Raw genomic sequence first — 57,671 nt, 5'->3', positions numbered from 1 at the left:
CCGAGAAGAACATCACGTAGAACGCCGGGACGTAGCTGTTGCCCGTGATATCCACGAGAAGCTGACTGATCAGCGGCACGGTCCCGCCGATGATCGATACGGCGAAATTCTGGGTCAAGCCCACGCCCGCATAGCGGGACGCCGTGGGGAACAGTTCCGATTGCACGGCGGCGTTGATGGACAGGTACATCGTCCCCGGGATCATGATCAGGATCAGGCCCGCGTACAGCCCCCACAGAGATCCGGTATGGAAGAGCACGAATGCCGGAATCAGGAGTATGAGGTTGGAAATCGCGGCGCAGAAGTACATGGGGCGGCGCCCGATCCTGTCCGAGATCTTGGCGGAGATCGGCAACAAGACCGCCTGCATCAAGAGAATCACCACGGTGGCCGTGGCCGTATGGACCGTGGCCATTCCGATCTGCGTCTCGAGATACGTCGGCATGTAGCTTGTCAGTGTGTACGAGCACGCGCCGTCGGCCCCGATGATCGCGATCCCGATGACGATCTGCGGCCAGTAGTAGCGAATCACGTTGCGCAGGTTGTGGCGGACGAAGATCCGGCTGGTGCCCGGCTTTTCCTTAACCTCACGGGCTTTTTCGAAGCTCGGCGATTCGGTGATGCCGTTGCGTACCAGCAGCGATGCGATGCCCAGGACAAGGGCGAACAGGAAGGGAATGCGCCATGCCCCGTCGACCATCGCGTTCTCGCCCCACAGGTTGGTGGAGATCGCGGTCGTGGCGGCCACGACGCCGGCACCCGCGGCAAAGCCCAGTTGCGAACCGCTGTTCAGTAATGAGGTCCACACGCCACGACTGCGGTCCGGCGCGTATTCCGACACATAGGTGGCGGCGCCAGCGTACTCGCCGCCCGTCGAGAACCCCTGGACCATGCGTAGAACGTACAGCAGCACAACTGCCCAGATACCGATGGAATTGGCTCCGGGCAGGCAACCGATCAAGACGGTGGCCGTGGCCATCATCATGATGGTGAACAGCATGACGGATCGGCGGCCGATCCTGTCTCCCAGAGGGCCGAGGATCATCCCGCCCAGCGGCCGCACCAAGAAGGAGACCGCGAAGCCGAACAGCGTCACCAGCAAACCCACGGTCTCGCCCATGCCGGCGGTGAAGACCTGTGCCATGGTGGTGGCCAGGTAGCCGTAGACCCCGACGTCGTACCACTCCATGAAGTTACCGACACCGGCCCCGATTTGGGACCGAACCAACCGAGGCTTGTCGACGACGACGCAGTCATCGGCCCGGAGGCGACGCGGGGAGTCGGGTAACTCATCCTTGAGGTTGGTATTGACGTTGGACTTCACGATCTTCCTCCTGCGGCCACCAGTCTGCGCGGAGCTCACTCCTGTAGCAGCCGAATATTCGATTGTGGATGAGGCATCGCGGGGCGTGAGCTGGCGCACCCGCTCTGGTCACCTCATCTACGTTAGCCAGAAGATCGAGGATGTCCAGGTCAGCCGCGTTTCACGACTGCCCGTCGATGAGCCCGGAAGCCCGGGATTCAGGGAAGTCCCGGGGGCTGTCATTGCCTGGCGATGCACGGCCTCGCATGAATAGGACGGGACATTCCCGTACTCTAGGTCAGCTCTGGCCCGAGACCCGCCAACGGTGTCCGGCCGTTCCCCGACCAGCTCTCCGACGCACCCGCAGGCCTACTGAACACCGACGGTGCGAGACCCGGAGGCGATCACGGCGTCGTCCTCGCTGGTGGGCACGTCAACTACACCCAAAACTCCAGCCAGCTCTCCCCGTCGGTGCAACTGCACTGGCTTAAACGATGCGACCAGATCCGGTTCTATACGGCCGACGGGGCCACACGCACGTACATGGTCACCGATATCTACACCGTGCCCTTCCAAGACCTCCCCAACGAAGACATCTGGCGGACCGAAAGTCCCGCCGACCTCGTGCTTGTCGCCTGCGCCGGATGATCCATAGGAGAATCCGGGGAAAGGATCTTTGGGTTCGCCTACACCCATAACCTCGTCATTAAAGCCGCACCTATGAGCGAAGTACCATCCAATCGTCATTGATTCAGGAGGTAATCACCCCTGAGCTAGTTTGTTGACGGTTACGACAGAGAGGGCGGCTCGGAAACACAGGTCTGACCAATTAAAAAATGAATTACCGTAGGGGCTATAACTCATAGCTCCCAACACATGCAATGCGGACCCCTGTCTCTGATGCGACAGTGCCTGCCTGATGGCGTCGAAGTGGTAACTCATAGCATATGAGAAGGCTCATTTGGTTAAGTTATTATAACGATTTTTGTTGTCGACATGACCGATTCGATTCGATATGGTGTCTCGTGTCACTGAAGTGAACCAGTTAGGGAGAGGGAAATGTTCAACAAATTCATTAAAATTGTTTCTACTGTAGGAGCTGTCGGCATTGCAGCCTCAATGCCGTTGCTGGCAGGACCTGCCGCTAACGCCGCTCAAGATGGTCCAGAGGCCAATGGAATTTCCCAGGAAACCATTTCAAAGCACTTTGAGAATGCGCGTGTAGTAACACCGTCTGAGGCCAAGGCCAACACTTACGTATTCGACCCAAGCTCTGTCGAAGACGTCAACACTCAAGAAGGGGTTTCATCACCAGATGTGATTGGTACCTGTCGTAGTAATACAGGCGACGGTGGGTGCGACATCTCGGTGTCGCAAGAAATTTCAGCAACCATCAGCGGTGAAGCCGGCGCAGATTTTGGCGAAATCAATGCAGCCATTGGCGGTAGCTATAGCGAGTCCGTTAACCAGACCTGGACTTGTCATGGGAACCCCACTGGAGGCACCCAGCTCGTGATGCACCCCTCGGGTGTATTCGTCCAGTACACGTACGTAACTCGTGTTGCTGGGGTGGAGACGGGCAGGCAGCCAGGGTCAGCCTTTATTCCTACGGGAGTAGCTTGTCAGGTGGAGAACGTCTAAGGTTTGGCTCCAATGAGCTGTATCTTCCAGGCACCGTCTTGCTTGTCTGAAGAGATCTTAAGCTTGACTCCTCCGGCCAAGGCTACCTTCTGAATCCCATCGATTTTATTCTTTGATCCGTCACAGTCTATTTTGTGATTGGTGGAGTTATCGATTTTTAAATTCAGGGAGCCGCCGCCGTCGCAAGCGATGCCCACAGAAAACGGTCCCTTGCCGGAGGCATCAGATGCAATCGCTGTTGCATCTGGTGCCTCCGTGGGGAAGTTCCCTGTAAAACTCATGGAATAATTTTCAGTTTTCTGATCGGAGAACAATTGATTCGAAGGGGATGGCGGAGTGCTGGGTGAGTTTTCGGAGCACCCAGATGCACACATCGCAAAAGTCGCCGCGACGAGTAAGACCTTACAGCTTTTCCAGTTCATGTTATTTCACCAATCCTGGCCGTAGTTAGACCTTCTCAACATATCATCGTCCAGACGATTTGTAGTAATGAAGGACACCAAATTTGTTGTTCAAGAGGCCAATACATGTGCCAAGGTGACGGAGCTGACCGGGAAGGGCCCGCGATTTCTTGGTTAGTTCCATGTCATCGTTATTCCCTAACCATAGAAGCCGTATGCCATGGGAGGACGGCTACAGTGCGGATCAGCTAGTCCTCATCAACCCCCACATACGTCTGCGTCGTCGATACGTCTGCATGCCCCAAGAGCTCCTGCACTGCCCGTAGATCCCGGGTCGCCGCGTAAGTCGCCGTCACGTACCGAAGCCGCAGCTGATGCCCCGCATCATCAGGCCCCAGCCGTAGCGAGATCCGTTTCCCCACGAAGTCGGCGCTCCGGTGCCTTTCAAGCCGGCCCGGGAGATACCATCCGGTGACCTTCAAATCTAGATACGGCACCAGAATAGGGTGAACCGGCACCAATCGAGTGGCCCCGCCATTACCAGTGATCGTCAGCCAATCCCCGTCCCGGCGATCAGTGTGTAGCGCGGCGATCTCGCGACGACGCAACTGATCATGGCCAACGACGCAGAAAACCCCGCCCCAGCCGAAGCCGGAACGGGGTCTTCCCATACGGTGCGCCCTGTGGGGCTCGAACCCACGACCCACGGATTAAAAGTCCGATGCTCTACCAACTGAGCTAAAGGCGCCTTCTTGAACCGTGCGCTGTCAACTCGCGCGTGGCCCAAGCTCGTCCAGCTTACAACATCCCGCGGGATCGGCAGAAACTCATCGACGGCTCCGTGACGGGACTCATGGTGCCCGAGGCCGCCGAGCGGGATCGCCGGAGTTTCCGTGTGGCGAACCCGTGATGGTGCCCACGGATCGACGCATCGGCGGGGTCCTAGACTAGGCGCATGTCCGGATCGAATCAGCCAGCACGGCACCACAGCCCCGTGAAGTTCTCACCGGGGATGTTTGAGCAGTTCGACGGGGGTGTCGACCCCGAGGTCGTCTCCCAGGCCGCGCATTCCTCCGCGTGGGCGCTGCTTTCACAGGGGCGCGCCAATAGCGACCCCGGCGTGACCGCGCGTCTCGTCGACTTCACTGACCACTACGGTCTGGACGCGATCGCCGAGATGTGGGCCGAAGCCCCGGGCGTCTCCTTGCCCGGCGCGCTCTGGCGCATCTACGCGCTGCGGGACACGGTCCGGCGCAACCCCGAGACCATCAGCCGGTATTACCACCTCGGTCAGGACAACGCGCAGGTCTCCCGAGTGGTGGCCGGCGTCGCCGACCCGCCCGGCGCGGACGAACTCTGCCGAACCATCGACCTGATCTTGACCGGCGCTTACACGGGCGAGTTCGATGTCGCCCTGGAGCGTTTCGGGGCATTCTGCCGGGTCGTCGCGCTCGGCCAGGCCGTGGCCGCCGACCACGCCGACGTCGTCGTGCAGGCGGTCGGAGAGGAAGGCCGACGCCGCGCCGGCGAGTTCGAGTCGACGCCCGGATCCACGACGGTGGGCAACCGCCTCACCCGGGCCGCCCGAAAACTCATCACCACCGCCGAGGAACTCGAATCCGCGGCATCGGCCTGGCGCCACGGCCAACTGGATTAGGACCGCGGCGGGACCACTCGATTACAACAGCCCCGAGGTCAGCCGACAGACGTTCTCCACGGCCTTCGTGTGGAGCGGACGCTGGCACCACTCGTCGTACTCAACCTCGAAGCATTCGTCGAGGTACGCGTCGGCCACCTCTTCGAGCTCCGCGGCGACCGACTTGTCCAGGAAGAGCAGTGACACCTCAAGATTGAGGGCGAAGGACCGCTGATCCATGTTGGACGAGCCGATGAAGGCGACGTCGTCGTCGATCAGCATGAATTTGGAATGCAGCACGGTCGGCGCGGGGTACAGGTGAATCGAGATCCCGGAGAGCAACAGGTTCTCGTAATAGGAACGTTGGCCGTAATGCGCGATGAACTGGTCGCCCTTTTCGCAGACGATCAGGTGGATCTCGATTCCCGATTGGGCCGCGGTCGTCAGCGCCATCTTCAGCGAGTCGTCCGGGATGAAGTAGGGGCTACAGATCACGATGCGCCGCTCGGCGTTGTAGATCAGGTGGTTGATCAATCGCAGATTGTTCTCGGTCTCGAACCCCGGACCGGAGGGAACCACCTGGGCCATCACTCCGGAGTCCACCGCGGGTAGCTCCTGGTCGATCTCGTCCAGGAGCAGGTCGCCGGTCTCGGAGTACCAATCGGAGATGAACAGCGCGTTCAGCTCGTCGACCAGGGGACCTTCCACGCGAAGCATGAGGTCCTTCCACGCCAGCTTCTTCCGCAGGTTTGCGCGCTTGTTATACGAGCGGTCGATGACGTTCTGGGACCCGGAGAAGCCGAGCTCGCCGTCGATCACCAGAATCTTGCGGTGATTTCGCAGGTCGGGCCGCTGGTATTCGCCCCGCCAGGGCCGGATCGGCAGGGACCTGCGCCAGGAGACCCCCGAGGAATTCAGGAGCTTCACGAGCTCGCGGTACCCGGGGTATCCGGCCGAGCCGAGCTGGTCGACCATGATGTGCACCTTGACGCCGCGGCGGTGCGCCCGGAAGAGCGCGTCCAGAAGGGGAGCGCTCGATGCGTCGTAGGCCACGATGTAGAACTCGAAATGCACGTATTCCTTGGCCTGGTCCACGGCCTCGGCCATGACGCGCATGGCCTCGTGATTGTCGTGCAGGAATTTCAGCTGGTTACCGCCCGCCATGGGCAGGGCACCGAGCTTGTAGTTGAGCTTGGCGGCCGCGAGGTCCATCTCGCGGAGGTGCTTACATTCACCCAGAATCGGCTGATCGCCGAGCTGCTCTCGGATCAGGTCGTTCATGTGCGTCTGGCGTTCACGACGACCGCGCGGCAGGTACGTCGAACCAATGACCAAAAAGGCCACGAGCCCCACGTAAGGGATCAGGAAGATCGCCATGAGCCACCCCAACGCCACGGAAGGTTTCCGGTTATACGGAATCCAACACAGGGCGACGATGCGTATGAGCATGTCGATCACCACGAGCGTGGTGTCGACCCACGGAGGGACGCCGGGGATGTTCAGGAGCGAATAATTCACGGCCCAAGTCTACGGGAGCCCCGGGGATCGTCGAGCCTGTCCCAGGGAATGAGCGATTCGTCGGAATCGGGACCGGACGTGTGGAAACGCCCATCTGGTCGGGCCCGCGGCGGCTCTTCTCCCCGTCGCACGCGGGCTCGTGTGCGGGAGGCAGATACGACGACCACGGCGATCAGCACGACGGTGCACAAGAGGAGGATCCAGAGATTGATCCACACGTTGCTGACCTCGATATTGGCAAACGGTGGCACCTGGCCCGGCCGCTGCGGCACGACTGCCGCGACGTTGCCCGGGAAGGCGTTGATATACACGTTGGACGCCGAGGCACGACCAAAGTCCAGGCCGGAATGGAATTCCGCGCCATCGGTTCCCGGCAAAGGCACAAACGTGGCGTAACGCTGGATGCGGTCGACGACGGCGTAGGCGACCCAGGAGTAAAGGCCGTACAGCCACCAGCTTCCGACCCGTGAAAAAGCGACCGCGATGAGCGAAAACAGCGCGCAGAACGCGGCGACGCCCGCAGCCGCCTCGGCAGCGTAGAACAGCGCGACCTTCCACAACGGCGACATGCCGGGATTCGTGCCTCGATCGACCGCCGCGATCACCACCAGGCCCGCCTGAATGAGCGCGCAGAACACCACGGCGAGGCCGGCCGGAGCGATGGCCCGCAGGACCCTCTGGGCGATTCCGGGACCGGGGGTTTCGGACAGGCTGGGGCGGACGGCGGCGAGGATCAGGAAGCCGGTATAGATCAGCAGAACCAGCCACGTGACAAACGTGATGGTCGGTGCCACCTCGTGCAACCCTGCCGAGGACACCGATTGCGCGCCCGAGAACCGGCCGAGGATTCCGATGGTCCAGATCACCAACAGGCCGGCCCAATACAACGGGGAGTGGCCCAAGATCGAACGCCACGGGCCCGGTGCCTCGGCGCTGAGGGCCCGGAGGTACGGCTGACCGGTACTGTCCATGGAGCTCCTTAGCGCGAAGATGGGTGGGCGGCGCGTGACAGCTCAGGCGGTGCACGCTTGACCGATTTTACCGACATATCTCCTGGTCAGGAGGAGAAGGGAAGCGGTTGCTCCGGGGTGTCGCGGCCGAGCGTGATCTCGGCGGGAGCCGTCGGGGTGTATTTCGAGGCCCGCGATGCCAGACCGTAGGCGGTCGTCTGGTCCGGGGTCCACCGAAGAGAGCACGAGGTCGCCTCGGCCAAGGACCGCTGGACGGCCGTCGGGGGCAGGATGTACGGCGCGTCGTAGCGCTGCACCGCGTCGTCCTCCGCCTGAACCGCCGTGGCGGAGGCCACGAGGTCGTCGGGCTGGGCGAAGAGCACACCGCGGGTCGCGTGGAGCAAACCCGCGTAGGCGACGCCGCCGCGAAGCCGGTCGGCGTCGGAGTAGATTACCCACCCCAATCGCGACTCACCGAGGCTCCGGCAGATCCCGGGAAGCAGCTCCGCCTCGATCATGACCTGCGGGAACACCATTCCGAGGATCTGCCAGGCTCCCCGGACGGCCTGCGGGTCCTTGCCGGGATGCCCGCACAGCAGGTCTCGGGCCGCGAGCAGCCCCTCACGAAACTCGCGGGGAAGGCCATTGATTGCCACGGAATGCATGGTCAGCGCATGACGGTAGGCGAGGTACCGGGCATCCTGGAGCTCGTCGTCCAGCCACGGTGCCAGGGCGCGGTCGTGCCAGTCGCCGGCCAGCCAGTCCTGATCCATCGCGTGGTCAGGGTGGGGATAGGCCGCGAGTTCTTCGCGCAACGACGCAACCGTCGCCTTATTCTCCTCGAGGTCGTCGCGCAGGGACTCGTGGGCCTCGCGCATCTGCCGAAGGTCGCGGTGCACGCGATCGACGGCGGCCTGCGCGCCCTGCTCCTCCGCCTGCGCCTCGGACTGTTCCCGGCGCAGGTGAGTGAGCCGCTGCCGCCACGGCATCCGGGCCCGGCCAAACGTCGCGAACCTCCAGAGCATCGGGGGCTCCTCGCGCAGGTGGGCGGCGATCCGGTCGTTCCACACCTTGGAACGACGCCGCGCCCGGTCGTTGGCCCGGGATAGCTCCTCGAGCTCGGCCTCCATGTCCGAGATCTCGGTCATCGATTCAGCCAAGGCCTCCGCGAGGTCCGAGATGACGCCTTCGGTCCGCAACAGCATGGGTACGGCCTCGTGATAGCGCTGCCGTTCGGCGACGAGAGTCCGGACGGCAGCGATGCTGTCCTGCATCGATTCCGCCGCCGCATCCCAGCGCTCATAGTCCTGCGGCGTCATGGTGGACCGGGCGTGCCCCAACCGGTTGAGCACGGCGTCGATCGCCGCGACGGCGTCCAACGGCTGGCCGGCCGGCATTCCCCGAAAGGGCTCGAATTCCTCCATGCCGGGAAGCAACTGGACGAATGCGGGGGTTCCGCTGGGCCCCACGCCACCCGAGCGCAACGGCGCGGACCGAATGACCTCGTGGTCCTCGAGGTCGGGGTGGGGCAGGTGAATCTCTCGGGTCGGAGACCATTCTGTGGCTTCGGGATCGAAGATTTCCGCGGGATCCGGGATCGAGGCCAACGCTTCGGCGCGGCGGGTGACCAGGCCCGCCAGCATGTCGTCGACCCACCGAGGCTCGGGAACGCCCGCGGAGGTCTCCTCCGGGCAACACCAGAGCCCCTCGGTTCCCGCCAGGTCGTTGATCGCGGCGTTGACCGCAAACTGGGTGGCCACGGTCGAGCGCTCGCGTCGAGAAATCCCCTCGGGAAGCATCTGCGGGGCCAGCGCGTAGTACAGCGCTTCCCTCGATTCGCCGACGTCTTCGAAGGTCTCGGCCGCATCGATGCCGAGGAGACCGGCCGCCGCTTGGCGGTAGCGGGTGGTTTCGGTGGCCAGATCGAGGTCTTCCGCGGCCGGATGGTTCAGAAGGGAACCGTCGCCGGCCTGAACCGAACGCGGCGCCAGGCGGCTCACGATGCGCGTCGGCACGCCCTGCGCTCCGGAGGCCAGCAGGTCGGCCAGGCCAAAGACCTCCCGGGTGTGTGCCACGGCCGCCGCGAGGTCGTCGTGGTCCAGGGGGTGGTCTTGCTCGACGTCTCCCGGCAACCGCGGATACTTCACCCCGCGGATGTCGACGCGGCGGGCCCGCCACAGATCCAACAGCCCCTGCCGCCACAGTTCGGTCGCTGCCCTGTACGAGCCGGGGACAGAGTCCGGGCGAGCGATAGAGGAGACCGCCCAGGCGGCGCGAGACAGCTCCAGGCTGTCGGGGATGACGCGGCCGTCCTCGGCGACGCGCACGGCAAAGAGGGCGGTGAGCAATCCCGGGGCGGCGTCCCGCGGGGCCAGGTCCGCGTGCGCGATCAGGCGACCGTAGGGGACCACCCCGGCATAGACGACGTGGCGCCACGAGCGCGTGCGGTCGTAGCTGACGTGGCCCGAGGAGGGCTCCCACGGCAGGGCATGCCCGGGCAGGTAGTCCTTGACCGTAAGGCGACGCTCCGCCGGCCGCGGGCGCGGCAGGACCCGGGGGCTCAGCTGTGCCAGGGATCGCCACAGCTCGAGCGGGTCGTCATGCAGGCGGGTGCGGTCGGTCATACGTTCCAAGTTACAAGGATCCTCCGCCCGTCCCGGGGAGTAGGCTTACTATTAAGCAAGGTGTGGCCTGTCCGCCACCTGCCGGGAACCGCAATGTCGCGGCGTCCTCAGGGCCGGGCGCTGGTACGCAACGGCGACCGCCCCGAGGCCGGCAGAAATCACGATGGTCCGCGGATGCGTTCCTTCCCCCAGGGGGACGATCCCAGCGGTCGGCGCACACCGTGAACCCCGCCCGCGACCCCAAGGAGCCACCGTCACAGTGTCCAACGGCCATTTCCGCAATATCGTTTCTTTCGCCCCATCGAAGTCCGATCACATCCCGGCGATACGAATTGCGGCGAGCGTGGCCGTTCCCTTGGCAACCGTTTTGCTCCTCGGCCGGGCCGACCTGGCGATTTTTGTGTCCTTCGGCGCCTTCACCTCGATCTACGCCCGGCAGGAACCCTTCGCCGATCGTTTCCGGCACCAGTGCACCGCGGGCCTGATGTTGCTCATGGCGCTCCTGGTGGGCTTGGCACTCTCCCACCTGCAGGCCGGTCCCTGGCTCATGATCCCGGTGGTCGCGCTCGTCGGTGGAATCGGCGCGTCCCTGGCGATCGTCCTGACGCTGAGGCCGCCCGGGGGACTCTTCTTCATCTTCGCCTCCGGGGCGGTCGGCTCGATGCATTCTCCTCCACCGATCGCCCTGGCGATGATCGCCGGTTTGGGAGCGGTCATCTGGTCCGTGCTGGCCGGAATGCTCGGGTACTTCATGGGGGAGGGGCGACGCGGTCACGTCGTTCCGGTGCCCGCGCACCACGGCCAGTCCCGGGCCCAGATCCTCCGCCACGGCCTGCTGTTCTTCGGCGCCGCGACCATCGCCGGTGTCCTCGGGCAGCTGTCCGGGCTGAGCCATTCCTACTGGGCGATGGTCGCCGCGGTCGCCCCGATCGCCCAACCGAGCGTCACGGCCCGGTTGTATAAGTGCATTCAGCGCATCGTCGGCACCTTCGGGGGCGTCTTCGTGACGGCCTTCCTGCTCTCGTCGGACCTGCACCAGTGGCAGATGGCGGTCTGGGTCGTTATCCTCCAGTTCCTCGCCGAGGCGTTCGTGATGCGCAACTATGCCTTCGCGATGCTTTTCGTGACCCCGCTGGCGCTCATGATGGTGCAACTCGCGCAACCATCCGCCCCGGAACAGATCCTCACGGCCCGCCTCGCCGAAACGGCCATCGGCGCCGCCGTGGGCTTTGTGCTGGTGCTGATCTTCCGTAACCGTGCCGAACGCGACGCCGATACCCAAGCCATACCCCTCCTCCGCCGCAATCATCAGAGAAAGCAGGTCTCCTGATGCCTCGTGCCCCTCGATTCAACGCGTCGGGAATTAAGAGCGGGGCCAGCAAGGTCCTCAAGTTCTCGATCGTCCTCCCGATGTTCCTGACCATCATGTTCCCGCTGATCTACGGCTTCAGCATGCATTCCCCCGAACCGCACGGCATGAAGATCGGGATCGTCGGCTCGGACACCCAGACGCAGCAACTCGCGACCAAGCTCGACGCGAAGGCCGGCGAGGCGTACGACGTCCAGGCCGTCGGTTCCGTGGACGACGCCAAGCACGAGATCGAATCCCTCAACATCCGCGCGGCCTGGGACCCGAAGACCAATACGGAATACGTGGCCACGATGGGGTCCACGAGCGCCTCCCAGTTCGCCGAAGGCTACCTGGACAAGGTGGCCCCTCAGGTCCTCACGCAGACCGGGAAGTATCAAAACCCGGATCAGGTTCCCAAGCCCACGGTCGAGGACCTCGTGCCGCCCCCGGCCAACGACGGCATGGGGACCTCCCTGATGTTTATGGGGCTGCCGGTGCTCTTGGCCGGGTTCATGACGGCCGTCGGGCTGAGAAGCAACCTGGCCAAGCTCAGCGGCAAGGTGGCGATCTCCATCATGGGCGTCATGGCGCTGTTCTACGCGACGATCCCGACGTTCATCGCCTACGGAATCCACGGCGCCTTCACCGAGCACGCCTTGCCCGTATACCTCCTACTGGCCTTCATGTCCTTCACCGTGATGCTGTTCCACACCGGCGGCATGAGACTCATCGGGTTGTACATGGCGTTACCGACGATGTTCCTGCTGGTCCTTCTCGGAATTCCCGCCTCCGGTGCGGGGATGGCGATCGAGCTGGTGCCCTCGGTCTTCCAGGGCCTGCACCGGATCCTGCCCACCCCCGCCCTCATGGAGGCGCTGCGTCGGATCCTGTATTTCCCCGAGGCCCCGCTCAGCGCGTCACTCATCACGCTGCTGCTCTGGTTCTTCCTGGCCTTGATCCTTCTGGCGGCGTCGTTCCTCAAGCGCCCGGCGCCCCAGGACGCGGACGCGATGTCCTTCGAGACCGATCTCGACCCCTCTGCCCCGGCGGATGCGATGGGCCGTCACGTACGCCGTGGCTACTCCTCGCCGGGCTTCCGGCATTTCTTCGGTAGCCGAAGGTCGGTCAACGACGAGCAGATGCAGAATCGTCGCGGGCTCATTCACGCCTTCAAGCTGCCGATCATCGTCACGATCGCGTTGCCGTTGATGTATATCGGGGTCGTGCACGCGCCGTCCCCGAACCACATGAAGATCGACGTGGTAGCGGCCGATTCCTCCTCGACCCAGCTGGCGGAGGCCCTTGAGGGCCTCCCGGAGGACGCCTACGAGGTCAAGACCGTCAAGACCGCGGACGACGCCCGCCAAGACGTTCTGGAGAACAAGGCCCGCGCGGCGTACGTCCCGGCGTCGGCCGCGGAGGGGATTTCCGAGCGTGAGTCGCCCTCGTCCTCGGTGCTCTTCGTCGCGACCGGCAATGGCATGCAGGCCGAAACCGCGGCCCAGAAGCTCGTGAGCACCCTGACCCAGGGCGCCCCCATGGAAAAGGTCGACCTGGCGCCGACCACGCAGAACGACAAATTCGGCATGTCCCTGATGTACCTCGGCATGGGCGGGATCGTCGGTTCGAATCTGGCCGGCATGATGATCGGCCTGGTCGGACGCGCGTGGCACTGGGGACGACGCGTCATCTGGGTCATCGGTGTCGCCGCGGCCAATACGTTCTTGCAGTACCTGATCTCGGTGCACGTGGTGCATTTCTTGGATCCCGGGGCTCCCTGGACGGTCTGGGGAATCTTGTTCCTGACGTCGCTGACCATTCAGTTCTTCACACTGGGCGGGGCGCTGTTCCTGAGGGGATCGGTCATGACGATATCCCTGCCGCTGTTCGTGATGTGTGGGGTCCCCAGCTCGGGCCTGCTGTTACCGCTGGACATGGCGCCACAGGTGTTCACCGTGCTGAACCACCTGGTCCCGAGCTCGGCCGCCCTCGGCGCGATGCGGTTGCAGGTGTACCTGCCGGACGCGTCCGTCACGGGCGACCTGATCTTGGAGTTCGTCTGGCTGGTCATCGGCCTACTGCTGTACACGGCCGGACACCTGTGGGTTCGGAGCCGCCAGAAGAAGTACGCGGAGCAGGAGCAGGCCGAGGCCGAGCAGTACGAGGACGGCAAGGCCGGAGAGTTTGAGGGCAACGTCCTGACCGGCAACGACAGCCCGGAAACGCGTCAGATCCGCGTGATCGAGGCGAAGCGTCGCCGTCAAGGACACGACGGCCCACGGCATGAGGCCCAGGATCCCCGACGGGGTCAGGGCCTCAGCGAGAGGCCCTGACCCTCTGCTCGGACACGGTCGCCCGGGCCAGCTCCGACAGGGCGGATCGCCATCCGTCGACGACCGTCGCGTGGATTTCCCGTGGCAGCGGGCCCTGGCTGACGACCACCCGGGTGCCGTCGGCGCCGTCTACCTCGCGGGGGAGGAACTCGATGCGGTGCAGCACGGTCGCATCGCTGGCCTCGCCGTTCGGCCCCGGAAGCGATTCGCGATGCTCCAGGAGCTCGCCCTCGACGACGCTCACGAACGTCGAATACAAGGGCACGGCCTCGTTCGGTTGCGCGTGATTGACCATGGCCAGGCGAAAAATCCCGCCCGGCGTCGGGTCGATGGAAACCGTGTGAACAGGCACGATCCACCCCTCGGGGCCGTACCATCCGGCCAGGCGGAGGGGATCGGTGAACGCGGTGAAGACGTCTTGCGGCGGCGCGGGCACGTCGCCCGAGACGGACACGACCTGGTCCGCGGGGACCGTGGTCAGGATGCTCAATTCTTGGCCTTTCCGGCGTAGTAGCGTCCGAGGAATTCGTCCCGATACTGGAAGTACTCGCCCGAGGCGATCGTCTCGCGGGCGGTGTCGACCATCCGGACGATGAAACGCTCATTGTGGATCGAGGCGAGGGTTGCGGCGAGCCGTTCCTTCGCCTTGAACAAGTGGTGCAGATAAGCCTTGGTGTAGTGCGTGCACGTATAGCAGTCGCACCCATCGTAGATCGGGGTGAAGTCCGTTTTGAAGCGAGCGTTCGAGACGTTGAAGCGGCCGTCCGGGGAGTAGACCGCGGCGGTCCGGGCCACGCGGGTCGGGGACACGCAGTCGAAGGTGTCCGCGCCGTTTTCCAGGGCCACGAAGATGTCGTCGGGCTCGGAGATCCCCAGCAGGTGGCGAGGCTTATTCTCCGGGAGCTCTTCGTTGCACCAGCGCACGATGGTCCCGAGATTCTCCTTTTCCAGGGCCCCGCCCAGGCCGAAGCCGTCGAAATCCATGTCGCCGAGGTCCCGGCACGCCTTACGCCGCAGATCCTCGTACTGGGCGCCCTGGATTACCCCGAAGAGGGCCTGATACGGCTTGTCTGAGCGTTCCTCGGTCAACCGCTGATGCTCCGCGATGCATCGAAGGGCCCACAACCGCGTGCGCTCGAGCGCCTCTTCCTGATACCCGCGGGAGTTGTAGAGGGTCGTCAGCTCGTCGAAGGCGAACATGACGTCCGCGCCGATCCGGTGCTGCACGCCCATGGAGATTTCCGGGGAGAACCTGTGCAGGTCCCCGTTGAGGTGGGATTTGAAGGTCACGCCGTCGTCGTCGACGTGGGCCATGCGCTCCTTGCCGGCGGCGACGTCGTCGTCCCCCACGGGGCGACCGTCGGCACCGGTCGTGCCGGCCACCGTGCCCATATCGATGACCTTCTTGAACCCGGACCCCAGGGACATGACCTGGAAGCCTCCCGAGTCCGTGAAGGTGGGGCCGTTCCAGTTCATGAAGCGGCCGAGCCCGCCCGCGGCGTCGAGAACGTCCGGGCCGGGCTGAAGGTACAGGTGATAGGCGTTGGCCAGAAGCGCCTGGCTGCCCAGCTGCTTCATGGCCTCCGGGAGGACGGCCTTGACGGTCGCCTTGGTCCCGACGGGGATGAACGCGGGCGTCTGGATCTCGCCGTGCGGCGTGGACATCACGCCGGTGCGGCCGAGGAACTCCCCGCCGTTATTGCGGTCGCGCGCGGCACGCGAGGAGTCGCCTCCTGCCGTTTCGGTCAGGCGGGAACCGACCTTAAAGCCGAACTGGGGATTGGGAAAAGTAGTGTTGGGCACCCGACCCATACTAGTTGCTCCGACTCGGCGGGTCAGTGACCCGGGTCCGCCTCAGCAGCGTCCCCATCCCGCGAAGGCCAGCGCCCGACGCACGAGGTCGCCGCTTCCACCCTCGAACTCTTCCTGGACCTCGTCGCGCAGCGCCTCCTCCGGGGTCAGCCACGACAGCTGGAGCGCGTCCTCGCGGGGCTCGCAGTCGCCATTGACCGGAATCACGTAGCACAGGGCGACGGCGTGCTGGCGGTCGTCGGTCAAGCCCGATTGGGAGGGATGCGGGAAGTACTCGGCGATCGTGAAGGGTGTCAACGACGCCGGCATTTGAGGCATCGCCAGATGACCGAGGTCTTTCTCCAGGTGGCGGAGGAGGGCCGCGCGGACGGTTTCTCGGTAGTGCACGCGTCCCGAGACGAAAGACCTGACCATGCTTCCCTCGTCATTCGGGCGCAACAGAAGCCCGACTTCGCTGACGCACCCCAGGGGGTCGAGCGTCACGGGGATCGCCTGGACATAGACCATCGGTAGCTGCTGGCGGGCCTGGGCAAGCTCTTCGTCCGAGAGCCATCCCGGCGTGGGATCCGGTGTGCGTACTCTGCTCATGCCTCGGTTCTATCGCACCCGGGGTCAGAAATCCCAGCCTTTTCGTCCTTGCGGGGGCGTGTTCGGCTACCCGCTGAACCCTCGGCGGGTGGAGGCCGACGAACCACCACCCACCGAGCATCGGCTAGGCGAGGCGGTATGCCGCCTCGAGGATCGTCCACGCCTGGATCTGGGTGCTCAGCTCGACGCGGGCGCCCGAGCCGAGCGTCTCCGAGCTGTGGCGGGTCGCGTCGGGGGAGAACAGAACCACCGATTCCCCGCGAATCTCGGTGACGTCCACACCCGGCTCGTTGAGGGGCAGATCCGGGTCGAATTCACGACGCCCGGCCCACAACAGCTCGGCGGTCGCCACGACGAGGTCCCTCGCGAGGTGCCGTGCCTTCGGCTCGACCCGGGCGTCGGAGGCGGCCCGGGCCAGGTAGCGGGCCAGGATCCCGGCGAAGAGCCCGCCGTCGCCCGAGCCCCGGGTATCGAGGACACGGAATTCCGTGCCCTCCTCGGTGTGGGTTCGCGTGAACCTCTCGTTGACCAGTCGGATGACGTCCTCGAGGTGCTTGACGTCGCCGCCGACGGTCTCCAGGTGAGCGCCGATGGCCACGCCCTGGTTGTAGGAGAACGCCCTCTCCTCGAGGGTCTCTTGCCGGGTGCCATTGCGTTGCAATTCGAGCTTGATGCCGTCGACGTAGCCCTTCTCGGGGGACCACAGCCGGTCACGGAACCAGCGGGTCAACGCGGCCGCCTGGTCCTGCTCTCCGGCGCGGGCCAGCGCGATCGCGATCGGCCCGGATGCCGGCAAATTCTTGAAGTCTTCGGCCTTGGACCAGAAGGCGCCGCCGCCGGCCTCGTCGGTCACGGCCGCGCGCAACTGGGGGTAGAGGGCCCGTCCGGCTTCCTGGGCCGGGTCGGACCCGCGGCCGCGCACGGCGTGGGAGAGATCGTTGAGCCGGCCGGCCGCGAGGGTTAGCCAGGCCATGTCGTCGTAAAAGGAATTGACGTAGGTCCCGAAATTGTGGATGCGGATGCCCCTGAGCAATCGGTGGCTCTGGTCCATGACCCGTTCCGCCTCGGAGATCCTGCCGTCGGCGACGTAGCGCTCGCCCGCGTCCACCAGGGCATCCAGCAGCTGCGCCTGCCACCAGTAGTTCCACTGGGTCAGGCGCTTGGTGAAACCTTTGCGCGGGGGAAGAGTGCTCTCGCCGATGAGGGTTCCGGGGATACCGCCGACGCGGTGGAGGAACAACCGGTGCACGGAAAAGGAAGCACGCTCTGCCCTGAGCGCCTTCTCCGCGCGGTCTTGGCGGGCCGATGAATAGGCCTCGGTGCGGCCGCCCGCGGCCTGTTGGCGGCGGGCGCTGCGGGTTGTCTGGGGTGCGATCGGGTCGTTGCTCATGAATTCTCCCTGTCGGTGGTTCGTCAGGCTGGTTCGCCGTCGTTCCTCGTGCTCTCCTCCAGGGTACGGTCTGAGCGGACGCACAGGGGCTCACCCGTGAACGGGTGGCGCAGGAGTATCTCCCGCGCCAGGAGCCGCAACCGGGTGCTCGCACTGGCCAGCGCCTCAGAGTCGATCTCCGGATACAGCGGATCGCCCAGGATCGGGCGGCCCAGGGCGGCCATGTGAACCCGGATCTGGTGGGTCTTGCCGGAGAGGGGATAGGCGCCGTAGAGGCCCTGACCGGTCCCGGGGATCTCGTCGATCAGGACGACGCCGGTGACGGCGTTGGGCGCCCCCGGCACCTCTCGGGCTTGGAGCGAGGTCCGGTCCTTGACGATCCGGGACCGGACCGTCAACGGTTCCTCGGGAGCCCGAGGAATTCCGTCGGGTACGGCGGGACCCGCTGCCCGGGCGGCGGTGAGCGGTGCGATCAACTCGTAGGACTTCTTGACCTGCTGGAGCTCGAAGAGCCCCTGCAACGGTCCCCGGGCCTCGGGTGTCTTGGCGAAGAGCAGGACCCCGGCGGTGAGCCGGTCGAGCCGGTGGGCCGGAGAGAGCTGCCGAATTCCGGTGCTAAGCCTCAGCTTGGTCACGGCCGTCTGCCGGACGAAGCCACCGCGCGGCGTGACCGGCAGGCCGTGAGGCTTGTCCACGATGAGCAGGTACTCGTCTTCGTACAGAATCGGGAGGTCGTCGGGCAGATCGGGTTCCTCGGGAAGGGGCCTGAAGACCCACACGTGAGATCCGGGCTCGTAGGGGGCGCCGGCATCGAGCGGGTGGCCGTCGGGACCGTACACGTCGCCGCGGGCCAAGAGCTCGGAGGTGGCCGCGGCATCGTGCGGCGCAAAGCGGTCGGTGAGGAATCGGGCGAGGTCTTCGTGGCGTTCGTCCCGGGGCAGGCGAATCCTCGTGGGCGCCACGCCCTCCCGGGGCGGAACGGGGCAGGTTGGTCGTCGGCGGCGCATCAGGGCGACTCCACCACCGACGCGCGGGGCGAGGGCCCGCGGCGGCTTCTCGATCGTGGCTTAGTCATAGAGCTCGGGGCGTCGGTCCGACAGATACGGGTTGTCCCGGCGGGAAGCGGCGACCCGCCGGGAGTCCACGTCGGCAAAGAGAAGTTCGGATGCGTCCCCGCCCATCGCCAGGATCTCCCCGTCCGGGGCGGTCACGCTGCTCCGGCCCACATAGGTCAGGTCCGATTCGCTGCCGACGTGGTTCGCGTAGGCCACGTAGACCTGGGACTCCCAGGCACGCGACGGAATCGTGCGTTCGGCGATGAAGGCATAGGGGGCCATCTGCGCGGTGGGCACCAGGATCAGGTCCGCTCCCCGCAGCGCGAGGTCGCGCACGGTCTCGGGGAACTCGACGTCGTAGCAAATGAGGGCGCCGATGGTGAGCCCGAGGAAGTCGATCACTTCTGAGGGACGGTCGCCGGGGACGAACATCGCCCGGTCCAGGTCGCCGAAGAGGTGCGTCTTGTCGTAACGGCTCACCGTGCGGCCGTCGCGATCCAGGATCACCACGCTGTTGGTGATGCCGGCCTCGGAACGCAGGGGGAGCCCGGCCGCGATGGCGATGTGGTGCCGCCGCGCGACGTCGCCGACCCGCTCCGTCAAGGGAAGATCCGTGAGCTCGGGGAGGAGCGAGCCGATGTTGTAACCGGTGACGAACATTTCGGGAGTCAGCAGCAGCTCCGCTCCACCCTCCGAGGCGCGCTGCGCGGCCCGGGACAGCTCGGCGAGGTTCTCCTCGACATCGCCCGGCGCTCCGGGGGTCTGCCAGACGGCGATACGGGTAGGGGCGGTCCGGGACGGTTGATCGACGGTCATGGCTCCACGCTAATCCCTCGCGAGCCGGAAACGGCAACGGCGTGCACCACGATCCGTCGATGTGGTGCACGCCGTGTGATCGCGGCCGAGGGGCTACGGCGTGGGGGCCGTCTCCGCTGGCCGGGACTCGACCTCGTGGGCGTTCTTGCCGAGGCGGCTGTGCCGGCGGGAATACGCGAAGTACACCACGACGCCGACCACCAACCAGATCACAAAGCGGATCCAGGTTTCCAGGCTGAGGTTCAGCATGAGGTACAGGCACATGATGGCCGTGATGATCGGCAGGACCGGCATGAACGGCACCTTGAAGGAGCGCTTGAGATCCGGGCGGCGTTTACGCAGGATGATCACGCCCACCGAGACCAGAACGAACGCGGCCAGCGTGCCGATGTTGACCAGGTCCGCGAGCTTGGACAAGGGGACAAAGGCCGCGAGCAGGGCGATCGCGAGACCCGCGAGCATCGTGAACCGGTACGGGGTCTTGAACTTGGGGTGCGTTTTGCCGAGCCCCGGGGGAAGCAGGTTATCGCGCGACATCGAGAAGCCCACACGGGTCTGGCCGAGGAACAAGATCATGGTCACGACGATCAGGCCGATGCAGGCACCGATCGCGATGATGTGTCCCATGACCGGCAGGCCGTTATTCGAGAAGGCGGTGGCCAGGGGCGCGCCGTCGTCGGGATCGATGTCCTGATAGCTCTGCATGCCGGTGATCACCAGGGAAACGCCGGCGTACAGGACGGTCACGATCGCGAGGGAACCAAAGATGCCGATCGGCAGGTTGCGTTGCGGGTTCTTCGTCTCCTCGGCGGTGGTCGCGACGATGTCGAAGCCGATGAAGGCGAAGAACACCATGGCCGCGGCCGCGAGCACTCCGCCGACGCCGAAGACGCTCGGGGCGATTCCGAATAAGGACTGCACGAGGGGCAGGTGCAGGGCACCGCCGGTTTCGGCGCTCGCGCCCTGGGCCGGCGGAACGAACGGGACCCAGTTGGAGACCTTCACGAAGAACAGGCCGACCACGATCACCGCGAGGACCACGAGGAGCTTGATGCCCGTGACGATCTGGTTAATGCGGCTGGAGAGCTTGACTCCGGTAATCAGGATGACGGTCAGTCCCGCGACCAACAACAGCGCCGGGAGGTTGATCCACCCGGTCTCCACGGAGGCAATGGCCGGCGGGATCGCAAAAGGCGTGTTCTCCAGGAGAACGGCCAGATATTGGCTGAACGACGTCGCCAAGGCGGCTGCTCCCACCGTGAACTCGAGGATCAGGTCCCAGCCGATGATCCAAGCGGCCAGCTCGCCGAGCGTCGCGTAGGTGAAGGTATAGGCCGATCCGGCGACCGGCACCGTCGAGGCGAGTTCCGCATAGCAGACCGCGGCCAGGCCGCAGGCGAGACCGGCGATCAGGAAGGAGATGACGATCGCGGGGCCCGCGTTCGTCGCGGCCGCGTGTCCGGTCAGGACGAAGATGCCGGCACCGACGCTAACGCCAACGCCGAAGACGATCAGGTCCAGCGCGCCGAGGTTTTTCTTGAGCTGATGCTCGGGTTCTTCGGTGTCCCGGATGCTCTGCTCGACGGACTTGGTGCGGAAAAGTCCAGAAGACATGGTGAGTCCTTAGATCAAGGTGCTGCCAATAATGATGATGTCTGAGGCTACTCCGCGGTTTTCACTGGGTGGACGCGCATCTCAATATATGGATACTTCCGTGGTGGGAATTCGTGGTGCCTTTGAAAAGGCCGCTACTTCCTCATCCGAATCCCGCGCGGCGTCGTGTAGAAGCCCGCCGCGACGAGTGCATCCCGGAGCGCGCTCACGGGCGACGGCTGGCCGTCCCGGTCCGGCGTTCCCCGCTCGAGAATCGACACCCCATTGACCTTCTCGACCACGAGCTTGTCCACCGCTCCCAGCCTGACCGCCGAAGCCACGGCGGGGCCCGCGAGCTCCAGGTCCGAGGCTTGGGGGGAGAAGGCCAGCATCGTCTTGCCGCCGCGTTCCACGTAGAGCACCGGGCGTCCGTCCACGAGGACGATCAGCGCGCCAGCCTTGCGACCAGGGCGGGCGAGCCGTGGAGCGGCCTCGTCTCGGGTGGTTCCCCGCCGATCCTCTCCTCCCGCCGAGAGTATCCGCTCCGGGTCGACCGGATCGGGCCACGCGAGCGTGGAACCGTAGGCATTCGCTGGATCGCTCGCCGCGAGTACGAGGACCTCCGGGGACCGTGGCTCCGAACCCGAGCCTTCCAGCTGATCGTCGATGCTCGATGCTCGCAACAGGTCGACGGTCGACGGTGCCGCGAATTGCGCCCCGCCCAAGCCTTCGACAAAGTAGCCGCGTCGGGCCTCGCCTTGGTCTTCCTGAGCGGTGAGGATCTGATAGACCGCCGAGAACCCGCCGGGGGACTCCTCGTGGGCCACCGCGCCCCTGGTCAGCACGCCGTAGCGGTCCAGCATGAGCTGCGCCGTGGCCACGGCCCGAACGGTGGGGTCGAGCGCCTCGTCGTCCAAATAGGAGCTGACCCTCGACCACCGGCCGCTCAATTCGCGCTCTCGTTGAGGGGACAGGCCCGTCATCGCCCCGGTCAGATCCGCCGGCTCGCCGATCCCCGGGCCCAGGCCGGAGGCGATCGACGGCCCGGTCGAGGCGGCGCGCCCGAGCCGCGCGGACGTGATCCGTCCGGCCCCTCGCCGCCCGCGGGATCGCGAGCGACCCGGCGCCTTCGGCCGGGCGTGAGCCGAGGACCCGCCGTCCAGGTATGCCCGGAGGGGGCCCGCGGTGTCGTTGGTGACGAGGCCGGCCCACACGAGTTCCCACAGGGCCTCCCCGGCGGTGCCCAGGCTCAGCCCGGCGCGGGATGCGATGCGGGGCAGGAAATCCGCGCCGTCGCCCATCGCGTCGAAGACCGCGCGCGCGTCTTCGCTGAGGTCTTCGCGTCGCGTCGGCGGTTGCTCGGGGATCGTGAGGTCGGCGGATTCCGCCAGGTGCAGGCATACCCAGCCGTCCTGGCCGGTGATGGTGCCGGCGCCCGTCCACAGCACCTCGCCGCGGGACATCGCCTCGTCCAGCATGGACATGCGATAGCCGCGGATTCGTGCCGGGAGCACCAGGGTTTCCAATGCCGATGCGGGAACCGGAACCCCCGCGAGCTGGTCGACCACGGTCAGAAGGCCGTCGGCGTCGTCGACCCTCGGATCCTCCCGGGCGCCCTCGGCCCGGATGTGTTGCCAGGCAGGCAGGAACCTGCCGTAGGTCGCGGGATCCACCGGCTCGATCTGGGAGCGCAACTTCGCCAGGGATCGCCGCCGGATCGTTCGCAGGACCCCCACGTCGCACCACTCCACGGAGGATTCCGGTTCCGGGGACTCCGCGAGCAGCTCGGGCGGCAGGAATCGCCCCTGCGCGACTCGGCGGTCGGCCACCAGCCGCGCCAACACCGTCTCGACGACGGCCGTTCCGAGCCCCAGCGCCGCCGCGGCCCGCGACGTCGTGAAGGGCCCGTGGGTGCGGGCGTAGCGAGAGACCAGGTCTCCCAGGGGGTCCGCGACCGGCTCGATGAACGCGTGAGGAATGCCCATGGGGAGGGGGATGCCCAGCCCGTCCCTGAGCCGGGAAGCATCTTCCACCGCGGCGATCCGTTCCCGGCCGTCGACGCGCACCGTGAACGCCCTGGATGCCCGGGACAAATCGGCCACGAACTCGTGCACGTCCTCGCCGTCTTCCAGGCGCTCGGCCGCCTCTTCCGAGGTGAGCGGTCCCAGGATGCGCAACAGGTCGGCGAGCCCTTCCGCGCCGTGCAACTGCCGGCCTTCCGCCAGGCGCTGGACCTGACGCTCGGTTTCGCGGACGATCTCGGGGTCCAGCAGCTCCCGCAATTCGTCCCTGCCCAGGAGCTCGGAGAGCATCGTGGGGTCCAGGGAGAGCGCGGCCGCCTTGCGCTCGGCCAACGGGGCATCGGTGTTGTAGAGGAACTGCCCGACATACCCGAAGAGCAGCGTCCTGGCGAAGGGCGACGGCTCGCCGGTCTCGATCTCCCGCACGGAAATGCGTCGGGACGAGATGTCCTCGTGGATCTTCCGGAGCGCCGGCAGGTCGTAGACGTCCTGAAGGCACTCGCGGACGGTCTCGAGGATGATCGGGAAGTGAGGGTGGCGGCGTGCGACGTCGAGCAGCTGCGCGGATCGCTGCCGTTGCTGCCACAGCGGTGTGCGTTTCCCGGGGTCGCGACGCGGCAGCAGCAGCGCACGCGCTGAACACTCGCGGAAACGGGCGGCGAACAGCGCCGAGGAACCGATTTGCTCGGTCACGATGGCCTCGATCTCGTCGGGCTCAAAAAGGAAGAGATCGGCGCCCGGAGGCTGATCCTCCATGGCGGGGATGCGCAAGACGATGCCGTCATCGGCGGCCATCGCGGAACCATCCAGACCGTAGAGCTCGTCGATGCGGGCCCCCACGGCCAGCGCCCACGGGGCGTGCACCGGCATGCCGTACGGGGAATGGAGCACCACGCGCCAATCGCCCAGTTCGTCCCGGAAACGCTCGATCACGGCGGTCTTCTCGCTCGGCACCTGGCCGGTGGCCTCGCGTTGCTCGGCGATGTACGCGCACAGGTTATCCGCGGCCCACGCGTCCAGCCCGGCGGCCAGGAGGCGGTCCCGGGCGGCGTCCTGGGCTTCCTCTCCCTCGGATAGGGCCGTGGCCAGCTCGCGGGTGAAGCGACCGGTGGCCGCGCCCAACTCCACGGGTCGACCCGGGCCGTCTCCGTGCCAGAAAGGTAGCTTTCCGACCTGTCCCGGCGCGGGCGTCACGTTGACCCGGTCGTGCGTGATCTCCTCGATGCGCCAGCTCGTCGCGCCGAGGGCGATGACGTCGCCGTTCCTGGATTCGTACACCATCTCCTCGTCGAGCTCCCCGACCCGCTTGGGGCCGCGATTCTCCTCGTCCGAGCCGACGATGAACACGGGGTACAGCCCACGGTCCGGGATTGTGCCGCCCGAGGTAACCGCCACGCGTTGAGCGCCCGGGCGAGGCTCGAGCGTCCCGGCGTCGCGATCCCAAATCACCCGGGGCCGAAGCTCGGCGAATTCATCCGAGGGGTACTTGCCGGCGAGCAAATCCAGCACGGCGTCGAAGGCGGATCGGGGAAGCGCGGCGAAGGGTGCCGTGTGGCGCACGGCGTCGAACCAGGCCTCGACGTCGATCGGCCCGGTCGCGCACGCGGCCACCGTCTGTTGGGCCAGCACGTCGAGGGGGTTCGCGGGGACGTGAAGAGGCTCCAGTGCCCCGGCGCGCATGCGCTCCACGGTGACCGCCGAGGCGAGCAGATCTCCCCGGTGTTTGGGGTACATGACCGCGTGCGAGGTTTCCCCGACCTGGTGCCCCGCGCGACCGACTCGCTGGAGGCCGCTCGCCACGCTCGGCGGCGACTCGACCTGGATGACGAGGTCCACGGAGCCCATGTCGATGCCGAGTTCCAGGGAACTCGTGGCCACGACGCATCGGAGCTGGCCCGTCTTCAACGCTTCCTCGATGAGGGCCCGCTGGTCCTTGGAGACCGACCCGTGATGCGCGCGGGCCAGTTCGGGCGCGGCCGTACCGCTCGTCAGGTGATTCAGGGCCGGCGGCGAGTAAGGCATCTCGGCTTGCTCCGGTGGGAGGCTCCCGCGTTGCTCCTCGCGGAAGGCGTAGACCTCGTTGAGGCGCGAGGTCAGCCGTTCGGCGAGGCCACGCGAATTGGCGAAGACGATCGTGGACCGGTTGGCCTCGACGAGGTCCACGATCCGCTCCTCGACGTGCGGCCAGATTGAGGCCACGACCGTATGCGGGGTCTCTCCGGTGGGCGGATTTCTCGGAGGCGAGGCTGCGGGCGTGGTTCCCGCGAGCGGGGATTCCAGGTCCAGGCCCAGGGCGTCCTCCAGCGTCGCCGTCCCGGAAGAGGCCGACCCCGCGTCGATACCGCTCCGGTGGGCCGGAAGATCCGTGCGAGGCACCGGCGAGGTCAGGTTGGACATATCCGGCACCGGCACCGAGACCGTGAGGTCCCAGTCCTTCTCGATGGCCGGCTTGACGACGCTCACCGGGGCGGTTCCGCCCAGGAACCGGGCCACGGCATCCACGGGCTCGACGGTCGCGGACAATCCGATGCGCTGCGCGGGGGAGGGGAGGATCTGGTCGAGCCGTTCCAGGGACACCGCCAGGTGCGCGCCGCGTTTCGTTCCGGCGACGGCGTGAACCTCGTCGACGATCACGGTATCGACCCCGGAGAGCGTGGACCTGGCCTTGGAGGTCAGCATCAGGTACAGCGACTCGGGGGTCGTGATGAGGATGTCGGGCGGGTCGGTGACCAGGCGTCGTCGCTCCCGGGCCGGGGTGTCACCGGAACGAATGCCCACGGAGATCTCGCGGGGCTCGCGGCCGTGAAAGCGGGCCGTCTGGGAGAGGCCCACGAGCGGGGATCGCAGGTTGCGCTCGATGTCCACGCCGAGGGCCTTGAGCGGGGAGATGTAGAGGACGGTGGTGCGCTTCGGGGCGCGTTTCCGGCGCTCGCCGTCCGCGGGGACCGGTTCGGGATCCGCGCCGGTGGGTTCAGGGCCGAGGACCAGCCTGTCGAGGGCCCACAGAAAGGCCGCGAGCGTCTTACCCGATCCCGTCGGCGCGACGACGAGCGCGTGCCGGCCCTCCGCGATCGCGTTCCAGGCCCCTTCCTGGGCGGCCGTAGCGCGCCGAAAAGCACCCGTGAACCATTCACGGGTGGCCGGATCGAAGCGCTCAAGGGCGGAAGACATGAAACCCATTGTGCCGTTTCTCGGAGATCGGTGTTTCCCGAAGCCACCACGCGGTGGGCCGCGACGAGATGCTGGTCACATCCAGGGGCGCGTCGGGGCCTCCGGAGGAATAACATTCGGGGCCGTTCGGTTTACCCGTAAAGCAATGGCACGCGCGCGCAGGGCGCGAGGTGCCCGAATCCGGACATAAGGACGCGGAATGACCGACATCGCAACGCAGACCCAGCTGACCCAAGAGGACACCGACCTGCTCTTCAACGCCCGCACCGTGAGCGCCTTCGAGGACGTCGACGTGACGGAAGAGCAGAAGCGCGCGATCTACGAACTGACCAAGATGGGCCCGACCGCCTTCAACTCGCAGCCCCTGCACGTGGTGTGGGTCGAGCGCGGCGAGGCCCGCGATCGCCTCGTGAGCCACATGATGCCGGGCAATCAGCCCAAGACCCAGTCGGCGCCGTTGGTCGCGATCCTGGCTGTGGACACCAAGTGGCACCACAAATTCGAGCAGTTCCTCCCCGCTCGTCCCCAGATGGGACAGATGTACCTGGACAACCCCGAGCTCGCCGCCAGCACCGGCCGTGACAATGCCTTTATCCAGGTCGGCTACTTCGTCATGGCGGTCCGCGCGATGGGACTGGCCGCGGGACCGATGACAGGATTCGATCCCGCCGGGGTCGACGAGGACCTCCTGGCCGGCCAGGACCTCAGCTCGGTCGTGGTCGTGAACATCGGCCGGGGCGTCGAACCGGAATACTCTCGTTCGCCGCGGTACTCCTACGAAGAGTCCACCACCACGCTCTAAACGCGCAGGCCGTCAGCCCTGGACGCCGACCTTGCTCACCGATAGCTGGGAGACTCCGGGGTTGGCGCAGGCCGACGACGGGAACGGAACGTCCAAGGAGTCTCCGCCGTCCGTCGCGGCGATGCGTAGCCCGCTGGCATTGGTCTTCTGACACGTGGGGCCGAACAGTTCGGGTTGGGTACTCCGCAAGATGGCCGAGGTCGATTGGCCCGGCTGAAGGGTGGCCCCGGTGCCGCCGAGGTCCGTCGCGGGCATCGCGGCCGAGCCGATGGTCTGCCCCGAATCGTCAATGAAACTGACCGAGGGATACCCGGTGAGTTTGCAGGGCTCTGAGCCAGAGTTCGTGAAGGTCAACGTGTAATACGAAGAACCCGCGGCCCCGTTGGAGGCGTTGACCGACACGTGAAGATTGCCGTGACCGCAGGTCCCCGACTTGGCGTCTCCGGGGGAGGGCTGTTCGGCCTCGGCGCTGGGAGTCGCGTGACTCGGATCGGTCGAGGCCTCGGGGGTCGGAGAAGCCGGGGCCGACTCGACGGTTCCGCTGGGTTGCGGGGTGGGTTCCGCCTCGCTGACGGTGGGGCTCGGGGCCGGCTGGGTCGGCGTCGCGCTCGCCGAAGGGCTGGCCGAAGAATCCGAGGGGGATGGCGTCGCCGAAGCCTCCGCGCTCGACGACGTGCCCGAGCTCTGCGGTGAGGCTTGTTCTCCCTGGTCCGAGGAATTCCCGGAGGCGCACGCACTGACCCCCAAAGACAGCGCCACGAGCGCCGCCCCTGTGAAGGCCGTACGTATGCGTCGAGATGTGCGATCGTACATGTGCATAGAGTAGGCAGATTTCCGCACGGGTGCCAGCACGGGAGGCTCGCGCGGCCAGTGCCGTGCGGCGTCGGCCGGAACCGCGGGGCGTCACATTCCGGGCTTGAGGGTCACCGTGGCGCCGTCGAGCTCATCGTTGTACTGCGTTTGGCATGCCAGGCGCGAGTACTCGTTGGCGACGTCGTCGATCATCTCGAGGAGGTCTTCCTCCTCCTCGGTGCGGTCGTCCCCGCCCGCCTCGAAATGCTGCGGGTCCATGAAGGTGTGGCAGGTGGCGCACGAGGCGTTGCCGCCGCACGTCGCGAGCACCGGGTACTGATTCTTGTGGAGACATTCCAGAAGGGTCTGGTTGTCCTTCCACTCGACCTCATGCGAGTCGCCGGCCTCGTCGACCACGGTGATGTTGATGCTCATTACTCTCCCGGAGTGGGCTGAAAATCAGGTGCCCACACAGTCTAGGCAGGCCACCCGGACGGAGGTTAACTCCTCGTCATGAGAGGTGACGCGAAACATAGTCGCGCGTGATGTTTCGGCATCTTGAGTAATCTGGTCGGGAACCGACGGACCTGGAGGATGCATGAGCCGACGTCGCTCACAGAACGAGCCGGAGGAACAGTTCCTCTTTTCCCTGGATCTCACGGAATTCGCCGACGAGCAGCCCGCGTCGCCGCCGCGTGCCGCACCCAAGAATCCCGGCAAGTCCGCGTCCCGCAACGATGCCGTACCGACGCGGCCTTCGGTGCCGGAACCACCCAACCTTCGTGACGCCGAGGCGGAGATGACCCGGGCCGAAATCGCCGCATCCCGCCGCGTGGATCCCGAATACCTCATGGACCGCGCGCGTCGTGTTTTTCACCGCGCGCTCCTGGATGAACGAGTGCTCGTGGTGGACCCGGGGACGGGGGCTCCCTCCAACGCGGATAAGGACTCGTCCTCGAGCATCCGATACGCCCGCGCCGTGGTCGACGGCGTCGGTGGGGTCCCCGAGGCCCGGCGGGCGCCGGGGCACGGGGTGCGGCGGAACTTCGAGCGCGCCGTCGCCGCGTACCTGAAATCGGTCATGCGTGCCCTCGACGTCGTTCGGCCGGGGGAGTGGACGGTGCGCCGCCTCGGCGATGCCGCGGATGGTCAAGGGGTCCAGGACGCCTCGACGGTCTTCGAGCAGTACGAGCACGTCAGCGGGCTTCGAGAGGCCATCGAGGCACACCGGGACCTGCGGGCGCTGATCGGGCACGACTCGTCCATCATCGCCCCGGACGTGGTGGTGGCCCGTGCCCCGGTCCCGGACTCCGAACTCAACGCGACGGCGCGGATCGTTGATCCGATGGGACCGCTCGCCTCGGCGAGCCCGCTTCGTTCGGCGGTGCAGTCGAAGGCGCTCCTGCACGCCGTCGTCGCCTGCAAGTGGACGTTGCGCAGCGACCGCGCGGAACAGGTCCGTTCCGAGGCGAGGCACCTCATCCGCAACCGGCGAGGACGTGTGCCGCACCTGGTGCTGGTGACCGGGGAACCGATGCCTTCGCGGCTCGCGGCGGTCGCGCTCGGCACGGGGGACATCGACTGCGTCTATCACGTGGCCTTGCATGAGCTCATGGACGCGATCGACCCCGAGGCCGACCCCGCCGGGGCCGATCTGTTGCACACGATGGTCCAGGGGCGGCGCCTCAAGGACATTTCAGATCTGCCGCTGGATCTCGCGCTATAACGTCCCGCCGCCGTGGCCGTGCCGCCCGTGGCCCCCATGATGTCCGCCGTGACCGTGGTTATGGTGACCGCTGTCGGACGAGACGGTGTTGAAGCCGACCAGCAGCGGATCGTGGTCCGATGAACGGTACGCATCCGGCGCGTAGAGATTCGTGACGTTGTTGTTGAACCGCGAATACTCGAGACCGACTGACTCCACCGAGTTGATGTTCCACACGTCGGCGCCGGCCACGGCGTCGAACATCGGGCCTGAGGCGAGGACGTGATCCAGGCTGCCCACGCGACCACCGAAGAGGTAGGTCTGCTTGGTGGTTTTCGCGGAGCCGATGTCTTGGAAGCCCGCCTCGTACAGCACCTGCATCGGGTCTTCCTGGGTGTACGAATTGAAGTCACCGAGCAGAACCGTGTTGTCCGTCGCGGCCGCGCTCTGTTGATCTGCCGCGAAGGTGGCCAGCGCCTTGGCCTGGGCCACGCGCGACGCGTTTGACGCGCCTTGACCGTCGCCGGCGTCCTCGTTGCCGGGGCCCTCACCCGATCCCTTGGACTTGAAGTGGTTCACGATCGCTAAAAACTTATCGCTACCGGATGCGGTCGGCTGGAAAGCCTGGGCCAGGGGGCGTCGGGCGTTGTCGAAGGCGGGGTCGGCGAGAATCGTGGAGTCGCCAGAGGGAGTCACCTTAGCCGGTTGATAGATGAAGGCCGTGCGGATTACGTCCTCCGATCCGGGCACCGTCGCCGGAGAATCCACGGCCTTCCATTTGTCGGTCCCGGCCTTCTGATTCAGGGCGTCCACGAGCTGGTGCAGGGCGGCGTCGCGGTTCTGGCCGAAGCGCGCGGAGTTCTCGATTTCTTCGAGCGAGAGCACGGACGCGTCGAGCGAGGTGATCGCCTCGACGATCTTGCGTTGCTGTCGGTCGAGGTTCTCCTGATTGGCGGCTCCGCGTGCGTCGCACCCTCCGCTGACGGTGATCGGGTTGTTCTCGCGGTCCTTGTAGTACTGGCATCCACTGAGCTGATCGCCGGTCGTCGGGAAATAGTTCAGGACGTTGAAGCTCGCGACGGACACGTCTCCTCCGACCTTCTGTGGGGTCGCCACCCGCGTGTTGCCGAAGGTCGCGGGCGCTGCGGCCTCGGGCCCTCCGGTCAGCCAGGTGGTCGGTTGGAGGCGCCAGGAGTCGTAGCCGTAGCCGAGGATCACGGGCTGAGTGAAGGTAGCCGGTTCCCCGGCCCGTACCGGCTTCCCGTTCGACAGGTAGGGGACCGGTGTCCCGCTGGCGCCGCGGGTGTAGTCCACGGTCGCCCCGTCGTCGAGGAGGTATTCCTTCCGCGCATTGGCGGCCTCCACGGCCTGGGCCTCCGAGCCGGGGCGGGCAACGTCGGTGGATTGCGGGAGGGCCTTGGACCCGTTGACCAGTCCGATTTCGCCGTAGCGGTTCGTGGCGTAGCTGTCGGTCACGGTGATCTCGCCCGAGGGCTGCAGGAGCATGCCTTCCAGGGCCTCGCGGGCGGCGGGGTCCTCCGGCACGAGGCCCGTGAAGGGCTTGACCGCCGGGGCGGCGTCGTGGATTTCCGAGACCGCCCCCGCGGAGACGCTGATCTGAGTCTGGCCGTAATACTCGCTCACCTGCCCGAAGACTTTAACCTGTTCCCCGACGCGGACCTGTCCCACCGTGTCCGGGGAATAGACGAAGAGGCCGTCGGATCGTCCCGGTGTGGGGCCCTGGTCGCCGCCGGTCCCGGGCGTCTGGAGGTAATAGCCCTTCAACCCGCCCTGCGGGTAGGCGGCGGTCACGATCCCGCTGGTCGTGACCTTTCGATGGTCCATCGGGCTGATGTCCGTCGTTCCCTGAATGTCGGCGATGGCGGTGGGCTTGTCCGTTTTCTGAGTGGCGGGCGCGGCCCACACGGGCGCCGCGGTCAGGCCGAGCATGCCGGCGGCCAGGAGGGCCGCGACCCGGTATCGGTGGGGACGCTGGGAATGGGGGTGCGATGTCATGGTGATCCTCGGTGCGGTGATTGATGGTTCATCTTGACCGTAGGTCGCTAGAACCGCAGGTCGATGAGTCACGGGACACCCGGGGGTGAACTCCCGGAGAACATGTTGGCCCGGCCACCTACGACTACCCTGGATCGAAGATGCGTTGCATCACACTGAGTGTGCGTGCCATGCCGAGGCGCCCGGAGGACGTCCCCCTATCCCATCGACAAGAGAGGCCGACCATGGCAACGAGTCCCGAGGACCAGTCTGATTCCGAGCGCACTTTCCTCTGGGGTCCCCAACCCGAGGACGTCGAGGGCTCCCGGATGTACGACTTCGCCCGATGGGTCGAGGAACGCCACGGGCTGAGCCTCCCCGACTATGAGGCCCTGCACCGGTGGTCGGTGGATCGTCTCGAAGACTTCTGGCGGGACATCTGGGACTATTTCGGGGTCGTCTCCTCGGCTAGGGAAACACAGGTGCTCTCCAGCCGCGAGATGCCCGGGGCGCGGTGGTTCACCGGGGCGAGTCTGAACTACGCCGAAAATTCCCTGGCTGCCGTCGCGGACAGGCCCGACGACCTCGCGATCATCGGTGACCACGAGACCGCCCCGACCGCCGAGCTGACCTGGAAGCAACTCGAGGCCAACGTTGCGTCTCTGGCACAGAAGCTGCGTGACCTCGGGGTGCGTCCTGGTGACCGCGTGGCCGCCGTCTTGCCAAATATCCCGGAGACCGTGGTGGCCCTCATGGCCACCGCGGCGGTCGGGGCGGTGTGGTCGGTGGTCAACACCGACTTCGGGCCCCAGGGCGTGGCGGATCGTTTCGCCCAGATCGAACCGAAAATCTTGCTGACGGTGGACGGCTACGACTACGCGGGTCGGCTTCGCGACATGACCGGAACCATCCAACCGCTCCGGGAGGTCCTGCCGACCGTCGAACGGGTGATTTTAGTGGATCAGCGGGATCCGGCCGAGGTTGGCGAGGTGCCGTCCGACGTGCTTCGCTACTCCGAGATCCTTCGGAACCCGGCTGAGCCGCGCTACGAACAGGTGCCTTTCGACCATCCGCTGTGGATCTTGTACTCCTCGGGCACCACGGGGCGGCCCAAGGGCATCGTCCATTCCCACGGAGGTGTCGTCGTGGAATTCCTCAAGGCCCTGGGACTTCACGGGGACGTGAGCGCGGGAGATCGGGTTTACACCGCCGTGGCCACCACGTGGATGATGTGGAACCTGCACATGGGGAATCTTTTGCTCGGGGCGACGATCCTGACCTATGACGGTTCCCCGACCTTCGGGGGTCCTGATAAGTCCCTCGAGCTCGTGGCCAGGCACGGGGTGTCATTCTTTGGAACCGGCGCGGCGGTGCTGGCCATGGCGGAGCACGCCGGCGTGCGACCCAACACCCGATACGACTTCTCCCGGCTACGAACCATCCTCGTGACGGGCTCATCTCTTCCGGGCCCGGTCTGGGACTGGGTCTACGAGGCCGTCACGCCCGACGTCAGGCTCGGCTCGGACTCCGGGGGAACGGATGTCACGAGCGCCTTCGTGGGGAGCAATCCCTTCATGGACGTCTATCGGGGAGAGCTCATGGGCGCTTATCTCGGCGTGGACGCTCAGTCGTGGAACCTTCGGGGCCAGCGGGTCTGGGACGAGGTTGGCGAACTGGTCCTGACGACCCCCATGCCCAGCATGCCCCTGTATTTCTGGAACGACGAGGATGGCTCGCGGCTCCGCGAGGCGTACTTTGAGCTGTTCCCCGGCACCTGGCGCCAGGGGGACTGGGTGACCCAGTCGCGAGACGGTCGAATCGTCATCCACGGTCGGTCGGACTCGACGATCAACCGCGGCGGCATCCGGATGGGTTCGTCGGACATCACGCACGTGGTGGACCAGGTCGACGGCGTCGCCGCGTCCATGGTCATCGGAGCCGAGTTGACCGGCGGAGACTATTACATGCCGCTGTTCGTGGTCCCTCAACCCGGCACGCGGCTGACGGAGGAGCTGAAGGACCAGATCGTCCGAAGCATCCGAACGGAGGTCTCGCCGCGGTATGTTCCGGACGAGATCATCGAGGCGCCCGCGGTTCCCCGAACCCGGACGGGAAAACTCCTGGAGGTGCCCGTCAAGCGCCTGTTCCAGGGAGCAGGACCGGAGAGCCTCAACCGCGCGAGCGCGGAGGACGCCGAGGTGCTGGACTGGTACGTCGACGCAGCCCGGGAATTCCGAGCGCGTTGAGTCGGGTGCGCCACAAATGACGGGAAAGGTTGCATTGACGTAGGTCGGAGTCAACGCGTAGTTGGCTTTCCAAGCGACGCATCCTACGGAGGACTTGGCAGCCGGACGCGACCGTCGGTCTTGGCGTCGTGTCTCAGCAGGCCTAGAGGCTTGCCAAGTCGCGGTGGTCATCGTCGTCGATGGTTGCCGGTGAGCCAGGAGCTAGCCCGGCATCGATAAGGGCCTCACGGCCGGTAGCGGTGAGGCGCACGGCTCGCGTACGGCCGATGCGGGCGACCCACTCTCTGTGCAGCAGAGCCTTGCACAGTCCGGTTCCGAAAGGGCCTCCGAGGTGGAAGCGGCGTTCGGTGGAATCCATGCAAGGTGTTCCTGTGGTGAGCATCGTGATGGGGACACCCCATTGGGTAAAGAGGCGTCGTCCTCGTCGCGTGACTTGCCACTGACTGTCGATATAGTCGCGATCCTGCAACTGTTCGACCAAGCTGACCCCGAGCTTCCCCGCGAGATGTTGGTAGCACGTTCGGCCTTCGCGGAGGTTTGTGTTCGCTCTTGAAGCGATCAAGCTGTGGGGCGTAGGCAAATCTGAGCTCGCCAAGGCGCCGAGGCATTCGATGACGTGGGCGACGTCTTCTCCGGCCAATCGGATGTAGCGATGCCGGCCCTGCCGGATGTCGCGAACGATGCCGTGGGCTACGAGCGCGTCGACGTGCTCGCTTGCGGTCGAACGGGCCAATCCCGCATAGTTGCCGAGTTCCCCGACCGTCCACGCTCGCCCGTCCATGAGAGCAGCACACATTGCCGCTCGCGATGCATCGGCTAGCGCTGTCGCCGTAGCCGAGATGTCAGGAACGGACTCAGGGTATACACGCACAATCATGCCTCCAGCGTGCGTCCAGAACTGTTCGGTCATGACCGAACAGTCAATGACGCAGGGTAAGTTCACAAAATTCAATTTTGCACGAGAGGGACGAACTGATGGCGATGCGTGAAAACCGACAGCGTCTGTGCGGCACATACGACGAGGACTTCTACTGGGAACGAGTACATCGAAATCTTGGATGGCTCGGTGATACCGTCAGCGAGCAACGTGAACGACAGGTACGTCTGCGAGACGCTGTGATCGGCATCGTCGGTACGGGCGGAATTGGTGGTGCCGTAGTAGCACGCCTGGTTCGTATGGGTGCACTCAACCTGAAACTTGCAGACCCGGACCAATTCGATTTAACGAACGTGCAACGACAATACGGTGCCGGCCGAGACACGATTGGTCGTAATAAGGCTGAAGTCGTCGCCGAGCAGGTCTTCGCACTAACCGGCGACACCAACATTGATGTATTTCCCGAGGGCATCACTCCAGACACCGCCGAAGAGTTCATGGATGGCTGTGACTACGTGATGGATCAGATGGAGTTCTACCAGATCAGGAACCGATACGCCCTGCATCGAGCCTTCCGTGCCTCAGATCGATGCAAGTTCATGTTCAAGATTCCTACAGTGGCTCACTCCACGTTCGTGTTCACCTATACCAAAGATTCAATGCCCATCGAGGAAGTCTACGGCGTGCCTGAGGACGCCGAGTTCACGCCGGATGTGGTGCAACGATTAATGGAACGCATCATGCCCGAGTACCAGGACTTCCCGTCAGCAACCATGCTGAATGAGTGGTTCGTGGAGAATCAGACAATGCCGATCTTCGGGGCCTGCCCTCCTTTAGCCGAAGGCGTCCTTGTCGAACGGCTCGCCCAAGAGATCATGGACCTTCCAGGGCGCACAAAATTGCCAGTCCAGCCTGGGTACGCGCTCTTCGACACGCTGACCTGGGAGGCGAAGATCGTAGAGAAAGCCTGGTGGGCACGATGACTCGGATAGTGCTATTCACCGAGACGAACTCAGTCTTCGGCGATTACTTTCTCACACGTCTGGCTTGCCACCCTGAAGTGACCTTGGCGGCGGTAACGCTACGCGAGCCCGGCGTACTGTGCGACTACTACCTGGATGAGCCTGATCCTGTGGACCTTGCGGAGAAAGCTACGCAGCTTGGTGTACAGGTATTGCGTCCTTCGGACGTCAATACTCAAGAGTTCGTGAGTATCGTGGAAGATCTGGCTCCTGACTACTTCGTCGTAGCCAACTATCAGCTACGCCTAGGGAGACGACTCCTGGAAGCGCCCAGGTGCGACGCCATCAATTTCCACCCTGGCCCACTTCCCCGTTACGCCGGGCTGGCCCCGTTCTACTGGATGGCTGAGAGGCACGAGACCGAAGGTGGCGTGTCTGCGGTACGAATGACGATCGGGTTGGGCGAAGGCCCTCTCGTGGCGCAGCAACGTCTCTCCCTCACCGGTACCGAAACGGCAAAGGAAATACGCGACTCGCATTTTGCCGCATCCTGGACTCTGTTCGATTTAGTCTTGCCGACGCTACTCGACAGGACTTACCGCACCTGGGAGCAAGATCTGAGTCGGCGGACGTACTTCGGGCACCCGCCTATCCGCGCCCCGCGTGCCGCGATGGAGTTCCACCCATGAATGGAGTCTGCCGTCCGAAGGGATCATTGATCGCTATCCTGCTTGGATTCTTCATCGTTATGTTGGATACGACCATAGTCAACGTAGCCCTCGCCAGGGTAGGCTTCGATCTTCACATGAGCGTGGCGTCCTTGCAATGGGTCATCGACGCCTACACCCTCGTGTTCGCGGCCTTCCTCCTCACCGCGGGGGCCGCCTGTGATCGCATCGGGGCACGCAAGGTCTACGTGACAGGATTGTTGGTTTTCGCTGTCTTCTCCGCCGCATGCGCCCTGGCACCTACGGGTGGATATCTCGTGGCGGGCCGCGTTCTTCAGGGCCTAGGAGCGGCAGCGATCGTGCCTGCTTCGTTGGCACTACTATCAGCCGTTTACGAGGATCCAGAGAAAAGAGCACGAGCCATCGGCCTGTGGGGCGGGGCCGGCGGAGTAGCGGCTGCGATCGGGCCCGTCTTGGGCGGAGCACTTGTGTCGGTGATCGGCTGGCGTGCGGTGTTCTGGGTCAACATTCCCGTTATTGCTGTCGGTTGTCGGCTGACTCTGCGTGCGCTTCCCGGCATCACAGGAAGCCGTAAAAGACGGATGGACCTGCCTGGGCAAGCGCTGTCGGTGCTCGGCTTCGGTGGGATCACCTATGCCGTCATCACCGCCGGGGAATACGGCTGGTCGGCCTGGCAGAGCCTTGACCTCGTTGCTGGGGCCGTGTTTCTTGCGATTTTCGTGTACGTCGAACGTCGGCATCCGGCGCCGATGCTACCGATGGATCTATTTGGGCGTGTTCGGTTCTCTGTGGCCGCGGTTGTCGGGTTCGCGCTCAACCTGAGCTTCTTCGGTCAGCTGTTCGTTCTTTCCTTGTTTTTTCAGCGGTACCTGGGTTATGAACCGTGGCTGGCGGGTCTCGCGCTCGCTCCCCAGGCATGTAGCGCGGTGATTGGGTCCCCTTTGGGAGGTCGTGCCGTCGGTCGTTGGGGCGCGTTCCCGACCATGCTCATCGGACTGATGATCGGTACGATCGGCTTCGGTAGCCTCGTGCTGCTAACCGCGGAGACCCCGTTCGTCCTATTAGCGATCCTGACATTCGCCGTCGGCTTCGGGATGGCGTTTGCGATGCCAGCGGCGACAACGGCTGCTGTGTCTTCAGCTTTGCCACAACACGTCGGTATCGCGGGAGGAGTCATCAATGCCGCTCGCCAGACCGGCAGCCTGGTCGGGGTGGCGGTCCTCGGTGCAATGGTAGCCCGCGGACCTTTTTTGTCAGGCTTCCATACGGCCGCCGCGCTCGCCGGCGCGGTCTTCGGCGGGGGAGCTTTGCTCGTTGCTGTAATCCTCATGCGTGATCATCGCCAAGTGCGCTTGAGAGGTCGGCTGTAGTGGCATCCGCGGGGGATCTCGTGGCGGAGGTGCTGGACTGGAACGTCGGTCTCATCCCGGGAATTCCGTGCGCGTTGAGTGGGGTGCGGGTACGCAAAAGGCCCCGTCACCGACCGGTGATGGGGCCTTCTGCTATGGTGCGCCCGAAGGGATTCGAACCCCCAACCTTCTGATCCGTAGTCAGATGCTCTATCCGTTGAGCTACAGGCGCCTGGTCCGTGGCGGGTATCCGCCGCAAGACCAGATACTACTTTACATGCGGGTTGCCTGTTCGCCAACTTGAGGTGTTGTGATCTGTACCGCAGTCGTTCCAGGCCACAGCTTGTTCGGTTTACGCTACTCTGGTCTTGTCACATGGGCAGAGGGTAGTTCCCGCGTGAATTCAGCTCACAACACTGAGCGCTGTGTTCCGCGGGGCCTGCGAATCGGCCCACACAACGTCGTGAGTGATGGCCCACCTCGGGCCGGAACCTCTAAAGGGGAACAATTAATGACTGACACCGCCGTCGGAAACAGCGACACTCTGAAGCCAGCCGTTGCTGAAGCCTTGTCCAACGCTCCCACCACGCACCAGCCCTTGCTGAGCTGGGTACGTGAGGTTGCGGAGCTGACGCAGCCCGATGCCATTCACTGGGTCGATGGTTCTCGTCAAGAGTGGGACCAGCTCACCACGGAGCTCGTGGACGCCGGAACGTTCGTGCGTCTGAACGAAGAGTCCTTCCCGAATTCCTTTGCCGCTTTCTCGGATCCCGACGACGTCGCGCGCGTCGAGGAACGGACCTTCATCTGCAGCAAGACCCGTGAGGGCGCCGGACCCACCAATAACTGGATGGATCCGGAGGAGATGAAGGGAACCCTGACCGAGAAGTACCGGGGTTGCATGCGGGGGCGCACGCTCTACGTGATCCCGTTCGTCATGGGCCACCTGGATGCGAAGGAGCCCAAGTTCGGCGTTGAGCTGACCGATTCCGCGTACGTCGTGTGCTCCATGCGCATCATGGCAACGATCGGCAGCGATGTGCTCCGTAAACTGGAGAGCACGAACGCCTTTTTCGTCCAGGCCCTCCACTCCGTGGGCGCGCCCCTCGAAGAGGGGGAGCAGGACGTCGCCTGGCCCTGCAACCCGGATAAGTACATCGTCCAGTTCCCCGAAGACCGCGCCATTTGGTCCTTTGGCTCCGGTTACGGCGGAAACGCGCTCCTCGGCAAGAAGTGTTACGCGTTGCGCATCGCTTCGGCGATCGCTCACGACGAGGGCTGGCTCGCCGAGCACATGCTGATCCTCAAGATCACCGATCCCAAGGGCAATACCCACTACCTCAGTGGCGCTTTCCCTTCGGCCTGCGGCAAGACGAACTTCGCGATGATCGAGCCCACGATCGATGGCTGGAAGGCCGAGATGGTTGGCGACGATATCTCGTGGATCAATTTTGACGGCGACGGTAAGCCCCGCGTCATCAACCCGGAGGCTGGACTCTTCGGCGTCGCCCCGGGAACCGGCTGGTCGACCAACCCGAATGCGATGCGCGGCATTGCCCAGGGGAATACGATCTTCACCAACGTCGCCCTCACCGACGACGGCGGCGTCTGGTGGGAAGGCATGACGGACGAGAAGCCGGCACACCTGATCGACTGGAAGGGCCAGGACTGGACGCCGGACTCGGGCCGCCCCGCGGCGCACCCGAACTCGCGTTTCTGCACTCCGATCAAGCAGGTCGAGATCGTGGCGCCGGAATACGACGACCCCGAGGGCGTCCCGCTCTCGGCCATCATCTTCGGCGGCCGTCGCAAGACCACGGTTCCTCTGGTCTCCCAGTCCTACGACTGGCAGCACGGCGTCTTCCAGGGGGCCACGCTGTCCTCCGAGACCACCGCCGCGGCCAAGGGTGAGGTCGGCGTCGTGCGCCGCGACCCGATGGCCATGTTGCCGTTCATCGGCTACAACGCCGGCGATTACCTGAAGCACTGGATCAATGTCGCCGAGAAGTACGGCGAGTCGAATATGCCCAAGGTCTTCTACGTCAACTGGTTCCGTCGCACGGCCGACGGTGGCTTCGCGTGGCCCGGATTCGGCGAGAACTCGCGGGTGATCAAGTGGATCGTCGAGCGCCTTCAGGGCGAGGGCGGCGGCCGCGAGACGGCCGTCGGCGTGGTCCCGGGCCTGGAGGACCTGGACCTGACGGGCCTCGAAGGCACCGAGGAGGCCATTAAGGAAGCGATCGCGGTCGATCACGATGAGTGGAAGGCCGAGCTCCCCGGGATCGACGAGTGGTTGGCGAAGCTCGGCGACCACCTGCCGGAGGAAATTCAGCAGCAGCGTGACGCGTTGGAGAAGCGCCTCAACTCCTAAACTGCGGAAGCCGCCAAGGCGAGCTTTCCTCCGTGGCCCGGCACCGTGAGGTGCCGGGCCACGGTTTAACCCAAAGATGGCCGGGCAGATCCTCTGCCCGGCCATCGTGGTAGGTGGCTAGTTGCCTTCTCGGACCAGGCCGAGGGCGAGGTCCCGAACGCGTTCCATGGTCGGAGCGTCAGGCGCCTCCACGTTCAAGCGCAGGAACGGCTCGGTGTTCGAGGGGCGGAGGTTGAACCACCATCCCTCCTCCCGGTGCGTGAACGTCGTGCCGTCGGAGTCTTCGACGTCGACGGCCTCCCGGGCCAGCGCGTCCTTGACCCGTTGGACCGCGGCCTGCTTATCTTCGATCCTCGAGTTGATCTCGCCCGAAGCGATGTACGGCGAGTATTTCTCGGCCACCTCGGACAGGCTTCGTTCTTGGCCGCCGAGGGCCGCGAGCACGTGCATGGCCGCCAACATGCCGGTATCGGCGTTGAAGAAGTCGCGGAAGTAGTAGTGGGCGGAGTGCTCGCCGCCGAAGACGCCCCTCTCCTCGGCCATGACGGCCTTGATGAAGGAGTGCCCCACGCGCGTCTTGATCGGGCGCCCGCCCTTCGCCACCACGAGCTCCGGAACGGCCTTGGAGGTGATCAAGTTGTAGATGATCGCCGGTTCCTTCTCGCCGGCGGCCTGGGCGCGGTCGATCTCGCGCTCGGCGACCAAGGCGGCGATGGCCGAGGGCGTGACCGGTTCGCCGCGTTCGTCGATGACGAAGCACCGGTCGGCGTCGCCGTCGAAAGCGAGGCCGATGTCCGCGCCTTCCCGCACGACGGCCGCCTGCAAGTCCCGGAGATTCGCCGGTTCCAGCGGGTTCGCGGGGTGGTTCGGAAAGGTTCCGTCGAGGTCAAAATACATCGGGACGATGTCCAGCGGAAGCCCGGGCAGGACGGCGTCGCCGAGGACCGCCGGGGTGGTTTTGCCGGCCATGCCATTACCGGCGTCCACCACGACCTTGAGAGGACGAATGGTCGTCAGATCCACGAGACCGCGCAGGTAATTCGCGTAGTCGGTGAGGATGTCGCGTTCCTCGACGCTTCCCTGATCCTCGCCGGAAGGAATTCCCTCGGAGAGGTACGACTGCGCGAGGTTGCGGATCTCGTACAGGCCGGTCTCGGAGGAGACGGGCACGGCACCGGCCTGGGACATCTTCATGCCGTTGTATTCCGCGGGATTGTGGGAGGCCGTAAAGGTCACGCCGGCGGCGTCGAAGACACCGCACGCGAAGTACAGTTCGTCGGTGGAAATCAGGCCGACCTTGACGACGTTGGCCCCGCGCGCTCTCGCTCCCTGGGCGAATTCGTCCATGAATTCGGGGGAGGACGGACGCATATCTCCGCCAACCAGGACCGTCTGCCCGGCCAGACCGAGGACGTCCGTGAATGCGGCCCCGGTGGCGCGCACGGTCTCGTGGGTGATCGTCTCGCCCACGATGCCCCGGACGTCGTATGCCTTAAATGACTCGTCTAAGTTAATGCTCACCCTGGGATTCTACGGCGTGGCCCGGGAAATCCGCGTGATCGCGTGCGTGACGGGCCTCATGTCCCTGCGTCGGTTCGCCCGGTTGTGGTTGGATTGAGAACTATGGGCCAGCTGTTGAACATGGAGAATCCAATCCAGAATTACGCGTGGGGAACCCGCGATACGCTCGCCCGGCTCCGCGGCGAGAAGTCACCGGCCGCGCAGCCGGAGGCGGAACTATGGGTCGGCGCGCACCCCAGGTCGTCGTCCTCCGTCCAGACCGATCGCGGCGAGCGTCGCCTGGCCGAGATCATCGACGAGGACCCCACCGCCATATTGCCGGAGGGCTTCGAGGAATTCCCCTATCTGCTCAAGATCCTCGCGATCGACGCGCCGCTATCCCTCCAGGTGCATCCCTCGGAAGAACAAGCGGTCGCCGGATTCGAGCGGGAAGAAGCCGCGGGAATCCCGCTGGACGCGGCGGAGCGTAATTACAAAGATCGCCGTTCCAAGCCGGAGACCGTGATCGCGTACTCCCCGCTGCGCATCCTGACGGGCATCCGCCCGGCGGAGGACCTCAAAGAGATCGCCCGGCGCCTGAATCTCACCTGGCTCGCGGAACTGGCCGATTACAACGCGGCGGACATCGTCAAGGGCATCTTCGCCAAGGACGAGACGAGCTCATCGGTCGCGGTGGAGGCCACGGTCAACGCGGCCATGGACTGGAGCCTGCAACACCCCTTCGACGAAGACGACGCCGCGGACCGCCGCGACCAGCCGGGATTCGACGTCGACGCCGTCGCCGACCTCATCCTGTTGCTCCACGACGCTTACCCGGGGGATCGGGGCATCCTGGTCGCCGTCGCGATGAACCAGCTGTTTCTCAAGCCGGGGGAGTCCGCGCACACCCCGGACGGATATATCCACGCGTACATCCAAGGCACGGCCGTGGAGATCATGAACCCCTCGGATAACGTCATGCGGGCAGGGCTGACGCCCAAACACGTGGACGTCAAGGAGATGCTCGCGACCGTCGTCTCGGAGCAACCCGCCCCGGAGATCACCGAGCCTCAGCGGACCGAGTCAGGCTACCGCTCCTATGACCTGTGGGATCCTCGACTCCGGCTGTTCCGGGTTGATGTCTCCGACGGCAGTCCCGTCATTTTCCCGTGCGAGGGGCTGGCCGCGATCTTGTGCCTCGAAGGTGAGGTCGAGGTGGCCGGTGGCCAAGACCGCGTATCGTTGAGCGGCACGCGATCCGCCCTCCACATCGGGTCGGCCGATGATCTCACGATCAGCGGGCACGGTAGCCTCTTCGTAGCCTGCTGTAATCCGGCCGCGCACTAATCCCGGCGGTCGGGTGGGTCCCGACGCGCAACCCTGACAAAAGAAATGGATACCCCGGCGACGATGACGCACCCCGATGAGAAGAGACTCCGTGGCCCTGGCCTGCCCTTGGGCGTCGTCGCGTTGGTGGCACTGGCGGCCCTCGTGGTCTTCATGGGCGGTCTGAAGTTCATCTCGCAGATCTTCGGGCCGATGTTTCTGGCCTTTTCGCTCGTGATCGCCGTGCGCCCGATGCGGTTGTGGCTCCAGGACCGCAAGGTGCCCCGATGGCTGGCCTCCCTGACCGTCGCGCTGTTCCTGTACGCGATCCTCCTGGCGATCATCGGATCCATGGTCGTCTCCGTGGCTCAGCTCGTGGACACCTTGCCCGGCTATAGCGGGAAGTTCGGTGTGCTGTACCAGCAGGCTCAGACATGGATGTCGGACCTCGGTCTCAACGAGACCGACATCGGGCAGTCCGTGCTGAACTTCATGCAACCGGCGCGCGTGCTCAGCGCCCTGACCACGATCCTGAGCGGGCTCTCGTCGGCGGGCTCTCAGCTGTTCGTGCTGGTCATGGTCATCGCCTTCTTGTTCATCGATTCGACCGTCATCACGGGCCGCCGTGCGGAGTTGCGCGCGTCCAAGTCCGGGCTCGGCGCGGCGTTCGAGGATTTCACGCATCGCACCTCGAAGTACTGGGTCGTCAACACGGTCTTCGGCGCGATCGTCGCGATCCTAGATACGGTCGCCCTCATGATCCTCGGGGTGCCGCTCGCCTTCACGTGGGGCGTGTTTTCTTTCGTTACCAACTACATTCCGAACGTCGGCTTCATCATCGGCCTGATTCCACCCGCGCTGCTGGGCCTCCTGGCCGGCGGCCCGCCCACCGCGATCTGGGTCGTGGTGCTGTACTCGGTCATCAACTTCGTCGCCCAGGCCGTCATCCAGCCGAAGATCACCGGCGACGCCGTCGGCCTGAATACCACCGTGACTTTTGTATCCCTGATTTTCTGGTCCGCGATCGTCGGGCCGCTGGGAGCGATCCTCGCGGTCCCGCTGACCCTGTTCTTCAAGGCGATCTTCATCGACTCGGACGCCCGCTCCCGCTGGATCGGAATCGCCTTCGATTCCCGCGGAAAGCCCAACGACCTGTCCGGAAGCGAACAGCCCGTGACCTCCGACGGCAGGTATTCGCTGCGCAAGACGTACGGTCCTGGCCAGGAAGACGACGCCGCGGCGCGACGGAACCGGAAACGAGCCTTGAAGCGGGCTCACGGCCTGACGCGTCGTCGGGCGGCCGAGGTCTCCGAGGCTCCGTCCACCGGGTCCACGCGGTCCTGAGGGCGAGGACCCGCCACCGAATCCTGGATCCCCGAAGCCCAACCCCACCGCCGTTCCACGGCACTTATCACTTCTGATCACGAAGGAAATAGCATGAAGATCATCCTCACCGTCACCGGTCTGGATCACGAAGGCATCATCGCCGCCGTGTCCACCGGATTAGCCGAGCAGCACGTGAATATCCTCAACGTCTCCCAGACTCTCATGGAGGGTTACTTCACCATGATCATGCAGGGAGAATTCGACGAGGACGCCCAAACCATCGAGGAGATCCAGGCCGCGATGAAGCCGGTCGGCGAGGCGGCTCGGGTGAGTGTCCGGATCCAGTCCGAGTCCATTTTCCAAGCGATGCACGCGCTGTAGGGGCCGCCATCATGATGGATACGAACGCGAATATTCTCGAAACGATCCAGATGATCGAGGAAGACAAACTCGACATCCGGACCGTCACCATGGGCATCTCGTTGCTCGACTGCATCGACGCCGACGGCGACCGGGCCCGTCGCAAGATCTACGACAAAATCACCGGGTACGCCAAGAACCTGGTCTCGGTCGCTCGTGGCATCGAGGCGGAACTGGGCATCCCAATCATCAATAAGCGCATCTCCGTCACCCCGATCTCCTTGATCGCTGGGGCCTCGGGCGAGACCGATTACACCGAATTCGCGCGGACCCTCGACCAGGCGGCCCGGGCGGTCGGCATCGATTTCATCGGCGGGTTCTCCGCGCTGGTGGACAAGGGCCAGAGTCCGGCGGACCGCACGCTCATGGAGTCGATCCCGAGCGCGCTCGCGGAGACTGACGTCGTGTGCTCTTCGGTCGATATCGGCTCGTCCCGGGCCGGCATCAACATGACGGCGGTACGGCATATGGGCGAGGTCATTCGACGCACCGCGGACCTCACGGCGGAGAACCACGGCGCCGGCTGCGCCAAGCTGGTCGTATTCGCCAACGCGGTCTCGGACAACCCCTTCATGGCCGGCGCTTTTCACGGCGTACAGGAGGCCGACTGTGTGGTCAGCGTCGGCGTGTCCGGGCCGGGCGTGGTCAAGCGGGCCCTGGAAAAGGTCCCCGGCGAACCCTTGGACGTCTGCGCCGAAATCATCAAGAAGGCGGCGTTCAAGATCACCCGCGTGGGTCAGCTCGTGGGCTCCCTCGCTGCCCAGAGGCTCGGCGTCGACTTCGGCATCGTGGACCTCTCGTTAGCGCCCACGGCCGAGGTCGGCGACTCGGTCGCGCGCGTCCTGGAAGAGATGGGACTCGACATCGTCGGGACCCACGGGACCACGGCGGCGTTGGCTCTGCTTAACGACGCCATGAAAAAGGGCGGCCTGATGGCGTGCTCGCGTGTCGGCGGGCTGTCCGGGTCGTTCATCCCGATCTCCGAGGACATCGGAATGATCGAGGCGGCCGCGGCCGGGGCGATCACCCTGGACAAGCTCGAGGCCATGACGGCCATCTGTTCGGTTGGTCTCGACATGGTGGCCGTTCCCGGGGAGACGAGCGCCTCGACGCTCTCGGCCATGATCGCCGACGAAGCCGCGATCGGCGTCATGAACCACAAGACCACCGCCGTGCGCGTGATTCCGGCCGTCGGCCTGGGCGTCGGAGACATGGTGGAATTTGGCGGTCTTCTGGGGCGTGCACCGGTCATGCCGGTTCACCAGGGCTCCTCCGAGGCATTCGTCTCGAGGGCCGGGCATATACCTTCCCCGGTGCACGGCTTCCGGAACTAGCCACTGGGACCGCGGGCCCGGCTCACTCGCCCGGCCCGCGGTCCCTGCCTGACGCCGGGGCCGGCTATTTAGTGGCGGAGGACCAGGCTCGCGGCCATGGCCTCGAAGGCGAGCCTCGAGCTCACGTTGGTCGAGATCCGGCGACGGGTCAGATTGATCGTGTCGATCTGCTCCAAGGTTCGTTCGGCGCTCGAGTTGAGGGCGTAGTCGGCCAAGTCCCGCTCGAGGTGATGATTGATCAGGGTCGAGCCGGTCTTCAGCTGAAGGGTCAGTACGTCGCGGAAAAACGTCGACAAGTCGATCAGGAACCGGTCGAGGGTATCGACCTGGACCCGACGGGCCCGGCGTTTCTGGTCCTCTTCGAGGCGACGGACCGCGGCCTTGATGGTCGGGGGCACGCGGCCGGACTCCGGTGCGCCCAGCGTCATCAGCAGTTCGGCCTTCTCCCGGTCGTTGCGTTCCTCGGCGTCGGCCGCGGCTTCGGCCTCGGCCGTGGAGATCAGCCGCTCGGCCGCGGCGACGGCCGAGCTGATGCCATCGAGGCCGAGCGGAAGCCTCACTACGTCCTCCCGGCGTTGCTTCGCCTCAGGGTAGAGGGCCAACCGGCGGGCGATCCCGATGTGCCCTTGGGCAAGACGCGCGGCCTGATGGGCGACCTCGGCGGATACGCCGTCGCGCCGCTGGAGCAGTTCGGCGACCTCGTCCACCGCGGGGACCTTGAGGGTTACCGCCCGGCACCGCGAACGGATCGTGACCAGGACGTCGATCGGGCTAGGTGCGCACAAGAGCCAGATGGTGTGCGGAGGCGGCTCTTCGATCGCCTTCAGCAAGACGTTCGAGGTCCGTTCCGGCATCCGGTCCGCGTCTTCGACAATCATGACTCGCCATCGGCCGACCGCGGGGCGGTCTTGGGCCTTGACCACGAGGTCGCGCGCTTCCCCGATCTTGATGCTGACATTTTCGGTCGCGAAGTTCGTGACGTCCGCGTGGGCACCGGACATGGCGGTTCGGCAGGATTTGCACTCGCCGCATCCTCGCTCGCTCGGGTCGGCGCGCTCGCACAGCAGCGCCGCGGCCAGGGCCCGGGCCGCGACCGAACGTCCCGAACCGGGCGGGCCGGTAAAGAGCCAGGCGTGGGGCACGGACTCGGACGCCGCCCTGCGCAGTTGCTCGACGGCCCGGGACTGTCCCACGAGCTGATCCCAGACGCTCATCGTGGGCCCTCCTCCGGAAGATGCGGGTGAACCGCGTCCCATACCCGCGCGGCGACCTCGTCCACGGCGCCGATGCCGTCGACCCGCACGCGCTTCGCGGAGGCGTCCCTGGCAAGCGCACGGAAGGATTCCCGCACCCGGGCGTGGAAATCGTCGGGCTCCGATTCGAGCCGGTCCTCGGCGCCCCGGGCGGTCACCCGCCCCCGGGCGTCCGCGACGTCGACCGATAGCACCACCGTGAGGTCGGGCAGAAGATCTTCCGTGGCCCAGCGGGACAAATCGGTGACGGTCGCCTCGCCCAGGCCCCGGCCGGCGCCCTGGTAAGCAGCCGAGGAGTCGATGTAGCGGTCGCAGATGACGATCCGACCGGCGTCGAGGGCCGGGGCGATGAGCTGATGCGCGTGAGCCGCCCGCGAGGCCGCGTAAAGGAGCGCTTCGGTGTGGGGATCAATCTCGCCCTGCCCGTGGTCCAGAACCAGCGAGCGGATTTTCTCGCCGATCTCCGTTCCGCCGGGCTCGCGGGTCAGCGTGACCTTCCGGCCTTGCGCTTCGAGCCGTTCCTGCAGGAGCCGAGCCTGGGTGGTCTTTCCGCTTCCGTCGCCGCCTTCGAAGACGATGAAGGTACCGGGGTGCCGCGGCGCCGGCACGTCTCGGGAAAAGCTCAGGGTTGAAGTCACCCCTGTAGCCTATCGAACGCCCGCGACGCACGCTGTAGTCTTCTCCTCTTGCCCGTCAAAGGCCGGTAGCCTGTGGAGAATGCGCCAGAACACGTCGGATACCCACAATTTTCCTGATCACGCTCCGGAGGAACTCGATTCGGCCGAATTCCGCGCCGAACGCGTCGGGACGGCTGCGTCTTCCGGATTTTCCCGCGAAACGTTGGTCGTTTCCTCGGGGCGGCCGCCGCGGGAGCACGACGAGCCCGTCAATCCGCCGATCGTGTTGTCCTCGACCTTCCACGGCTCCGGGGCGATCCAGCCCTCGGACCGGGCCTACGGTCGATTCACGAATCCGACGTGGGAGGAATTCGAGCAGGTTCTGGCTTCTCTGGAAGGCTCCGAGCTGCCCGCTCTGCTCTTCAGTTCGGGAATGGGTGCCGTTGCGTCCGTGATCCGCCAGGTTCCGGTCGGATCGGTCATCGTGATGCCCGAGCACACGTACCTCGGTTCGATGTCCCTCGTGCGCCAGATGGCCGACCGCGGCATCTGCCGCCTCGTGGAGGTGCCCATCGAAGACACGGAAGCGGTCATGAAGACCCTGACCGACCAGGTGCGCTCGTTGCCCCAGGCGGCCGCCGGCGTCGCCGACCCCTACGTCCTCTTCTGGCTCGAGAGCCCCACGAACCCCATGCTCGAGGTCGCCGACCTCCCGAAGCTCCTCGCGGCATCGCGGACCCTCGGTGTCCGCACCGCGGTGGACAACACCTTCGCGACCCCGCTCGTCCAGAGGCCCCTCGAATGGGGCGCTGACTATGTGGTTCACTCCGCAACCAAGTACCTTGCGGGCCATTCGGACGTGGTTCTCGGCGCCGTTGTCACCCGCGACGCCGATCTGCGCCAGGCCGTTTTGGCCGAACGGTCGCTCTCCGGGGCGATCCCGGGCCCCTTCGAGGCGTGGCTCGGGCTGCGAGGCCTGCGGACCCTGGCTCTGCGGCTCAATCAGTCCTCCGCGTCGGCGCAGACGCTGGCGGAGCGTCTGGTCGGGCACCCGGCCGTCGCCGAGGTTCGATACCCGGGCCTTCCCGAGGATCGAGGCCACGAGCGGGCGAAGACGCAGATGAACTCCTTCGGATCGGTCCTGTCCATCACGCTCCACGGGGATGCTTCCACGGCCGAACGGGTCGTCGAGGCCCTACGCCTGTGGACACCGGCCACATCGCTCGGCGGCGTCGAGTCGCTGATCGAACGTCGCCGTCGCCACTCGAACGAGGCACCGAGCGTCAGCGAATCGCTGTTGCGGCTCTCGGTGGGCATCGAGCACGTCGAGGACCTGTGGACCGATCTGGAACGTGCCCTCGATGTCGCCGACGCACGATAGGGTAGGGGCATGCAGATCCTGAACATCGTGCTGATGGCCGAACACTTCATCAACTTCGCGCTGGGCCTCATCCTGTTCGCTCTGGCCCTGTGGGCGTTCGTGACGGCGCTGGGGGCGAGCGACTACGCCTATCAGTCGGCGTTCAAACGCACCAAAAAGTTTTGGGTCCTGGTCACCGGGGCCTGCCTGCTCGGGGCGGTGCTGTCGATGTTCAGCGCGTTCCGCGGCGGATCCCCTAGCCTGTTCATCCAATTGATCGTGGCCTCGGCCGTCGGGGTATTTCTCGCGGACGTGCGCCCGGCCGTGCGCACCAGAAAATAGCGCTTCCGCCTAAATTCCTCTGTTGCATGCCCCGGGTTCGCCCGGGGCATGCTTCGTACCTGCACTTTTTCGGCGCATTCTGGCTCTTGTAGTGAAACAATGGGGGCATGGCTGAAACGTATAAACTTGTTCTGCTCCGTCACGGGCAGAGCGAATGGAATAAAGAGAATCTGTTCACCGGCTGGGTCGACGTTCCGCTTTCGGAACAGGGCCGCACCGAAGCCGCGAAGGGCGGTGCACTGCTCAAGGAGAGGAACATCCTTCCCGACGTCGTGCACACCTCGCTGTTGCGCCGCGCCATGAACACCGCCAACATCGCCTTGGACGAGGCCGACCGCCTCTGGATCCCGGTCAAGCGGGATTGGCGCCTGAACGAGCGTCACTACGGGGATCTCCAGGGCAAGGACAAGGCCGCCGTGCGAGAACAGTACGGCGAAGAGCAGTTCATGCAGTGGCGTCGCTCCTACGATGTGCCGCCGCCCCCGCTGGACGATGACTCCGAGTACTCACAGGCGCACGACCCCCGCTACGCGGATATCGACGACGCCCCCCGCACGGAATGCCTCAAGGACGTCCTGGAGCGGATGCTTCCGTACTGGGAATCGGGCATCAAACCGGATCTCGCCGACGGAAAGACCGTCCTCGTCGCCGCGCACGGAAACTCCCTGCGCGCCTTGGTCAAGCACCTGGACGGCATCGCGGACGACGAGATCTCCGGCCTGAATATTCCGACCGGCATCCCGCTGTACTACGAACTCGACGAGAACTTCGCCCCGACCAAGCCGGGAGAATACCTCGACCCCGACGCCGCAGCGGACGCGATCCAGGCCGTGGCCAACCAGGGCAAAAAGTAGCGACCCCGTGATCCGCGGCGAATCCCGCCACGGATGACCGAACGCGAAAGATCCGCCCGGCACAGACCTCGTGCCGGGCGGATCTTTCGCGTGATGCGGTATTTAGGAGTGATTCGGCATGGGCTGGGAATCCCACTCGCCCGTGACCAGGTAGGTCACTTTGCGGGCCACGGACACGCCGTGATCTCCGAAGCGCTCCATGTAGCGGGAGGCCAGCGTCATGTCGATCGTGGTCTGAGCGTTGTTGCCCCAGGAAGACTCGGCAATGTGGGTGAACACCGACTCGTGCAGGGTATTGATGCGCCCCTTGGCCGTGTACACCTCGTCCGCGTAGCTGAGCTCTCGCGTCTCGAGCAACTGGATCACGCTCTTGATGATGGTCTTGTCCAGGTCGATGATCTCCTGGAACGTCGGCACCAGGTCCGCGGGAACCGCGGGCTCCGGGAAACGCAGGCGCGTAATCTGGGCGACGTGACGGGCTAGGTCTCCCGCGCGTTCCAGGGAAGCGCTCATGCGGAGGCCGCCAACGATCATCCGCAGGTCGGAGGCTACGGGCCCCTGGAGGGCGAGCAGGTCGATGGACCGCTCGTCGAGCTGATTCTGCAGCATGTCGATGCGAGCGTCATTCGAAATGACCTCTTCGGCTTCTTGAACGTCTGCGTTCAACAGCGAATCGGATGCGCGGTCGAATGCGGCCTCGACCAAGGTCGCGATCTCGACGAGGTCGTCGCCCACCTGTTGGAGCTCGGCCTGAAAAACTTTGCGCACGGTAAACGGTCCTTTCCTGACAACACGGAACTACTCGCTCCAGAATTCCAATCCCGTATGAACGAGACCGCAGTCTTGAGTGAATCTTAGTTGAACCCGCGGTCGAGAACGGTCCTCGAGGCGGTGATTGACCGATACTTATGCCTAAGCTGTAGGAGTGAGTCCTGTCGCCTTCGCCATGATCTGGGGCCTGGTCGGGTTATCCCTCGGCCTGGTGAGTCACTTCGCCCTGCGCAAAAGCGACCGGCAGCGTGCCGATTGGGCCGTCGTGGACGAGCCGACGATCAGCGACGGCGCGGCCCAGGTGCTCGCCGTCGTGGGTCAGGCCTATGTCCTCGTGGACGCCGTCGACGGCGTGGTGAGGGCTTCTCAGGGTTCTTACGCCTACGGCCTGGTCCGCGGCCACAGCATGACTCAGCCCGAGCTCCTGGACCTCATCCGGCAGGTCCGGCGGGACGGCGTGATTCTCGAGAAGACCGTGGAGATCTCGCGGGGGCCCTTGGGTAAAGGCGTGTTGGTGCTCAACGTGCGCATCGCGCCGGTCGCCGACGAATACATTCTTCTTCTCGCGGACGATCGCACCGAAATCACCAGGGCCCAAGCGATCCGCACGGACTTCGTCGCCAACGTGTCCCACGAGCTCAAGACGCCGGTCGGGGCCGTTCGGTTGCTGGCCGAGGCGATCGAAGGTTCGTCCGAAGATCCCGAGGCCGTGCGTCATTTCACCAAGCGGTTACACAAGGAGACCACGCGCCTGACGGCATTGGTGCACGACATCATCGAGCTTTCCCGGCTGCAGGGGACGGACATCGTCCAAAAGGGCAAGGTCATCGACCTCAATCAGCTGGTTCACGAGGCGGCCGATCGCAATAAGCTGACCGCCGAGAACAAGAACATTTCGATTCGCGTGGGCGGGACCGCCACGCGGCCGGTGCTCGGGGACCCGGAGTTGCTGATGACCGCCCTGCGCAACCTCATCGACAACGCCATCCGCTATTCGCCGGACAACACCCGCATCGGCGTGGGCATCCGTTCGAAGGAAGGCATGATCTCGGTGTCGGTCAAAGACCAAGGGCCGGGAATTCCCGAGGAAGAACAGGATCGCATCTTTGAGCGGTTCTACCGAGTGGACGCGGCTCGATCCCGCCAAACGGGCGGGACGGGCTTGGGCCTGTCGATCGTCAAGCACGTGATGGCTCAGCACGGTGGCGAAATCACGTTGTGGTCGACGCCGGGCCAGGGATCGACGTTCACCGTGACCCTTCCGGAACTGGACGAGGCGACCGAGAAAGATCTTCGGAGCAGCGAATCGGAACCGGCGCCCATCCGTGACCAAGAACCCGTATCCATCGTCAGGATGGATCAAGCCCCCGCGTCCGATGCGGGGAACGACAATACCCAGACCCGGCGCGACCGGGGCTGACGAGGAGGAAACTCAGGCATGACGCGGATCCTGGTAATTGAGGATGAAGAAGCCCTCAGTGAGCCCTTGGCATTTCTCCTGGGTCGTGAAGGCTTCGAGGTGACGGTGATCGACAACGGTCTCGACGCCGTCGCCGAATTCGACCGTGCCGGGGCTGACCTCGTTCTGCTCGACTTGATGCTTCCCGGCCAGTCGGGCACCGAAGTCTGCAAGCAGTTGCGGCAGCGTTCTCAGGTCCCGATCATCATGCTGACGGCCAAGGACACGGAGATCGACAAGGTCGTCGGTTTGGAGCTGGGGGCGGATGACTACGTTACGAAGCCGTATTCTTCGCGGGAACTGGTCGCACGCATCCGTGCGGTGCTGCGTCGTCAGACCGAGACCGAAGAACTCGTGACCTCGACCGTCGAGGGCGGGCCGGTCCGGATGGACATCGAACGGCACGTGGTCAGCGTGAATCGCGAACAAACGGCCATGCCGCTTAAGGAATTCGAGCTCCTGGAGATGCTCTTGCGCAACGCCGGTCGTGTGCTGACGCGCGGTCAGCTCATCGACCGGGTGTGGGGTAGCGACTACGTCGGTGACACCAAAACCCTGGACGTCCACATCAAGCGGCTGAGGTCGAAGATCGAGCCGGATCCTTCGCACCCCCGATACCTCGTGACGGTCCGGGGTCTCGGCTACAAATTCGAGCCGTAAGCCGAGGACCCTCATCGAGGCGACCCGGCAGCGCGCGGAACGCCTCCGCAACAACGAGGCCCCCGCTCCATCATGGAGCGGGGGCCTCGTTGTGCATCCCCGTCTCGTGGGGGAGAAAAAGCCTCTAGGAGTGGCTCGCCGAGCTGGACGGCTCGCTCGTCGACGAGTTCGAGTCGGCCAGGTTCGGCAAGTACTGCTGGTATTCGTCGAGGGTGCCGTCAAGCACCGGAATATTCGCGGTGGTGCTCTGGGAGCCGGAGCTGATCTTGGTGTCCTTCAGAAGCTCGCCCGGCGCCTTGCCCACGGGGTTCAGCAGGGTTTCCTGCTTCTCGAAGCGGACCTCGCCCTTCGCGGGAACCTTGACCTCGGCCTGAGCCTCGCCGGTGTCGATGGTCAGCGAGAGTTCCTTGTCCGAAGAATTAACCACGGTGCCGAGGAGGCGGCCCGGGGAATTCTTGTCCTTGGCGATCACCATGACGTTGCGGAATTTGGCGTCGGCGACATCGGCCTGGACGCCGTCGGACGCGCTGTAGTGAATGGTGGTTGGCTGCTGGTGGATATAGCCGCAACCGGTTGCGGACAGAACGGCCGCGGCGATGGCCATCGTTGCGCCGGCGCGCCTGACGTTCTGGCGAGCAAAAGACTTCACGTCTCACTCCTTGTGTGGTGATGCGAGGATCGGCCGACGCCCTCAGAAGAACGTCGCAGAGTCATTCACAGGCAAGTTTAGCGCCTTTTGTGGACGCTTCGTCGGTAACCGGGCCCGGAGCGTGCCGCGGGCAGGCGCGAGGTCGTGGCCTACGCGGCGCCTCGCCCCACCAGTGGTGGGATGGGGATCACCCGGAAGGTGGCGAAGACCTCAGAATTTGATGTGCTTCATTGTCCGAAACTCGGTCGATGGGGGTGTATTGCGGCCGTGGTAAACTGTATTGGCTGAAAGGGGTTTATCCATATGCTTTTTGAGGTTGGCGAAACCGTCGTATACCCTCACCACGGCGCTGCAACGATCGAGGAGATCAAGACTCGCACCGTCAAGGGTGAAGAGAAGATGTATCTCAAACTGCAGGTCGCGCAGGGTGATCTGACGATTGAGGTTCCGGCGGACAACGTCGACATGGTGGGCGTCCGAGACGTCGTCGATGAGAAGGGCCTCCAAGAGGTCATCGGCGTGCTGCAGGCGAAGGACGTCGAGGAGGCCAGCAATTGGTCTCGTCGGTTCAAAGCGAACTCGGAGAAGCTCGCGTCCGGTGACGTGCTCAAGGTGGCCGAGGTCGTTCGCGATCTTTGGCGGCGGGAGCAGGTCAAGGGTCTTTCTGCGGGTGAGAAGAGGATGCTGTCGAAAGCTCGCCAGATTCTTTCCTCCGAGGTCGCCCTGGCCAAGGATATTGACGAAGAAGCTGCCGAGACCGAGCTCGACAAGATTCTCGAATCTTAAGGCTCGCGCGGTAGCGTCACGGTGACGGCGCGTTTCTCCATCGAGGAGGGGCGCGCTTTTGTCGTTTAAGGCCGTTCCTTGTGGGACCCGGTATCCGGGTGTGGCGCTCACGTCTCTGAATCGGCGCGTTCTCGTTAGACTGACATCGTGAGTTTGCGTTTTTACAGTACCGATACGGCCAGCGTCCGAGATTTTGAGCCCGTCTTCCCTGGGGAAGCCAGGCTCTACTACTGCGGGGCGACGGTTCAGGGCATGCCTCATATCGGGCATGTGCGGTCCGCTTTGGTCTTCGACCAGCTCAGCAGGTGGCTGACGTATCGAGGATTCGCGGTCACCACGGTGCGCAACGTGACCGATATCGACGACAAAATCTTGGTCAACTCCGCGCGAAGCTTCGAGCAGGGATATGCGGGAACCCACCCTCGCGAACCGTGGTGGGCGTTGGCCTATCGCTTCGAGCGGGTTTTTGCCCAGGCCTACGCCGCGCTGGGCATCGCGCCGCCCACCTATGAGCCGCGGGCGACCGGCCATATTCCCGAGATGATCTCTTTGATCGGCGAACTGATCGAGAAGTCGCACGCGTACCCGGCCCTGGACGATTCCGGAGACGTCTACTTCGACGTGCGGTCGTGGGACGACTACGGTTCTCTGACCCGCCAAAGCATCGAGGATATGCAGGCCGCGCCGGATGCGGATCCGCGCGGCAAGAAGGACCCTCGGGACTTCGCTCTGTGGAAAGGGCACAAGGAGGGGGAGCCGGAGTCTGCCGCGTGGCCCTCGCCGTGGGGGCGTGGCCGACCAGGGTGGCACCTCGAGTGTTCGGCCATGGCCGGGAAGTATCTGGGTGAACGCTTCGATATCCACGGCGGAGGCCTTGACCTGAGGTTCCCCCACCACGAGAACGAATTGGCTCAGTCAACCGCGGCCGGTCGGGGCTTTGCCAACTTCTGGTTGCACAACGGCCTGGTCACCTACGAGGGCGACAAAATGTCGAAATCCATCGGCAATACCGTTTCCCCGGAAGAGATGCTGGCCACGGCGCGGCCCCTGGTGGTGCGGTATTACTTGGGGCAGGCCCACTATCGGTCGATTTTGGATTACCGGCCTACCTCGCTGACCGAGGCGCAGGCGGCCGTCGAACGGGTGGAAGCCTTCTTGGTCCAGGCCGGTGGGGGCTCAGGCCTCGCCGAGGTGCCGGAAGAATTCGGTAGGGCCATGGATGACGACCTCAACATCCCGCAGGCGTTGGCCGTATTGCACGAACATGTCCGTTCCGGGAACTCGGCGCTGTCCGCGGGGAACGGGGCCATCGTGGAGGACGAGGCGGACGCCGTTCGAGCGATGACCGATGCCCTGGGACTCACGCAGTTGATGGACTTCGGCACGCGGGGAACGTCGGGGGCCGAGCATACGGCCCTGGATACGCTCATCCGCTCACTCCTGGCTCAACGAGCCGACGCGCGAGCCGCGAAAGACTGGGCTCGTGCGGACCACATACGAGACGAATTGTCCGCCGCAGGAATTACCGTCAAGGATTCCGCGGATGGATCGGCCTGGTCGGTTTAGGACCGGTCCGGCGAAGAAAGGCACAACATGGCAGATGCGAACCGTCCCGGAGCAATCCGGAAGAAGAAGAGGACACCGATCAAGGGATCGGGCGGCAAGGGCCGCCGATCGCTGGAGGGCAAGGGGCCGACCCCTCGGGCCGAAGATCGCCCGTACCACAAGGCACATAAGGCAAAGAAGTTCGCCGAGAAGCAGCAACGTAGCGCGGGTCCCGCGCGGCAGCAGCGTCTCGGCGGTAAGCGGGTCAGCGAGGAACTCGTGACCGGGCGAAATGCCGTGCTCGAGGCGTTGCGGACCGAGATCCCCGCCAAACACATCTACGTGATGGCCAACATGGAGCCGGACGAGCGGATTCGAGAAATCCTCACGATCGTGACCCGCCGCAATATTCCTGCCCTGGAGATCACCCGCGGGGAGATCGAACGGTTGACCGAAGGCGCCGTTCATCAGGGCGTCGCATTGCAGGTCCCGCCGTATAAGTATCCCGATGCCAGCGACATGACGGCGAGCATCTTGGAGAAATGGCACCAGGGACAACTCGCCAAGCCGCCGCTGTTTGTCGCGCTGGACGGAATCACCGATCCTCGAAATCTCGGCGCGATCATTCGAAGCGTCTCGGCCTTCTCCGGCCATGCGGTCATCGTGCCGGAACGCCGCGCGGCAGGCGTGACGGCGTCGGCCTGGAAGACCAGCGCGGGCGCGGTATCCCGCGTTCCGGTCGCCAAGGCCACCAACCTGAATCGCGTGATCGACCAGATGAAGGACCAGGGTGTCTTTGTGGTGGGGCTCGCCGGTGATGGCGACGTCGCGCTTCCGGAACTCACCCTGGCTACCGAGCCGCTCTGCATCGTCGTGGGTTCCGAGGGGAAGGGGCTATCCCGTCTCGTCTCCGAGAAGTGCGATCAGGTGGTATCCATTCCGATCGATTCGGCGATGGAATCCCTCAACGCGTCTTTGGCCGCTGGCATCGCGTTGTACGAGGTCTCGCGCCTGCGCTCGCAGGGCACCGCGTAGGTCTCCCGACCCCTCGCTTACGGCAGTAACCCAGATCACGGGCCCTCGAGTTGCGAGGGCCCGTGAGCGTATGTAAAGTAATGCGAGTTGCCACGGCGACCGGGTCCAAGACCTGGGAGTGGCTTCCACAAAATTCAGTTCCTCGAAATCAACGATTTGCATCGATGAAAAAGAGGATGTAAGCTGGAATATTGTGACTCTGTGAAACTTCGGTTTCGCCAGGGTGTCGGCGTGATGAACAGGGCGGAAACGTCAAGTTGACACGCCGGGGAACAGCCGGTAAGGTTGTTCGAGCAAGACCGCGGGAGTGATCATCGCAGAAGCGATGTGAGTTCTCGACGGGCTCGTTGTTTGAGAACTCAATAGTGTGCTTTGTTTATAAGAAGTGTTGTACCAAATTATTTTTGTAGAAAAATTCTTGTTGGTTTCAACATGACCCGATG

General features: G+C 64.8%; 47 protein-coding genes and 2 tRNA genes (1 of these 49 running past the window's edge). 23 read left to right on the top strand and 26 right to left on the bottom strand.

The annotated features are described in order from the left end of the window. Positions 1-1,324, bottom strand: the 5' portion of a protein-coding gene (locus CURSPS6_RS01355; protein WP_235503649.1) for an MFS transporter. 158 nt of this gene lie to the left of the window's left edge; the window shows 1,324 of its 1,482 coding nt (coding positions 1-1,324); its start codon is at positions 1,322-1,324; its stop codon lies off the left edge, out of view. 1,038 nt (positions 1,325-2,362) lie between these two features. On the opposite strand from CURSPS6_RS01355, the gene CURSPS6_RS12460 reads away from it, so the two are divergent. Then, positions 2,363-2,944: a hypothetical protein gene (locus CURSPS6_RS12460; RefSeq protein ID WP_152978015.1), complete on the top strand. Its 582-nt coding sequence runs from the start codon at positions 2,363-2,365 to the stop codon at positions 2,942-2,944. On the opposite strand, the gene CURSPS6_RS12455 is transcribed toward CURSPS6_RS12460, so the two are convergent. The 3 genes from CURSPS6_RS12455 to CURSPS6_RS01345 all read right to left on the bottom strand — a co-directional run bounded on the left by CURSPS6_RS12455 (position 2,941) and on the right by CURSPS6_RS01345 (position 4,093). After that, complete coding sequence (locus CURSPS6_RS12455) at positions 2,941-3,225, bottom strand: hypothetical protein (RefSeq protein ID WP_152978014.1); 285 nt, start codon at positions 3,223-3,225, stop codon at positions 2,941-2,943. The two genes, CURSPS6_RS12460 and CURSPS6_RS12455, sit on opposite strands and share 4 nt — an antisense overlap. A 368-nt stretch (positions 3,226-3,593) precedes the next feature. Continuing rightward, on the bottom strand, positions 3,594-4,016 hold the full coding sequence (locus tag CURSPS6_RS12925) for a tyrosine-type recombinase/integrase (RefSeq protein ID WP_051687497.1): 423 nt from the start codon (positions 4,014-4,016) through the stop codon (positions 3,594-3,596). Positions 4,017-4,020: 4 nt separating this feature from the next. Beyond that, positions 4,021-4,093: transfer RNA gene (locus tag CURSPS6_RS01345), tRNA-Lys, on the bottom strand. A 207-nt stretch (positions 4,094-4,300) separates the two neighbouring features. On the opposite strand from CURSPS6_RS01345, the gene CURSPS6_RS01340 reads away from it, so the two are divergent. Next, entirely contained in the window at positions 4,301-5,002 is a 702-nt protein-coding gene (locus CURSPS6_RS01340; protein WP_030013533.1) for a hypothetical protein, read from the top strand. Positions 5,003-5,023: 21 nt separating this feature from the next. Here the strand turns inward: CURSPS6_RS01340 and cls are convergent, their stop codons facing one another. The 3 genes from cls to CURSPS6_RS01325 all read right to left on the bottom strand — a co-directional run bounded on the left by cls (position 5,024) and on the right by CURSPS6_RS01325 (position 10,073). After that, complete coding sequence (cls, locus tag CURSPS6_RS01335) at positions 5,024-6,499, bottom strand: cardiolipin synthase (protein ID WP_030013532.1); 1,476 nt, start codon at positions 6,497-6,499, stop codon at positions 5,024-5,026. Beyond that, the gene (locus CURSPS6_RS01330; protein WP_030013531.1) at positions 6,496-7,470 is read right to left on the bottom strand and encodes a hypothetical protein; all 975 of its coding nucleotides are present in this window, start codon (positions 7,468-7,470) and stop codon (positions 6,496-6,498) included. The genes cls and CURSPS6_RS01330 overlap by 4 nt, the downstream gene beginning before the upstream one ends. An 86-nt stretch (positions 7,471-7,556) precedes the next feature. Beyond that, positions 7,557-10,073 carry a hypothetical protein gene (locus tag CURSPS6_RS01325; protein ID WP_030013530.1) on the bottom strand — a complete coding sequence of 839 codons (2,517 nt, stop codon included), beginning with the start codon at positions 10,071-10,073 and terminating at the stop codon, positions 7,557-7,559. A 259-nt stretch (positions 10,074-10,332) separates the two neighbouring features. On the opposite strand from CURSPS6_RS01325, the gene CURSPS6_RS01320 reads away from it, so the two are divergent. Beyond that, entirely contained in the window at positions 10,333-11,403 is a 1,071-nt protein-coding gene (locus tag CURSPS6_RS01320) for an FUSC family protein (RefSeq protein ID WP_051687496.1), read from the top strand. Continuing rightward, the gene (locus CURSPS6_RS01315) at positions 11,403-13,757 is read left to right on the top strand and encodes an ABC transporter permease (RefSeq protein WP_030013527.1); all 2,355 of its coding nucleotides are present in this window, start codon (positions 11,403-11,405) and stop codon (positions 13,755-13,757) included. Before CURSPS6_RS01320 ends, CURSPS6_RS01315 begins: the two co-directional genes overlap by 1 nt. On the opposite strand, the gene CURSPS6_RS01310 is transcribed toward CURSPS6_RS01315, so the two are convergent. The 8 genes from CURSPS6_RS01310 to CURSPS6_RS01275 form a co-directional block, all read right to left on the bottom strand. Continuing rightward, the gene (locus tag CURSPS6_RS01310; RefSeq protein WP_051687495.1) at positions 13,741-14,247 is read right to left on the bottom strand and encodes an SRPBCC family protein; all 507 of its coding nucleotides are present in this window, start codon (positions 14,245-14,247) and stop codon (positions 13,741-13,743) included. The genes CURSPS6_RS01315 and CURSPS6_RS01310 overlap by 17 nt on opposite strands. After that, entirely contained in the window at positions 14,244-15,569 is a 1,326-nt protein-coding gene (tgt, locus tag CURSPS6_RS01305) for a tRNA guanosine(34) transglycosylase Tgt (protein ID WP_030013524.1), read from the bottom strand. The genes CURSPS6_RS01310 and tgt overlap by 4 nt, the downstream gene beginning before the upstream one ends. A 42-nt stretch (positions 15,570-15,611) precedes the next feature. Continuing rightward, complete coding sequence (locus tag CURSPS6_RS01300; RefSeq protein ID WP_030013523.1) at positions 15,612-16,157, bottom strand: NUDIX hydrolase family protein; 546 nt, start codon at positions 16,155-16,157, stop codon at positions 15,612-15,614. A 124-nt stretch (positions 16,158-16,281) separates the two neighbouring features. Beyond that, positions 16,282-17,547 carry a glycoside hydrolase family 76 protein gene (locus CURSPS6_RS01295; protein ID WP_051687494.1) on the bottom strand — a complete coding sequence of 422 codons (1,266 nt, stop codon included), beginning with the start codon at positions 17,545-17,547 and terminating at the stop codon, positions 16,282-16,284. A 23-nt stretch (positions 17,548-17,570) separates the two neighbouring features. Further along, the gene (locus tag CURSPS6_RS01290) at positions 17,571-18,554 is read right to left on the bottom strand and encodes a pseudouridine synthase (RefSeq protein ID WP_152978013.1); all 984 of its coding nucleotides are present in this window, start codon (positions 18,552-18,554) and stop codon (positions 17,571-17,573) included. Between the two features lie 60 nt (positions 18,555-18,614). Beyond that, on the bottom strand, positions 18,615-19,418 hold the full coding sequence (locus CURSPS6_RS01285) for a carbon-nitrogen hydrolase family protein (RefSeq protein WP_035809988.1): 804 nt from the start codon (positions 19,416-19,418) through the stop codon (positions 18,615-18,617). Positions 19,419-19,511: 93 nt separating this feature from the next. Continuing rightward, the gene (locus CURSPS6_RS01280) at positions 19,512-21,032 is read right to left on the bottom strand and encodes an amino acid permease (RefSeq protein ID WP_030013517.1); all 1,521 of its coding nucleotides are present in this window, start codon (positions 21,030-21,032) and stop codon (positions 19,512-19,514) included. A gap of 134 nt (positions 21,033-21,166) precedes the next feature. Beyond that, the gene (locus CURSPS6_RS01275; RefSeq protein ID WP_082469947.1) at positions 21,167-26,203 is read right to left on the bottom strand and encodes a DEAD/DEAH box helicase; all 5,037 of its coding nucleotides are present in this window, start codon (positions 26,201-26,203) and stop codon (positions 21,167-21,169) included. A 199-nt stretch (positions 26,204-26,402) separates the two neighbouring features. Between CURSPS6_RS01275 and CURSPS6_RS01270 the strand changes: the two genes are divergently transcribed. Further along, on the top strand, positions 26,403-27,005 hold the full coding sequence (locus CURSPS6_RS01270; protein WP_030013515.1) for a malonic semialdehyde reductase: 603 nt from the start codon (positions 26,403-26,405) through the stop codon (positions 27,003-27,005). Between the two features lie 12 nt (positions 27,006-27,017). Here CURSPS6_RS01270 and CURSPS6_RS01265 read toward each other — a convergent pair whose 3' ends face one another. Both CURSPS6_RS01265 and CURSPS6_RS01260 read right to left on the bottom strand, forming a co-directional pair. Continuing rightward, the gene (locus tag CURSPS6_RS01265) at positions 27,018-27,818 is read right to left on the bottom strand and encodes a DUF4232 domain-containing protein (RefSeq protein ID WP_152978012.1); all 801 of its coding nucleotides are present in this window, start codon (positions 27,816-27,818) and stop codon (positions 27,018-27,020) included. A gap of 90 nt (positions 27,819-27,908) precedes the next feature. Beyond that, a complete protein-coding gene (locus tag CURSPS6_RS01260; protein ID WP_030013510.1) occupies positions 27,909-28,232 on the bottom strand; it encodes a 2Fe-2S iron-sulfur cluster-binding protein in 324 nt (107 codons plus the stop codon). A 163-nt stretch (positions 28,233-28,395) separates the two neighbouring features. Here CURSPS6_RS01260 and CURSPS6_RS01255 point away from each other — a divergent pair, with 163 nt between their 5' ends. Continuing rightward, the gene (locus tag CURSPS6_RS01255; RefSeq protein ID WP_051687491.1) at positions 28,396-29,523 is read left to right on the top strand and encodes an NgoMIV family type II restriction endonuclease; all 1,128 of its coding nucleotides are present in this window, start codon (positions 28,396-28,398) and stop codon (positions 29,521-29,523) included. Here CURSPS6_RS01255 and CURSPS6_RS01250 read toward each other — a convergent pair. Beyond that, a complete protein-coding gene (locus CURSPS6_RS01250) occupies positions 29,518-31,518 on the bottom strand; it encodes an ExeM/NucH family extracellular endonuclease (RefSeq protein WP_051687490.1) in 2,001 nt (666 codons plus the stop codon). The genes CURSPS6_RS01255 and CURSPS6_RS01250 overlap by 6 nt on opposite strands. A gap of 224 nt (positions 31,519-31,742) precedes the next feature. Here CURSPS6_RS01250 and CURSPS6_RS01245 point away from each other — a divergent pair, with 224 nt between their 5' ends. After that, positions 31,743-33,743, top strand: a complete 2,001-nt coding sequence (locus CURSPS6_RS01245; protein ID WP_035809985.1) for an acetoacetate--CoA ligase — start codon at positions 31,743-31,745, stop codon at positions 33,741-33,743. Positions 33,744-33,885: 142 nt separating this feature from the next. Here the strand turns inward: CURSPS6_RS01245 and CURSPS6_RS01240 are convergent, their stop codons facing one another. Further along, positions 33,886-34,620: an ArsR/SmtB family transcription factor gene (locus CURSPS6_RS01240; RefSeq protein WP_035809983.1), complete on the bottom strand. Its 735-nt coding sequence runs from the start codon at positions 34,618-34,620 to the stop codon at positions 33,886-33,888. 98 nt (positions 34,621-34,718) lie between these two features. On the opposite strand from CURSPS6_RS01240, the gene CURSPS6_RS01235 reads away from it, so the two are divergent. From CURSPS6_RS01235 to CURSPS6_RS01225, 3 genes are read left to right on the top strand one after another with little or no spacing between them, the layout of a single operon-like run. Then, positions 34,719-35,603, top strand: coding sequence for a ThiF family adenylyltransferase (locus CURSPS6_RS01235; RefSeq protein ID WP_152978011.1), 885 nt, complete (start codon positions 34,719-34,721; stop codon positions 35,601-35,603). Next, on the top strand, positions 35,600-36,271 hold the full coding sequence (locus tag CURSPS6_RS01230; RefSeq protein WP_051687536.1) for a formyltransferase family protein: 672 nt from the start codon (positions 35,600-35,602) through the stop codon (positions 36,269-36,271). Before CURSPS6_RS01235 ends, CURSPS6_RS01230 begins: the two co-directional genes overlap by 4 nt. Beyond that, positions 36,268-37,641: an MFS transporter gene (locus tag CURSPS6_RS01225; protein WP_030013501.1), complete on the top strand. Its 1,374-nt coding sequence runs from the start codon at positions 36,268-36,270 to the stop codon at positions 37,639-37,641. The genes CURSPS6_RS01230 and CURSPS6_RS01225 overlap by 4 nt, the downstream gene beginning before the upstream one ends. Positions 37,642-37,776: 135 nt before the next feature. On the opposite strand, the gene CURSPS6_RS01220 is transcribed toward CURSPS6_RS01225, so the two are convergent. After that, positions 37,777-37,852 (bottom strand) — tRNA-Arg (locus CURSPS6_RS01220). A gap of 279 nt (positions 37,853-38,131) precedes the next feature. Between CURSPS6_RS01220 and CURSPS6_RS01215 the strand changes: the two genes are divergently transcribed. Further along, positions 38,132-39,991, top strand: coding sequence for a phosphoenolpyruvate carboxykinase (GTP) (locus CURSPS6_RS01215; RefSeq protein WP_030013500.1), 1,860 nt, complete (start codon positions 38,132-38,134; stop codon positions 39,989-39,991). 117 nt (positions 39,992-40,108) lie between these two features. On the opposite strand, the gene CURSPS6_RS01210 is transcribed toward CURSPS6_RS01215, so the two are convergent. After that, positions 40,109-41,512: a phosphomannomutase/phosphoglucomutase gene (locus CURSPS6_RS01210; RefSeq protein ID WP_030013498.1), complete on the bottom strand. Its 1,404-nt coding sequence runs from the start codon at positions 41,510-41,512 to the stop codon at positions 40,109-40,111. A 102-nt stretch (positions 41,513-41,614) separates the two neighbouring features. On the opposite strand from CURSPS6_RS01210, the gene manA reads away from it, so the two are divergent. The 4 genes from manA to CURSPS6_RS01190 all read left to right on the top strand — a co-directional run bounded on the left by manA (position 41,615) and on the right by CURSPS6_RS01190 (position 45,897). After that, entirely contained in the window at positions 41,615-42,838 is a 1,224-nt protein-coding gene (manA, locus tag CURSPS6_RS01205; protein WP_030013497.1) for a mannose-6-phosphate isomerase, class I, read from the top strand. 63 nt (positions 42,839-42,901) lie between these two features. Next, positions 42,902-44,161 carry an AI-2E family transporter gene (locus tag CURSPS6_RS01200; RefSeq protein ID WP_160319763.1) on the top strand — a complete coding sequence of 420 codons (1,260 nt, stop codon included), beginning with the start codon at positions 42,902-42,904 and terminating at the stop codon, positions 44,159-44,161. Positions 44,162-44,254: 93 nt separating this feature from the next. After that, positions 44,255-44,524 (top strand): ACT domain-containing protein, encoded by a 270-nt coding sequence (locus CURSPS6_RS01195; RefSeq protein WP_030013494.1) that lies wholly within the window; start codon positions 44,255-44,257, stop codon positions 44,522-44,524. Between the two features lie 14 nt (positions 44,525-44,538). Further along, positions 44,539-45,897 (top strand): PFL family protein, encoded by a 1,359-nt coding sequence (locus CURSPS6_RS01190; protein ID WP_030013493.1) that lies wholly within the window; start codon positions 44,539-44,541, stop codon positions 45,895-45,897. A gap of 68 nt (positions 45,898-45,965) precedes the next feature. Here CURSPS6_RS01190 and CURSPS6_RS01185 read toward each other — a convergent pair whose 3' ends face one another. Continuing rightward, positions 45,966-47,111: a DNA polymerase III subunit delta' gene (locus CURSPS6_RS01185; RefSeq protein WP_030013491.1), complete on the bottom strand. Its 1,146-nt coding sequence runs from the start codon at positions 47,109-47,111 to the stop codon at positions 45,966-45,968. After that, positions 47,108-47,788: a dTMP kinase gene (tmk, locus tag CURSPS6_RS01180; protein ID WP_051687488.1), complete on the bottom strand. Its 681-nt coding sequence runs from the start codon at positions 47,786-47,788 to the stop codon at positions 47,108-47,110. Before tmk ends, CURSPS6_RS01185 begins: the two co-directional genes overlap by 4 nt. A gap of 79 nt (positions 47,789-47,867) precedes the next feature. Here tmk and CURSPS6_RS01175 point away from each other — a divergent pair, with 79 nt between their 5' ends. The 3 genes from CURSPS6_RS01175 to CURSPS6_RS01165 all read left to right on the top strand — a co-directional run bounded on the left by CURSPS6_RS01175 (position 47,868) and on the right by CURSPS6_RS01165 (position 50,323). Then, the gene (locus tag CURSPS6_RS01175) at positions 47,868-49,148 is read left to right on the top strand and encodes a trans-sulfuration enzyme family protein (RefSeq protein ID WP_082469894.1); all 1,281 of its coding nucleotides are present in this window, start codon (positions 47,868-47,870) and stop codon (positions 49,146-49,148) included. A 9-nt stretch (positions 49,149-49,157) separates the two neighbouring features. Beyond that, the gene (locus CURSPS6_RS01170; RefSeq protein ID WP_235503646.1) at positions 49,158-49,469 is read left to right on the top strand and encodes a DUF2516 family protein; all 312 of its coding nucleotides are present in this window, start codon (positions 49,158-49,160) and stop codon (positions 49,467-49,469) included. A gap of 107 nt (positions 49,470-49,576) precedes the next feature. Continuing rightward, positions 49,577-50,323 carry a phosphoglyceromutase gene (locus CURSPS6_RS01165; RefSeq protein WP_030013486.1) on the top strand — a complete coding sequence of 249 codons (747 nt, stop codon included), beginning with the start codon at positions 49,577-49,579 and terminating at the stop codon, positions 50,321-50,323. Between the two features lie 102 nt (positions 50,324-50,425). Here the strand turns inward: CURSPS6_RS01165 and phoU are convergent, their stop codons facing one another. After that, positions 50,426-51,091, bottom strand: a complete 666-nt coding sequence (gene phoU / locus CURSPS6_RS01160) for a phosphate signaling complex protein PhoU (RefSeq protein WP_030013484.1) — start codon at positions 51,089-51,091, stop codon at positions 50,426-50,428. A gap of 157 nt (positions 51,092-51,248) precedes the next feature. Here phoU and CURSPS6_RS01155 point away from each other — a divergent pair, with 157 nt between their 5' ends. Both CURSPS6_RS01155 and CURSPS6_RS01150 read left to right on the top strand, forming a co-directional pair. Next, positions 51,249-52,514: a sensor histidine kinase gene (locus CURSPS6_RS01155; RefSeq protein WP_235503645.1), complete on the top strand. Its 1,266-nt coding sequence runs from the start codon at positions 51,249-51,251 to the stop codon at positions 52,512-52,514. Positions 52,515-52,532: 18 nt separating this feature from the next. Beyond that, on the top strand, positions 52,533-53,213 hold the full coding sequence (locus CURSPS6_RS01150; protein WP_030013482.1) for a response regulator transcription factor: 681 nt from the start codon (positions 52,533-52,535) through the stop codon (positions 53,211-53,213). A gap of 124 nt (positions 53,214-53,337) precedes the next feature. Here the strand turns inward: CURSPS6_RS01150 and CURSPS6_RS01145 are convergent, their stop codons facing one another. After that, the gene (locus tag CURSPS6_RS01145; protein ID WP_030013480.1) at positions 53,338-53,862 is read right to left on the bottom strand and encodes a hypothetical protein; all 525 of its coding nucleotides are present in this window, start codon (positions 53,860-53,862) and stop codon (positions 53,338-53,340) included. Between the two features lie 303 nt (positions 53,863-54,165). Here CURSPS6_RS01145 and CURSPS6_RS01140 point away from each other — a divergent pair, with 303 nt between their 5' ends. The 3 genes from CURSPS6_RS01140 (at position 54,166) to rlmB (ending at position 57,228) form a co-directional block, all read left to right on the top strand. Then, positions 54,166-54,648 carry a CarD family transcriptional regulator gene (locus CURSPS6_RS01140; RefSeq protein WP_030013479.1) on the top strand — a complete coding sequence of 161 codons (483 nt, stop codon included), beginning with the start codon at positions 54,166-54,168 and terminating at the stop codon, positions 54,646-54,648. Positions 54,649-54,795: 147 nt separating this feature from the next. Further along, complete coding sequence (gene cysS / locus CURSPS6_RS01135; protein WP_030013478.1) at positions 54,796-56,214, top strand: cysteine--tRNA ligase; 1,419 nt, start codon at positions 54,796-54,798, stop codon at positions 56,212-56,214. 27 nt (positions 56,215-56,241) lie between these two features. Then, complete coding sequence (gene rlmB, locus CURSPS6_RS01130) at positions 56,242-57,228, top strand: 23S rRNA (guanosine(2251)-2'-O)-methyltransferase RlmB (protein WP_030013476.1); 987 nt, start codon at positions 56,242-56,244, stop codon at positions 57,226-57,228. Between the two features lie 252 nt (positions 57,229-57,480). Here the strand turns inward: rlmB and CURSPS6_RS12755 are convergent. Beyond that, on the bottom strand, positions 57,481-57,671 hold a 191-nt coding region (locus tag CURSPS6_RS12755; protein WP_235503644.1), incomplete at its 5' end, for a hypothetical protein.

Source organism: Curtobacterium sp. S6 (assembly GCF_000710345.2).
Classification (GTDB): domain Bacteria; phylum Actinomycetota; class Actinomycetes; order Actinomycetales; family Micrococcaceae; genus Rothia.
Note: the sequence above shows the minus strand (reverse complement) of the source record. Positions and strands in the feature narration are given on the sequence as shown.

Coding starts and splice junctions, on each gene's coding strand:
- CURSPS6_RS12925 (WP_051687497.1), bottom strand. CDS start 4,016: ATGGGAAGACCCCGTTCCGGCTTCGGCTGGGGCGGGGTTTTCTGCGTC.
- CURSPS6_RS01285 (WP_035809988.1), bottom strand. CDS start 19,418: ATGACCGTCGATCAACCGTCCCGGACCGCCCCTACCCGTATCGCCGTC.
- tgt (WP_030013524.1), bottom strand. CDS start 15,569: ATGGGTCGGGTGCCCAACACTACTTTTCCCAATCCCCAGTTCGGCTTT.
- CURSPS6_RS01195 (WP_030013494.1), top strand. CDS start 44,255: ATGAAGATCATCCTCACCGTCACCGGTCTGGATCACGAAGGCATCATC.
- CURSPS6_RS01255 (WP_051687491.1), top strand. CDS start 28,396: ATGAGCCGACGTCGCTCACAGAACGAGCCGGAGGAACAGTTCCTCTTT.
- CURSPS6_RS01225 (WP_030013501.1), top strand. CDS start 36,268: ATGAATGGAGTCTGCCGTCCGAAGGGATCATTGATCGCTATCCTGCTT.
- manA (WP_030013497.1), top strand. CDS start 41,615: ATGGGCCAGCTGTTGAACATGGAGAATCCAATCCAGAATTACGCGTGG.
- CURSPS6_RS01340 (WP_030013533.1), top strand. CDS start 4,301: ATGTCCGGATCGAATCAGCCAGCACGGCACCACAGCCCCGTGAAGTTC.
- CURSPS6_RS01170 (WP_235503646.1), top strand. CDS start 49,158: ATGCAGATCCTGAACATCGTGCTGATGGCCGAACACTTCATCAACTTC.
- CURSPS6_RS01165 (WP_030013486.1), top strand. CDS start 49,577: ATGGCTGAAACGTATAAACTTGTTCTGCTCCGTCACGGGCAGAGCGAA.
- CURSPS6_RS01275 (WP_082469947.1), bottom strand. CDS start 26,203: ATGTCTTCCGCCCTTGAGCGCTTCGATCCGGCCACCCGTGAATGGTTC.
- CURSPS6_RS12455 (WP_152978014.1), bottom strand. CDS start 3,225: ATGAGTTTTACAGGGAACTTCCCCACGGAGGCACCAGATGCAACAGCG.
- CURSPS6_RS01245 (WP_035809985.1), top strand. CDS start 31,743: ATGGCAACGAGTCCCGAGGACCAGTCTGATTCCGAGCGCACTTTCCTC.
- CURSPS6_RS01235 (WP_152978011.1), top strand. CDS start 34,719: ATGGCGATGCGTGAAAACCGACAGCGTCTGTGCGGCACATACGACGAG.
- CURSPS6_RS01325 (WP_030013530.1), bottom strand. CDS start 10,073: ATGACCGACCGCACCCGCCTGCATGACGACCCGCTCGAGCTGTGGCGA.
- CURSPS6_RS01250 (WP_051687490.1), bottom strand. CDS start 31,518: ATGACATCGCACCCCCATTCCCAGCGTCCCCACCGATACCGGGTCGCG.
- CURSPS6_RS01290 (WP_152978013.1), bottom strand. CDS start 18,554: ATGCGCCGCCGACGACCAACCTGCCCCGTTCCGCCCCGGGAGGGCGTG.
- CURSPS6_RS01150 (WP_030013482.1), top strand. CDS start 52,533: ATGACGCGGATCCTGGTAATTGAGGATGAAGAAGCCCTCAGTGAGCCC.
- CURSPS6_RS01200 (WP_160319763.1), top strand. CDS start 42,902: ATGACGCACCCCGATGAGAAGAGACTCCGTGGCCCTGGCCTGCCCTTG.
- CURSPS6_RS01280 (WP_030013517.1), bottom strand. CDS start 21,032: ATGTCTTCTGGACTTTTCCGCACCAAGTCCGTCGAGCAGAGCATCCGG.
- CURSPS6_RS01175 (WP_082469894.1), top strand. CDS start 47,868: ATGCGCCAGAACACGTCGGATACCCACAATTTTCCTGATCACGCTCCG.
- CURSPS6_RS01295 (WP_051687494.1), bottom strand. CDS start 17,547: ATGAGCAACGACCCGATCGCACCCCAGACAACCCGCAGCGCCCGCCGC.
- CURSPS6_RS01215 (WP_030013500.1), top strand. CDS start 38,132: ATGACTGACACCGCCGTCGGAAACAGCGACACTCTGAAGCCAGCCGTT.
- CURSPS6_RS01185 (WP_030013491.1), bottom strand. CDS start 47,111: ATGAGCGTCTGGGATCAGCTCGTGGGACAGTCCCGGGCCGTCGAGCAA.
- CURSPS6_RS01240 (WP_035809983.1), bottom strand. CDS start 34,620: ATGATTGTGCGTGTATACCCTGAGTCCGTTCCTGACATCTCGGCTACG.
- CURSPS6_RS01270 (WP_030013515.1), top strand. CDS start 26,403: ATGACCGACATCGCAACGCAGACCCAGCTGACCCAAGAGGACACCGAC.
- CURSPS6_RS01190 (WP_030013493.1), top strand. CDS start 44,539: ATGGATACGAACGCGAATATTCTCGAAACGATCCAGATGATCGAGGAA.
- CURSPS6_RS01265 (WP_152978012.1), bottom strand. CDS start 27,818: ATGTACGATCGCACATCTCGACGCATACGTACGGCCTTCACAGGGGCG.
- CURSPS6_RS01230 (WP_051687536.1), top strand. CDS start 35,600: ATGACTCGGATAGTGCTATTCACCGAGACGAACTCAGTCTTCGGCGAT.
- CURSPS6_RS01140 (WP_030013479.1), top strand. CDS start 54,166: ATGCTTTTTGAGGTTGGCGAAACCGTCGTATACCCTCACCACGGCGCT.
- CURSPS6_RS01260 (WP_030013510.1), bottom strand. CDS start 28,232: ATGAGCATCAACATCACCGTGGTCGACGAGGCCGGCGACTCGCATGAG.
- rlmB (WP_030013476.1), top strand. CDS start 56,242: ATGGCAGATGCGAACCGTCCCGGAGCAATCCGGAAGAAGAAGAGGACA.
- CURSPS6_RS01300 (WP_030013523.1), bottom strand. CDS start 16,157: ATGAGCAGAGTACGCACACCGGATCCCACGCCGGGATGGCTCTCGGAC.
- CURSPS6_RS01330 (WP_030013531.1), bottom strand. CDS start 7,470: ATGGACAGTACCGGTCAGCCGTACCTCCGGGCCCTCAGCGCCGAGGCA.
- CURSPS6_RS01315 (WP_030013527.1), top strand. CDS start 11,403: ATGCCTCGTGCCCCTCGATTCAACGCGTCGGGAATTAAGAGCGGGGCC.
- CURSPS6_RS12460 (WP_152978015.1), top strand. CDS start 2,363: ATGTTCAACAAATTCATTAAAATTGTTTCTACTGTAGGAGCTGTCGGC.